Source organism: Terrabacter sp. C0L_2, from assembly GCF_036352015.1.
GTDB classification, from domain to species: domain Bacteria; phylum Actinomycetota; class Actinomycetes; order Actinomycetales; family Dermatophilaceae; genus Terrabacter; species Terrabacter tumescens.
This window is the reverse complement of record NZ_CP143557.1, coordinates 902,869-960,539: the sequence shown is the minus strand read 5'-3', so window position 1 is coordinate 960,539 and position 57,671 is coordinate 902,869. Positions and strand designations below refer to the sequence as shown.

The 57,671-nt window shown below is 71.8% G+C and carries 43 protein-coding genes (1 of these 43 running past the window's edge); 26 read left to right on the top strand and 17 right to left on the bottom strand.

What is annotated here, in order from left to right; genetic code table 11:
- Positions 1-13: 13 nt before the first annotated feature.
- The 4 genes from sigM to U5C87_RS04460 form a co-directional block, all read right to left on the bottom strand.
- The gene (gene sigM, locus U5C87_RS04475) at positions 14-586 is read right to left on the bottom strand and encodes an RNA polymerase sigma factor SigM (RefSeq protein ID WP_030197659.1); all 573 of its coding nucleotides are present in this window, start codon (positions 584-586) and stop codon (positions 14-16) included.
- A gap of 2 nt (positions 587-588) precedes the next feature.
- Positions 589-2,559, bottom strand: coding sequence for a hypothetical protein (locus U5C87_RS04470; RefSeq protein WP_330475437.1), 1,971 nt, complete (start codon positions 2,557-2,559; stop codon positions 589-591).
- Positions 2,560-2,623: 64 nt separating this feature from the next.
- Positions 2,624-5,053, bottom strand: coding sequence for a DUF6049 family protein (locus U5C87_RS04465; RefSeq protein WP_330475436.1), 2,430 nt, complete (start codon positions 5,051-5,053; stop codon positions 2,624-2,626).
- Between the two features lie 41 nt (positions 5,054-5,094).
- Positions 5,095-5,580, bottom strand: a complete 486-nt coding sequence (locus U5C87_RS04460; protein ID WP_030197670.1) for an NUDIX hydrolase — start codon at positions 5,578-5,580, stop codon at positions 5,095-5,097.
- A 109-nt stretch (positions 5,581-5,689) separates the two neighbouring features.
- On the opposite strand from U5C87_RS04460, the gene U5C87_RS04455 reads away from it, so the two are divergent.
- The 16 genes from U5C87_RS04455 (at position 5,690) to U5C87_RS04380 (ending at position 35,272) form a co-directional block, all read left to right on the top strand.
- Complete coding sequence (locus U5C87_RS04455) at positions 5,690-7,186, top strand: CCA tRNA nucleotidyltransferase (protein WP_330475435.1); 1,497 nt, start codon at positions 5,690-5,692, stop codon at positions 7,184-7,186.
- A gap of 200 nt (positions 7,187-7,386) precedes the next feature.
- Positions 7,387-7,962 (top strand): hypothetical protein, encoded by a 576-nt coding sequence (locus tag U5C87_RS04450; protein WP_330475434.1) that lies wholly within the window; start codon positions 7,387-7,389, stop codon positions 7,960-7,962.
- Positions 7,959-8,771 carry a PP2C family protein-serine/threonine phosphatase gene (locus U5C87_RS04445; protein WP_043416695.1) on the top strand — a complete coding sequence of 271 codons (813 nt, stop codon included), beginning with the start codon at positions 7,959-7,961 and terminating at the stop codon, positions 8,769-8,771. Before U5C87_RS04450 ends, U5C87_RS04445 begins: the two co-directional genes overlap by 4 nt.
- A 2-nt stretch (positions 8,772-8,773) precedes the next feature.
- The gene (locus U5C87_RS04440; protein ID WP_330475433.1) at positions 8,774-11,542 is read left to right on the top strand and encodes an FHA domain-containing protein; all 2,769 of its coding nucleotides are present in this window, start codon (positions 8,774-8,776) and stop codon (positions 11,540-11,542) included.
- A 43-nt stretch (positions 11,543-11,585) separates the two neighbouring features.
- Positions 11,586-13,289: a serine/threonine-protein kinase gene (locus U5C87_RS04435; protein ID WP_330475432.1), complete on the top strand. Its 1,704-nt coding sequence runs from the start codon at positions 11,586-11,588 to the stop codon at positions 13,287-13,289.
- A gap of 175 nt (positions 13,290-13,464) precedes the next feature.
- Complete coding sequence (locus U5C87_RS04430) at positions 13,465-14,274, top strand: hypothetical protein (RefSeq protein ID WP_330475431.1); 810 nt, start codon at positions 13,465-13,467, stop codon at positions 14,272-14,274.
- Positions 14,271-20,588 (top strand): Ig-like domain-containing protein, encoded by a 6,318-nt coding sequence (locus U5C87_RS04425; protein ID WP_330475430.1) that lies wholly within the window; start codon positions 14,271-14,273, stop codon positions 20,586-20,588. Before U5C87_RS04430 ends, U5C87_RS04425 begins: the two co-directional genes overlap by 4 nt.
- 103 nt (positions 20,589-20,691) lie before the next feature.
- Positions 20,692-21,684: an AAA family ATPase gene (locus U5C87_RS04420; protein ID WP_030197699.1), complete on the top strand. Its 993-nt coding sequence runs from the start codon at positions 20,692-20,694 to the stop codon at positions 21,682-21,684.
- A gap of 46 nt (positions 21,685-21,730) precedes the next feature.
- The gene (locus U5C87_RS04415) at positions 21,731-23,200 is read left to right on the top strand and encodes a DUF58 domain-containing protein (RefSeq protein ID WP_330475429.1); all 1,470 of its coding nucleotides are present in this window, start codon (positions 21,731-21,733) and stop codon (positions 23,198-23,200) included.
- On the top strand, positions 23,197-25,953 hold the full coding sequence (locus U5C87_RS04410; protein ID WP_330475428.1) for a DUF3488 and transglutaminase-like domain-containing protein: 2,757 nt from the start codon (positions 23,197-23,199) through the stop codon (positions 25,951-25,953). Before U5C87_RS04415 ends, U5C87_RS04410 begins: the two co-directional genes overlap by 4 nt.
- A complete protein-coding gene (locus U5C87_RS04405; protein ID WP_330475427.1) occupies positions 25,950-30,350 on the top strand; it encodes an FtsK/SpoIIIE domain-containing protein in 4,401 nt (1,466 codons plus the stop codon). The genes U5C87_RS04410 and U5C87_RS04405 overlap by 4 nt, the downstream gene beginning before the upstream one ends.
- A gap of 273 nt (positions 30,351-30,623) precedes the next feature.
- A complete protein-coding gene (locus U5C87_RS04400; RefSeq protein WP_081633740.1) occupies positions 30,624-30,899 on the top strand; it encodes a WXG100 family type VII secretion target in 276 nt (91 codons plus the stop codon).
- Positions 30,900-30,955: 56 nt separating this feature from the next.
- Positions 30,956-31,231 (top strand): WXG100 family type VII secretion target, encoded by a 276-nt coding sequence (locus U5C87_RS04395; protein WP_330475426.1) that lies wholly within the window; start codon positions 30,956-30,958, stop codon positions 31,229-31,231.
- Between the two features lie 799 nt (positions 31,232-32,030).
- A complete protein-coding gene (locus U5C87_RS04390) occupies positions 32,031-33,386 on the top strand; it encodes a DUF6421 family protein (RefSeq protein WP_330476656.1) in 1,356 nt (451 codons plus the stop codon).
- Complete coding sequence (locus tag U5C87_RS04385; RefSeq protein ID WP_330475425.1) at positions 33,383-34,111, top strand: SDR family NAD(P)-dependent oxidoreductase; 729 nt, start codon at positions 33,383-33,385, stop codon at positions 34,109-34,111. The genes U5C87_RS04390 and U5C87_RS04385 overlap by 4 nt, the downstream gene beginning before the upstream one ends.
- A gap of 99 nt (positions 34,112-34,210) precedes the next feature.
- A complete protein-coding gene (locus U5C87_RS04380) occupies positions 34,211-35,272 on the top strand; it encodes a threonine aldolase family protein (protein ID WP_330475424.1) in 1,062 nt (353 codons plus the stop codon).
- 108 nt (positions 35,273-35,380) lie between these two features.
- Here the strand turns inward: U5C87_RS04380 and U5C87_RS04375 are convergent, their stop codons facing one another.
- On the bottom strand, positions 35,381-36,019 hold the full coding sequence (locus tag U5C87_RS04375; RefSeq protein WP_030197729.1) for a peroxiredoxin: 639 nt from the start codon (positions 36,017-36,019) through the stop codon (positions 35,381-35,383).
- 165 nt (positions 36,020-36,184) lie between these two features.
- On the opposite strand from U5C87_RS04375, the gene U5C87_RS04370 reads away from it, so the two are divergent.
- Together U5C87_RS04370 and U5C87_RS04365 are read left to right on the top strand one after the other, a co-directional pair.
- Positions 36,185-36,871 (top strand): DedA family protein, encoded by a 687-nt coding sequence (locus U5C87_RS04370; RefSeq protein WP_330475423.1) that lies wholly within the window; start codon positions 36,185-36,187, stop codon positions 36,869-36,871.
- A 124-nt stretch (positions 36,872-36,995) separates the two neighbouring features.
- Positions 36,996-37,826: a DUF4190 domain-containing protein gene (locus U5C87_RS04365; protein ID WP_330475422.1), complete on the top strand. Its 831-nt coding sequence runs from the start codon at positions 36,996-36,998 to the stop codon at positions 37,824-37,826.
- Between the two features lie 109 nt (positions 37,827-37,935).
- Here the strand turns inward: U5C87_RS04365 and U5C87_RS04360 are convergent, their stop codons facing one another.
- The 3 genes from U5C87_RS04360 to U5C87_RS04350 all read right to left on the bottom strand — a co-directional run bounded on the left by U5C87_RS04360 (position 37,936) and on the right by U5C87_RS04350 (position 40,219).
- Entirely contained in the window at positions 37,936-38,250 is a 315-nt protein-coding gene (locus U5C87_RS04360; protein ID WP_052358505.1) for a hypothetical protein, read from the bottom strand.
- Between the two features lie 238 nt (positions 38,251-38,488).
- Positions 38,489-39,580, bottom strand: a complete 1,092-nt coding sequence (locus U5C87_RS04355) for an inositol-3-phosphate synthase (protein ID WP_330475421.1) — start codon at positions 39,578-39,580, stop codon at positions 38,489-38,491.
- A 3-nt stretch (positions 39,581-39,583) separates the two neighbouring features.
- The gene (locus U5C87_RS04350; RefSeq protein ID WP_330475420.1) at positions 39,584-40,219 is read right to left on the bottom strand and encodes a PadR family transcriptional regulator; all 636 of its coding nucleotides are present in this window, start codon (positions 40,217-40,219) and stop codon (positions 39,584-39,586) included.
- A 299-nt stretch (positions 40,220-40,518) separates the two neighbouring features.
- Here U5C87_RS04350 and U5C87_RS04345 point away from each other — a divergent pair, with 299 nt between their 5' ends.
- The 6 genes from U5C87_RS04345 (at position 40,519) to rplI (ending at position 46,248) form a co-directional block, all read left to right on the top strand.
- Positions 40,519-42,771, top strand: coding sequence for a transglycosylase domain-containing protein (locus U5C87_RS04345; protein ID WP_330475419.1), 2,253 nt, complete (start codon positions 40,519-40,521; stop codon positions 42,769-42,771).
- Between the two features lie 40 nt (positions 42,772-42,811).
- Positions 42,812-44,155 (top strand): hypothetical protein, encoded by a 1,344-nt coding sequence (locus U5C87_RS04340; RefSeq protein WP_330475418.1) that lies wholly within the window; start codon positions 42,812-42,814, stop codon positions 44,153-44,155.
- A gap of 274 nt (positions 44,156-44,429) precedes the next feature.
- Positions 44,430-44,717, top strand: a complete 288-nt coding sequence (gene rpsF, locus U5C87_RS04335) for a 30S ribosomal protein S6 (RefSeq protein WP_030197748.1) — start codon at positions 44,430-44,432, stop codon at positions 44,715-44,717.
- 60 nt (positions 44,718-44,777) lie between these two features.
- Positions 44,778-45,398: a single-stranded DNA-binding protein gene (locus U5C87_RS04330; protein WP_330475417.1), complete on the top strand. Its 621-nt coding sequence runs from the start codon at positions 44,778-44,780 to the stop codon at positions 45,396-45,398.
- Between the two features lie 140 nt (positions 45,399-45,538).
- Entirely contained in the window at positions 45,539-45,775 is a 237-nt protein-coding gene (gene rpsR, locus U5C87_RS04325; protein ID WP_013494395.1) for a 30S ribosomal protein S18, read from the top strand.
- A gap of 26 nt (positions 45,776-45,801) precedes the next feature.
- On the top strand, positions 45,802-46,248 hold the full coding sequence (gene rplI / locus U5C87_RS04320) for a 50S ribosomal protein L9 (RefSeq protein WP_030197754.1): 447 nt from the start codon (positions 45,802-45,804) through the stop codon (positions 46,246-46,248).
- 173 nt (positions 46,249-46,421) lie between these two features.
- Here rplI and U5C87_RS04315 read toward each other — a convergent pair whose 3' ends face one another.
- From U5C87_RS04315 to U5C87_RS04290, 6 genes are all read right to left on the bottom strand, one after another.
- Entirely contained in the window at positions 46,422-46,859 is a 438-nt protein-coding gene (locus U5C87_RS04315; protein ID WP_330475416.1) for a DUF6299 family protein, read from the bottom strand.
- A gap of 125 nt (positions 46,860-46,984) precedes the next feature.
- Positions 46,985-48,016: a LacI family DNA-binding transcriptional regulator gene (locus tag U5C87_RS04310; protein ID WP_330475415.1), complete on the bottom strand. Its 1,032-nt coding sequence runs from the start codon at positions 48,014-48,016 to the stop codon at positions 46,985-46,987.
- Positions 48,013-49,542 (bottom strand): GH1 family beta-glucosidase, encoded by a 1,530-nt coding sequence (locus U5C87_RS04305; protein ID WP_330475414.1) that lies wholly within the window; start codon positions 49,540-49,542, stop codon positions 48,013-48,015. Before U5C87_RS04305 ends, U5C87_RS04310 begins: the two co-directional genes overlap by 4 nt.
- Positions 49,539-50,432, bottom strand: coding sequence for a carbohydrate ABC transporter permease (locus U5C87_RS04300; RefSeq protein WP_330475413.1), 894 nt, complete (start codon positions 50,430-50,432; stop codon positions 49,539-49,541). The genes U5C87_RS04305 and U5C87_RS04300 overlap by 4 nt, the downstream gene beginning before the upstream one ends.
- Positions 50,429-51,424: a carbohydrate ABC transporter permease gene (locus tag U5C87_RS04295; RefSeq protein ID WP_330475412.1), complete on the bottom strand. Its 996-nt coding sequence runs from the start codon at positions 51,422-51,424 to the stop codon at positions 50,429-50,431. Before U5C87_RS04295 ends, U5C87_RS04300 begins: the two co-directional genes overlap by 4 nt.
- Positions 51,425-51,558: 134 nt before the next feature.
- Positions 51,559-52,887, bottom strand: coding sequence for an ABC transporter substrate-binding protein (locus tag U5C87_RS04290; protein ID WP_330475411.1), 1,329 nt, complete (start codon positions 52,885-52,887; stop codon positions 51,559-51,561).
- A 213-nt stretch (positions 52,888-53,100) separates the two neighbouring features.
- Between U5C87_RS04290 and iolC the strand changes: the two genes are divergently transcribed.
- A complete protein-coding gene (gene iolC, locus U5C87_RS04285) occupies positions 53,101-54,090 on the top strand; it encodes a 5-dehydro-2-deoxygluconokinase (RefSeq protein WP_330475410.1) in 990 nt (329 codons plus the stop codon).
- A 350-nt stretch (positions 54,091-54,440) separates the two neighbouring features.
- Positions 54,441-55,046 (top strand): MSMEG_6728 family protein, encoded by a 606-nt coding sequence (locus U5C87_RS04280; RefSeq protein ID WP_330475409.1) that lies wholly within the window; start codon positions 54,441-54,443, stop codon positions 55,044-55,046.
- Between the two features lie 94 nt (positions 55,047-55,140).
- On the opposite strand, the gene U5C87_RS04275 is transcribed toward U5C87_RS04280, so the two are convergent.
- The 3 genes in view from U5C87_RS04275 to U5C87_RS04265 are tightly spaced (at most 33 nt apart) and all read right to left on the bottom strand, a layout consistent with a single transcriptional unit that may run on beyond the window.
- Entirely contained in the window at positions 55,141-56,481 is a 1,341-nt protein-coding gene (locus U5C87_RS04275) for an MATE family efflux transporter (RefSeq protein WP_330475408.1), read from the bottom strand.
- Entirely contained in the window at positions 56,478-57,188 is a 711-nt protein-coding gene (locus U5C87_RS04270; RefSeq protein WP_330475407.1) for a DNA alkylation repair protein, read from the bottom strand. The genes U5C87_RS04275 and U5C87_RS04270 overlap by 4 nt, the downstream gene beginning before the upstream one ends.
- Before the next feature lie 33 nt (positions 57,189-57,221).
- On the bottom strand, positions 57,222-57,671 hold the 3' portion of the coding sequence (locus U5C87_RS04265; protein WP_330475406.1) for a class I SAM-dependent methyltransferase. It continues 177 nt past the right edge of the window; 450 of the gene's 627 nt are visible here — the last part of the coding sequence; the start codon falls outside the window, past its right edge — the gene reads right to left on this strand; it ends in the stop codon at positions 57,222-57,224.

Below are 57,671 nucleotides of genomic sequence, written 5' to 3'. Positions count from 1 at the left end.
CGGCGGGCTGCGGTCAGTCCGCCTCGACCGGCCGGACCCCGGGCGTCAGCCCGAGGTGCTGGGCGAGGGCGGCTCGACCTCGCGCGCATCGGGACTTGATGGTGCCCTCGGCGACGCCGAGGATGACGGCGGCCTCGGCGACGGGCACGGCGTGCATGTCGACGAGGACGAGCGCCGCCCGCTGTCCCTCGGGCAGCTTGGCGAGGGCCTCCTGGATGTCGAGGCGCACCTCGGTGGAGGCGTGGTGGTCGTGCCGGTCGGCGAGCTCGTACTCGGGCAGCTCGGCCGTCGGCTTGCGCCGTCGCAGCCGGTCTAGGCAGGCGTTGACGATGATGCGGTGCAGCCAGGTCGTGACGGCCGCCTCGCCGCGGAACGAGTCGGCACGGCGGAAGGCGGCGATGAAGCCGTCCTGCACGCAGTCGGCGGCCAGCTCCGGGTCGCGCACGGTGCGCAGCGCGACGGCCCACATCCGGTCCTTATGCCGACGGAAGAGCTCGGCGAAGGCATGGTCGTCGCCGTCGACGTGCAGTGCCAGCAGCTCCCGGTCGCTGAGGTCGGCGACCGGGGCGGCGTCCCCCGAGCTCACGGTCAGCGCACCGTCACTTCGCTGATCTGTGCTCGGTAGTGGTTCGCGGCCTCGGCGGGCGCGGCCTTGGTCACGAAGACGAGGACCTTGCTGGCCGGCTTGAGCTCGCCGCCGGCCTTGATGACGACGGTGCCCTGGGCGCCCTTCTTGGAGCCGACCTCCTGCGCACCGTCCAGCGAGTCGGTGGACCCGGAGTCGGTGACGTAGACGGTGACGTCCTGCTTGGCGCCGAGCACGAGCTCGACCTCCTTGACGACCGTGGGGGCGCTGAGGTCGAGCAGGACCCCGACGCCGTCCTTCTTGCCGTTGAAGGTGGAGGAGCCGTACCAGCGGGAGCGCCACTCGGTGCTGAGGTCGCCGTCATAGGTGAGCTTGACGTTCTGGTCGGCCTCGTTGCCGTCCTCCGGGTCGAAGCTCTTGCCGCCGACGACGGAGACGGGTGCGGCGGGGGGTGCCTCGGTGGTGGTCGGCGGTGCCTGCGTGGTCTGGCTGGGCACGGCGGTCGAGGTCGGCGTGCGCGTCTTGGTGACCGTGACCGCCGGGGCGGCCGAGCCGTCGTGCTGCCCGATCTTCATGACGTTGCTGACGCCGATGACGAGCGCCACGATGACGAGCACGCCCACGATGGCCAGGGCGATGCGGGACTGGGTGCCGCTGGGGGCTTCGGGCGCGTCGCGGCCGAACACCGGGACGGGGGGCTCGAGGCGGGTGGTCGGGGCCTCGTCGAGGGCGTCGACGAGGCCGATGTCCTCGCCGTCGAAGTCGTCGAGGTCGCCGTCGCGTGAGGCGCGACGCTCGGCGGCGCGCGCGGCCGCCTTGTCGGCCGCGGCCCGGGCGAACGAGCCGACCCGGTCGCCGATGGCGCCGGCCACGCCGGCCGCCGCGGCTCCGGCAGCGGCGATGCCGCCCGGGAGCCGGTCGCCCGACGCCTGCGTGGCGGTCACCGACCGGTCGGCGCCTTCGTCGCCCACGCGGTCGAAGAAGACCGTGTCGTGCTGGCCGCCGTCGCCCGCGCCACCCACGCCGGACCCACCGTCGCCGGCTACGGCGCCTGCAGCCGCAGCTCCGGCGATGCCGGCCGCGCCGACGCCGGCACCGACCGAGGGCATGACCCGCGTCGGCTCGAGCGACTCGTGGTCGTCACGGGCCCGCAGGCGCATGCCGGTGGCACCGTCGGACGTCGCCATCTCGGCGGGCCACGGGGCGATCTGCAGGGCGAGGTCGCCGGGGGAGACCGGGCCACGTCGTCCGCTGCCCAGCGTCATGCGGCAGATGAGGTCGAGGTCGTTGGGCACGCCGACGGCGATCTCGGACGGCGCGGCGACGCCGCCGACGATGGTCGGCGCGGGCTCGAGACCGACGGGGGAGCCGGCGGGGATCAGCCCGTCGTCGACGGCCACCATCGGCCAGCGAGCGGTGAGGCCGGCATACGCGATCTTGACGAGGCCGACGGCGTCGGCGCGGGACGCCCGCTCGTCGGAGAGCCGGTCGGCGTCGGTGAGGGCGGCCTCGGTGGCGAGGCCACGGACCTTGACGGCGCCGTCCGGCATGCGCAGCACCGAGCTGGGCGAGAGTGCCAGGTGGTGCAGGCCGCGGTGGGTGGCCTTGTCGAGGGCCGTGGCGGCCTCACCGGTGAGCCGGCGCACCTCGTCGGCGGCCAGGCCGCCGCTCTGCAGCAGGTGCGACAGGGGCACGGCGCCGGTCAGCGGCTCCTCGACGATAAAGCCGACGCCCTGGTCGGTGCCGACGTCGAGCACGCGCACGAGGCGCGGGTCCTCGATGCCGGCGGCGCGCCGGGCCGCGTCGAGCGCGGCGGGCGCGACCGAGGCCCCAGCGGGGAAGCAGACGAGCACGACCTCGCGCTCGAGGGTGTGGTCGTTGGCACGCCACCGCTCGTGGTGGGCGCCCTCGGAGGTGCGAAGTGTGACGGCATAGCGGCCGCCGAGGACCGATCCGGGTCCGACTCCCTGCACGTGCGTCACCCTCCCCTCGTCCGGTCGTGCGTGGATGCGTGGCTCGGCCCCCATCCTAGGCGGGTCAGGCGCCATCCCGTTCGTCCGCACCGCCGAGAGACTCGTGTGCCGCGGTGACCGCCTCGATGTCGGCGATCTCGTCGACGCGCGAGGTTCCCTTGACGACGGCGCGGATGACACCGGCCAGCAGGACGAGGCCGACGAGGACCCCTCCGACCCAGTAGATGGTGCTGTCGAGCGGGTTGGCGGCGACCGGGATGGAGGCCGGCGAGCCGATCTGGGTGCCGTCGGCCGTGGTGAGGAACGCGCGGATCTCGGCGCGTCCGGCGGCCACCGCGGCGACCTCGACGGGCACGTTGGTGCGTGAGGACGGACCGATCGTCACGGGCGCCGGCTGCTCCACGATCCGGATGCGCGGGTTGTCGGGCACGAGGCGCAGCCGGATGTCCTCCACCGTGTAGTCGAGGCCGTTCTCGACGGTGATGCGCAGCGTGCCGTTCTCGGCGAGCAGGTTGATCGTGCTCGTGCGCGGCACGACGCGGATCGCCCGCGTCGCTGCCTTGATGTCGTTGGCGACGGAGGCCGACAGCTTGACCCACGACGCAGGCTGCCACCGCCAGCGGGCGCTCCCGAGCTCGTCGAGCACCTCGCGGTAGGTGCGCTCGAACTCGGCGCCGTCGCGCAGCACCGACGAGACGCTGAGGAGCGTGTCGCGCTGCTCGGCCAGCTGGGTGAGGCGGCTCGCCGTGAGCACCGGACGCGGGGCGGCGGACGCGACGGGCGTGGTGGGCTTCGTCTGGGGGACGGCCTGGTCGGTGCCGTCGTCGGACAGCAGCGAGGCCGCGCCCACGGTCTCGAGCCACGGCGCGCTCGCGGTGGCGGTGAGGAAGGTCGACAGGGCGGCCGCGTCCGGGTCGTAGGTGCGCGGGGCGGCGACGAGGACGGAGCGGGGGGTGCCGGCCCGCTCGCCGAGCAGCACGAGCGTCTCGGCGAGGTAGCGCTGCACGGACAGGACCGGGCTGGGGTCGCTGCGCTTGGGCAGCAGTGCCGACAGGCGGGGGTCGTACGCGAGTAGCCGGGTCCCGGCGCTCGTGACCCGCCGCGCGGTGGGGGTGTATGCCGTCCCCTTCGTCACCGCAGGAGCGCTGACGACGATGCCGGCCGGCTTCTTGACGGAGGTGCCGGACAGGAGCTTCTTGATGCCCTGCTCGCGTCCGGTCGGCAGGAGGCCGTCGACCGGCCACACGATGTCGGCGCGGGCCGGCTGGCCGAGTCGAGCTGCGAGGGTGGTGGCGCGGCTGACGAGGTCGCGCACGAGGGTGTTGGCGGGGTCGGTGCCGACGGTGGCCGCGATGTCGGCGTCGGCGTAGGGCAGCGCCCACACGCTGCGACCGTGCAGCTGCGTCACGAGCCCGGTACCGAGGCGGGCGATCGCGGCGCCGGCCCCGGACGGCTGGCCGCCCGTGCCCGTCGGGGTGGGCGTCGCCTGGCCGGACGTCGTCGGCGCCGGGGTGCCCGGGGTGCCCGGGGTGCCCGAGGTGCCAGACGTGCCAGACGTGCCAGACGTGCCAGACGTGCCAGACGTGCCAGAGCCGCCGGGGGTCGTCGTGCTGGGGGGCGTCGGTGTGGTCGACGTCGTGCCGCTCGGGGTCGGGGTCGGAGTGCTCCCGCCGGGAGTGGCGTCGGTGCCGGTGTCGGGTCCGAGCACGGACGGGTCGACCGCGAGGTCGACCCGGGACTCCCGGGTGCCCTCGACGATGCGCTCCACCCGGGAGTCGGGTCCGATGGCCCGCTGCCAGGCGGCCTCGCGCGCGGCGTCGTCGCGGGAGAAGAGGTCGACGTCGGGGTCGAGCGTCACCGGCATGACGGTCGCCACCTTGAGCGGGACGTACTCCTTGCGCCCGTTCCACGCGATGAAGGTGCGCGTCCGGCCGGTCGGCTCGCTCGCTCCCTCCTGGACGACCTCGACCGAGATCGGCAGCGCGGCGAAGGCCTCCTCGGAGCGCAGCTGCTGCCACGGCACGGTGGCCGTGAAGGCCCGGCTCTGCCCGGCGGCCACGGTCGGCAGCGTCGTCGTCTCGACGGTGCGACCGGCGGTCGGTGTGCGTCCCGACGCCCAGGCGTCGAGAGCCGTGCGCTGGTTGACCGTCACGTCGCCCCGCACGACCCGCAGCTCGGGGCTCGACAGCGGACCCGTCAGCGGGGCCGTGACGGTGCCGGTGATCGTCACGTCCTTGCCCGGACCCACCACCGCGGGCGACAGGGTGGCGAGGACGATGACGGCGACGTCCTTGGCGGGGGTGACCGCGGGCCCGTGCGCGGCTGCCGGGGCCTGCGCGACGGACGTGACGGCATACGTCATCGGGACGGCGACGGGGGGCGCGGCGCCGGCCACGCTGCCACCCACCGAGAGACCGACCGAGAGGCCGACCGAGAGGCCTGCGGCGGCGAGCGTCGTCACAGTGGCGGTCAGGCTGCGCACGAGGCGGGTCACGCGACGCCCGCTCGTGTCCGGACGCCGCGACCCTCGAAGGATCACGCCGTCCCCGCCAGCCGGTTCCACGCCGCCTGTGCGATGCGGCGCTCGTTGGGGAAGGTGAGGCTGCGGTGCACCTCGTCGAGCCGCATCCAGGCGACGTCGATGGCCTCGTGGTCCGGGTCGTTCTCGATGGAGAGCTCACCACCCGTGGCCTCGAGGAGGTAGTGGTGCACGAACTTGTGGACCCGCTTGTTCGACGTCGCGAACCAGTAGTCGATGGTGCCGAGCTCGATGAGCACCCGACCCACGATGCCGGTCTCCTCGGCGACCTCGCGCGCGGCCGTCTCGACGAGCGTCTCGCCCGGCTCGACGTGTCCCTTCGGCAGGCACCACTCGATGCGGCCGGCCCGGTTGCGACGGGCGATGACGGCGATGAGGGCCAGGCCCTCGCGCACGTCCACGACGATGCCCCCGGCAGAGCGCTCCTCGACCGCGGGCAGGCGCCTGCCCGGCACGGGGCTCGGGACGGGCAGGGCGCTCACATCGCCACCATAACGGGCGGGGCCATGGGCGATCCTGTCGTCGCGACGGCGACACGGGGCGCCCGCCGGTGCGGTCGGGGCCGCGCCCACCGCTCACTAGGCTGGGCGCGTGCCTGACCGACCCGACACGCGCGCCCCCGACGGCGAGCAGCCCGCCGACGCCGGCCTGCCGCTGCTGCGCGCCGCCGTCGCCCGACTCGCCCCCGTCCTGCCGATGCTGACCGAGCTCGGCGAGCTGTTCGCGGGCGCCGGGCACGAGCTCGCCCTCGTCGGCGGACCGGTCCGCGACGCCTTCCTCGGACGCGTCTCGCCCGACCTCGACCTCACGACGGACGCGCGCCCCGACGACATCCTCGCGGTGGTCCGCGGCTGGGCCGACGCCCACTGGGACATCGGCCGCGAGTTCGGCACCATCGGCCTGCGCAAGGGCGAGCACGTCATCGAGATCACGACCTACCGCGCCGACACCTACGACCGCTCGTCCCGCAAGCCGGAGGTGATGTTCGGCGGCACCCTCGAGGGTGACCTGGTGCGCCGCGACTTCACCGTCAACGCCATGGCGATCCGGCTGCCCGGCCTCGAGTTCGTCGACGTCCACGGGGGCCTGCCCGACCTCGTGCAGCAGCGGCTCACCACGCCGGCGGCCGCCGAGGAGTCCTTCGCCGACGACCCGCTGCGGATGATGCGCGCCGCCCGCTTCACCTCGCAGCTCGGGTTCGACGTCGCGCCCGAGGTGCGCACGGCCATGACCGAGCGGGCCGGCACGCTCTCGATCATCTCGGCCGAACGCGTACGCGACGAGTTCACCAAGCTGCTGCTGTCACCTCGTCCGCGGCTCGGGCTCACGCTCCTCGTCGACACGGGCCTCGCCGACGTGTTCCTCCCCGAGCTGCCCGCCCTGCGCCTCGAGCTCGACGAGCACCACCGCCACAAGGACGTCTACGACCACTCGCTCATCGTGCTCGAGCAGGCCATCGCCCTCGAGGGTCCTGCCGGCGGACCACCCGAGTCCGTGCCCGGGCCCGACCTCGTGCTACGCCTCGCCGCCCTGCTCCACGACATCGGCAAACCGGCGACCCGGCGCTTCGAGGACGGCGGCGGCGTCTCCTTCCACCACCACGAGCTCGTCGGCGCCAAGCTGACGAGCAAGCGTATGAAGGCGATGCGCTTCGACAAGGACACGACCAAGCAGGTCGCCCGCCTCGTCGAGCTGCACCTGCGCTTCCACGGCTACGGCGACGGCCAGTGGACCGACTCGGCCGTGCGCCGCTACGTCAACGACGCCGGGCCGCTGCTGACCCGCCTGCACCGGCTCACCCGGTCCGACTGCACGACCCGCAACGTCCGCAAGGCGCAGCGGCTCTCGCGCGCCTACGACGATCTCGAGCAGCGCATCGAGCGACTCGCCGCGGAGGAGGAGCTGGCCAGCGTGCGGCCTGAGCTCAACGGCAACGAGATCGCCGAGGCGCTCGCCATCCGTCCCGGTCCCGTGCTCGGCGAGGCGTACGACTTCCTCCTGTCGGTCCGCCTCGACGACGGCCCGATCGGCAAGGACGCCGCGCGCGAGCGGCTGCTCGCCTGGTGGGCGGACCGGCCCTCGGACTGAGCGCTGCCCGTCCAGTCCCGGGGTGGGGAGTTCTCCCCATCGCGAGGGTCCTTCCGTCGTCGTACGCTCGGCACCACCTCGTTCCCGTGCCGCCACCGCTCCGAGACGGTGCCTCGGCCGATCTGACACGGCATCCCGTGAATGATTGACTGACCGCGCCGTCCCCGACCCCTGCGGGAACGACCGAAAGGAACGAGCCCATGAGCACCCTCGCCTATCCGAGCGCCGACTTCCCGGGCCAGCCGTCGGTGGCCCTCGAGGTTCCGGACGGATGGGAGCCCGCCCACGCGCCGGGCACGACGATGGCCGCCCGGCTGCCGCGCGATGGTGGCTTCGCGCCCAACGTCCTCGTGACGATCGCGTCGTGCGGGCCCGAGTTCGACGTGCAGGAGTCGCTCGAGCAGATCGCCTCGCTGGCCACCTCCAGGGGCGGCACGGTCTCCGAGCCGTATGCCGCCGACCTGGGCGGCGCGCAGTTCGTCGGGTGCGACGCGACGTGGCCCGACCCGGACGTCGAGACGGTGCTGCAGGCCAACCTCTTCCACCTCGTGCGCTCGGGGTCGCCCGACGCCGGCGCCCACGTCGTCCAGCTGACCGGCGCTGTCGGCGGACCGGATGCCGTGGACGACTACGAGCTCATCCGGCAGGTCCTGACGACGGTCCGGGTCACGCCCTGGGGCGAGGACCAGGCTGACTCCTCGGTCGACACCCCCGCGTCCGCTGCTGCGGACACTGCGGGCACGGCTGCAGGCACGGCTTCGGGAACGGACGCATGAGCGGCGCCCTCCCGGCGATCTCCGTCGGCCTCGCGACCGACGTGGGCCGGGTCCGCCAGCACAACGAGGACACCGCCATCACCCAGGGCACCGTCTACGCCGTCGCCGACGGGATGGGCGGACACGCCGCCGGCGAGGTCGCGAGCCGCATCGCCGCAGAGACCGTGGCGGAGCTCGCCGACCGTCCCGTCATCCAGGTGCGCGACATCGTCGCCCAGGTCGAGGAGGCCAACCGGCGCATCCTCGGCTCCGCCGCACGCCACCCCGAGCAGACCGGGATGGGCACGACCATCGCCGGGCTGGCCCTGGTCTCGGTGGGCGGCTCGCGGCACTGGGCCGTCTTCAACATCGGAGACTCGCGGGTCTACCGCTGCATCGACGGACGCCTGTCCCAGGTCACCGTCGACCACTCGGAGGTGTGGGAACTCGTCGAGCGCGGGCTCATCACCCCCGAGCAGGCCCACCGGCACCCCGGGCGCAACGTCGTCACGCGCTCGCTCGGCCGCGACCCAATGGGCGTCGTTGACACGTGGGTCTTCCCGCCCTACCCGGGCGAGGTCTTCGTCATCTGCTCCGACGGCCTGTCCAACGAGCTGACGCGTGAGGAGATGGAGGCCGTCCTGGCCGACCACCCCGACGCCGAGGCCGCCGCGGAGGCGCTCGTGCGACGCGGTGTCGAGGCCGGGGGCCGCGACAACGTCACTGCTATCGTCGTCGCCGTGCAGGGGCAGGACGCCGACTCCGACGTCGACGAGGACACCACCCCGCGCGAGAACGTGAACGGCTCATCAGGGGAGAGCAGGTCGTAGACGTGAGTGGCCCGTCCGTTGTTGTCGACCGGGCCCCCGACGGGTGGACGCACATCGGGGGCCCCGGCATGCACCTGCTCATCGGCCTCGACGAGGACGACGAGCGCACGATCGCCGCGAGCGACGCGGCCGACGGTGGCGACATCGACGACGTCGTCGAGGTGCTGACGGCCGGCGGCATGCGCAAGGCGCACCACTTCGTCGGTGTGCACTGGCAGCCCCAGACCCGGATCGTGGCCTTCGGCCCGGTGTCGGCCGTCGTGACCCTCGCCGACGGTTCCGAGCACGACGTCCGTGCCACGAGCAACAAGGTCTGGACCGACCTCGAGCTGCCCGAGCACCCCGAGCGGGTCGTGCTGCGCGTGCTCGACGAGTCCGAGCGCTCCCAGCCGGTGCCGGCCCAGGGGCTCGCGGGAGGTCCTGCAGGCTCCGATGCCGTGGCGCCGGGGTCGGGAGGCGCGGCCCCCGCTGCGTCCACCGACCGTGCGGGCGGCCTTGCCGGCCAGCCGGACGCCGTCGCGCCGACGGACCAGCACGACCAGCACGACCAGCCCGACCAGCCGGCCGATGTGGTCGCTGGCCCGGCCTCGTCCGCCCCCGGCTCGTCGGCGGAACCGGGCACGGCTTCCCCGTCCCAGCCGCCTGCCGACTCGTCTGAAGACTCCACCGATAACTCCACCGCAGACTCCTCGAACGGGGCCTCGGACGAGGTGCCGGATGCCCGCCCCGTCGGTGGCGGCATCCCGACCTTCGGGGACGTCTCGAGATCGGCCGGGGCCGCCGCAGGGTCTGGTGCCGCGGGCGCCGACGAGCCCGGCGCGTCCGGCGACCCTGCCGGCTCGAACGACTCAGGCCGTTCGCCGTGGGACCGCAGCTGGGCACGCCGCGACACCCCGGCGGTACCCCCCGAGGCGGGCACCACCACGTCTCAGCCGGCGAGCACTCACGCGCCTCCGCCGACCGTCCCCGCCGCCCAGCCGGCTCCTGCTGCTCCCGCGGCTGCGGCTGCTCCGGCGCTGCGCGCGTGGACCTCCGCAGCGCCACCGGCGCCCGTGCGCGCCACGCCGAAGACGACGCCGCTGCACCCGCAGACGAGCGGACCTTCCGATGCCGCGGCCGCGCCGTTGACGACGACGCAGGGGCAGGCTCCGCAGCCCGAGACAGGTCAGCCCGAGGCGCCTCAGCCCGATGAGCTCGAGGCAGCGGCACCTCCGGCGGCCGCCCCCCAGCCCGTCGCCGCGCCGTCCTCTCCCGCGCCCCCCGCGCCGTCCTCTCCCGCGCCGTCCTCTCCCGCGCCGTCCTCTCCTGCGCCCGCCGTGCCTGCCGTGCCCGCCGTGCCGGTGGCCGGCGACCTGCCTGCGGCCGAGCCGCGCGACGTCGACTCGACCTGGGCCGCCCGACCCCTGCTCGAGCAGGATGCAGCCCCGGCCGCCGCGCCCTCGCAGGCCTCGCCGGCATCCGCCACGTCACTGTCACCCGCCCCGGGCCCGCAGGGCGGCGCCGGCACGCATGACCCGTCGGACGACGAGCCGGCAGCCGCGCTGCCCAGCTACGACTACCTCTTCGGTCACACCACGACGGCCGACGAGCATCGCAAGGCCCTCGCCCAGCTGACCCAGCCGGACGACGAGGACTCCGCCCACGACGACGAGCACCTGTCGGTCCCGAGCGTCACCGACGTGCCCGACGTACCCGTGACGAACGCCGCGCCCGTCCCCGAGGTGCCCGAGCGCCCCCTTCCGTCGGCACCGCTGCTCCCCGAGACGTCCGAGGGCGGCCTCATCTCGTCCGTCCCGTGGGCGAGCCCCGCTCCGGCTGCGGCGCCCCGGCCCGAGGTGACTCCCGAGGTGCCGACCTTCTCGGGGCGGCACACTCCGCCCCCGGCCCCGAGCCTGCTGCCCCCGATGAACACCCCGCCGCCCGGCGCCCGCGCCCCCGAGGCCACCCCGCTCATCTCCATGGGCCCGCCGCCTGCCTCACCTGCGCCTGCCTCACCTGCGCCTGTCTCACCTGCGCCGCCGACCGGCCAGGCTGCCCAGGCACCCGCCGCGCCATCGGCACCCGCGCCGCCCGCGGCATACGCCCCGTCGGTGCAGCCGGCCACGGAGCCGAGCTTCGACGTGCCCATCTCGCTGCCGACGGCCCCACCGGCCCCGCCGGTCTCGGCTACCCCGGCGCCCGCGGCGACCCCGGCTGCTCCCGTGGTCGACGCCGCTCCCGCAGCGGACGACGACGAGACGGAGCTGACCGTCGACCGCAGCGCGCTGCTCGAGGCGCGCAACGCCGCGCAGAACCAGACGTTCTCGGGCCCCAGCGTGCTGGCCGTCCTGTGCTCGGCGGGTCACCCGACGCCGCCGCACGGCGACCGCTGCCGGGTGTGCGGCTCGAGCATCCCGCCGCAGGAGCCGTTCACGATGCCGCGGCCGCCGCTCGGCGTGCTGCGCCTGTCGACAGGCGACGTCGTCACCCTCGACCGCAGCGTGCTGCTCGGGCGCGCGCCACGGCTCGGTGACGGCCTCGCCGCCCACGACCGGCCGCACGTCGTCAAGGTGCCGAGCCCCGAGCGCGACATCTCGCGCAACCACGTCGAGGTCATCCTCGAGGGATGGCACGTGCTGATCCGCGACCTCGGCACGACCAACGGCACCACCGTGACGCTGCCGGGCGAGAGTCCGATGCGCCTGCGCGCCAACGACCAGCAGGTCCTCGAGGCCGGGTCGCGCGTGTCCATGGCCGACGAGGTCTCCTTCACCTTCGAGGCGGCCCTGTGACCCGCACGCCCGTCCACCCCCGACCCGCGGCCGGAGGTGCGTCGTGAAGAAGGGTGCGCCCCCGAAGATCCCGGGCCTCGTCTTCGTCCAGCCGCTCGGGTCGGGCGGCTACGCCGACGTCTTCCTCTACGAGCAGCAGAGCCCTCGCATGCCGGTTGCGGTGAAGGTGCTCAAGCCCGAGGGCCTGACCGACGCGCTGCGCCAGCAGTTCGTCGAGGAGGCCGACACGATGGCCGCCCTCGGCGACCACCCCTACATCGTCCAGGTGTTCCGTTCGGGCACCTCCGACGACGGCCGTCCGTACCTCGTCATGAAGTACTACCCGCCGCCCAACCTCGCGATGCGGGCGCGCGCCGAGCGCTTCTCGGTCGAGGACGTGCTGCGCACCGGCATCCAGCTCTCGAGCGCCGTCGAGACCGCGCACCGTGCCCACATCACGCACCGCGACATCAAGCCGGCCAACGTGCTCATCAGCGCCTACGGCGCCCCGGGCCTGACCGACTTCGGCATCGCCGGTCGTGGCGCGCGCGACGGCGACGTGGAGCCGGAGGCCACCGACGACGTCGGCGTCTCGGTGCCGTGGGCGCCTCCGGAGGTGCTCTACGGCCAGAGCAACGGCGACGAGCGCTCCGACGTCTACTCGCTCGCGGCCACGCTGTGGCAGCTCCTCGTCGGGCGTTCCCCCTTCGAGGTGCCGGGGGGCGACAACTCCGCGTATGCGTTGATGCCGCGGATCCGCAGCACCGCACCGCCCGCGACCGGGCGCCCGGACGTGCCGGCCGGCCTCGAGCGCCTGCTGGCGCAGGCGATGGCCAAGGACCCGTCGCACCGTCCCGCGTCGGCGCTGGAGTTCGCGCGCGCCCTCCAGGCCGTCGAGCAGCAGCAGCGCCTGGGCCGCACGCCGATCGTCGTGCTCGACGAGCAGGGCCACACGACCCTGGTGAGCCAGACGCAGGGCTCGCCGACGGGCCGCGGCGGTGACGACGAGGACCGCACGCGCATCAAGGCGCCGCAGACCGTCGTCGCGCAGCCGCTCGGGCCGTCGCCGACCATGCCCGACGGTGAGACCCGTCGCCGGTCCGACGCCGGTGGGCAGCGGTGGTCACCGGCCCCGGTGCCGAGCGCCGGACCGGCGCCCTCGGCGGCGCCGGTCCGCCCGGCCGCCGCGACCGACCCGGTGACGAGCCAGACGGCGCCCCTGGGCTCGGACTCCTCGGAGGAGGCGACCGTCCGTCGCGCCGCCGGCGCCGCCGGGGCGCAGGAGGCTCCGGCTCCGGCGCAGCCGCCGGTCTCGCCGCTGTCCAAGCCCCCCGTGCTCTGGGGCCTGGCCGCCGGGGTCGTGGTGCTCGTCGGTCTCGTCGTGTTCCTCCTGCTGCGTGGAGGTGGCGGCGGAGCACCGGAGCCCGCCCTGCCGTCGCCGAGCGCGACCGTCTCGATGCCGGGCGACGACAGCGCCATCGGCGACGGCGTCTTCGACAAGCCGACCGTCACCGCGAGGTCGGGCGCCGGGAGCGTCGGTTTCACGTGGAACTACCCGCAACCGGACAAGAAGGACACCTTCCGCCTGTCCTACGCGCCGACCGCCTCCGACGCCGGGAACCCCGAGCGCTCCAAGCTCGTCTCGGTCACGACCCGGAGCTACACGGTCAAGGCGGCCAAGGGCACGAAGGTGTGCGCCACGGTCCGCGTGTCCCGGTCGGGCCAGGTGTCGCCGGGCTCCGACGTCCAGTGCGAGACCGCGCAGTGAGGCGTGGCGCCGAACGTCTGAGTATGCCGGCGGGTGGACATCGCGCGGTCGTCGCGGCAGCCTCGACCCGGAAACCACCAAACCACCACAAGACTCCGTAACAACGCACGACTGGACATCGTTGACCGCGAAGTGCCAGTAGCGGGCGTGTCGACAGGGATTAGGGGACCTGATCGTGATCCACAGCAAGGTGACCGTCGTGTTCTGCGGCGAGGAGTACTCCGTGTCACCCGACACCGGGCTGACCATCGGTCGCACCGGCGACGTCGAGGTGGACGACAACCCCTACCTGCACCGCACCTTCCTCGTCGTCTCGTTCGAGAACGGCTTCTGGTGGATCAGCAACACCGGTTCGACCCTGACCGCGACGGTCGCCGACGAGCAGGGCCTCTTCCAGGCCTGGCTCAACCCGGGCGCGAAGATCCCGCTCGCGATGAAGAAGCTCATCGTCTGGTTCACCGCCGGCCCCACCACCTACGACTTCGAGATCCACGTGGCGAGCCCGGCCTTCCGGTCCGTCACGGCCGACCCCGCCGCAGGGTTCGACGACGAGGCCGACGACGAGGTCGGCGCGGCCACCGTCGGGCGCGTGTCGCTCACCCCCGACCAGAAGCTGCTCGTCGTCGCGCTCTGCGAGCCGTTCCTCCTGCGCCGTGAAGCGGGTACGAGTCAGATACCCTCCTCGGCCGCTGCCGCCGACCGCCTCGGCTGGACTCTCACCCGCTTCAACCGCAAGCTCGACAACGTCTGCCACAAGCTCGCCGACGCCGGCACGCGCGGCCTGCACGGCGGCGTCGGCAAGCTCGCGACCAACCGCAAGGCGCGTCTCGTCGAGCACGCGCTCTCGACCAAGCTCGTCACCGAGGGCGACCTCGCCCTCCTCGACGAGCCGCTCGGCGCCCAGGGCGCCGACACCCACACCAGCACCGCCGATGAGAAGAGGGTCGACGGCCGCAAGGTCGTCGCCGAACAGGGGAACGCATGAGCACCGCCGCCACCAAGCGACGGATCGGGGTCATCTCCACCGTCGTCGTCGCCCTCGTCGCGAGCCTGCTCGTTTGGCTCGCGACCCGCAGCGAGGGTGAGATGGTCCGCAAGGCCGACCTCAACGACGGCGGCATCTGGGTGACCAACTCGGAGCAGTCCCGCTTCGGGCGCATCAACAAGGCCGCGGGCCAGCTCGACGCCGGTGTCTACGCCGATGTGGGTGCCAGCTCGGGGCTCGACATGTTCCAGGACGGCGCGGCCGTCGTCGGCTACACCCGGGCGAGCAACCAGGTCGTCCCGATCAGCCCGTCCGAGGGCACCCTGCGCTCCGAGCAGGCCGTCCTGCTGCCCAAGGCCAGCACGGCCACCGGCAACCGCGTCTTCACCACCCCGCCCATCGACCTCCGCGGCGGCAGCATCGCGATGATCGACCCCGCCACCGGGGAGCTGCGCGCCCAGCGCGTCGACGAGCGCTCGGGCATCAGCGGACTGGACGGACTGCAGACCCAGGCCAAGCCGGTCGCCAAGGTGGGCGCCAACGCCGCCGTGGCGGTCGGGGTCGACGGCACCGTCTACGCCCTCTCGGCCGCGAAGGGCACGCTCACCGTCCTGCGGCAGAAGGGCAAGACGGAGTTCGACAAGCCGGTCACGACCGACCTGAAGTTCTCCTCGAAGTCGGCACAGGTCACGGCCGTGGGCAGCCACTGGGTCGTCTGGGACTCCGGCACCGGCAAGCTCTACTCCGACGCCCTGTCCGAGCCGCAGCAGCTGTCGATCGGCGGCGCCGAGCCCGGCAACCCCGCGTTCGCGGCGCTGCAGCAGCCGGGCCCCGACGCCGCCTCGGTCCTCATCCAGGACGAGTCGCAGCTCGCCCAGGTGTCGCTGACCGGTGACAGCCCGACCACGGGTGGCGTCAAGCTGGGCCAAGGCGCACCCGGCCAGCAGCTGCTCCTCTCGGCACCCGTCCGCCTCGCGAGCTGCATCCACGCCGCGTGGGCCGGACCGTCCAACGTCTACTACGGCCGCAACTGCGGCTCGCCGACCGACGCCGACACCGTCGACCTCGGCGCGATGAAGAAGGGCGTGCGCACCGACGGCGTCAAGCTGCGCGTCAACCGCGGCCTCATCGTGCTCAACGACCTCGACTCCGGCGACGTCTGGGACATCGACCGCGACAAGGTCAAGATCGACAACTGGAACTCGGTCATCCCGCCGCCGCAGACCGACGACAAGAACAAGAAGAAGGACGAGAACCTCCTCGACGACCAGCAGAACCGGACGCCGCCCAAGGCGCAGCCGGACGTCATGCAGGTGCGACCGGGCCGGACCTCGACCCTCCACGTGCTCGACAACGACTCCGACAGCCAGGGCTCGATCCTCGCCATCTCGCCCGGCGACGTGACGCAGCCCGACGTCGCCGGCATCACCGCCGCCCCGTCGGCCGACGGCCAGACGGTCCAGGTGACGGTGCCCGACGAGGTCCGCTCCGAGGGGTTCTCGTTCAGCTACACCGTCAACAACGGGACGACGGCCAAGAACGGCCGTGCCACCGCCAAGGTGACCGTCAAGATCGTCACCGACGACGTCAACTCGGCTCCCAAGCTGCGGGCCGGGCAGGCCCGCCTCGCGCAGTCGTCCTACCCCGTCGTCGCGAACGGCTCGGTGAGGGTCGGGGTCGTCGCCGACTGGCGCGACGCCGAGAACGACCCGATCCAGGTGACGCCGGTCGACGTCGAGACGACGGGCGTCGACGGCTCCGGCGCACTGACGATCAAGGCCCAGGGTCAGAAGGGCGACCAGATCGCCAAGTACGTCGTCGACGACGGCCGCGGCGGCACCGCCCAGGCCTCGGTCGGCCTCGACGTGCTGAGCGAGGACGACACCAAGCCCGTGCGGCCGCGCACCCAGCCCGACGTCGTGCGCGCCGTCGTCGGCAAGCCGGTCCAGCTCCAGCCGCTCGGCAACGACATCGCCGGCGCCGACCCCACCGACCCCGAGGCGCGCATGCGTCTCGCGCAGGCGGTTCGCGGTCCGGGCCAGTTGCAGCTCGACTCCAACCTCGACACCGGCGTCGTCACCGTGACGGGCCAGACGCCCGGGACCTCCGTCGTGACGTACACCGCCCAGGTGGGTGCGGGCGTCGCCACCGGACGGATCCGCGTCGACATCCTGCCCGACAAGAACAACGACGCCCCGCCGGTCGCGACCCCCGACGCCGCCGTCGTGCGGGGTCAGACGCCGGTCATCGCCGACGTCCTGTCCAACGACTACAGCCCCCGCAGCGACGTCCTCGTCGTCCAGCGCGTCGAGACCTCGCAGGCGTGGCTGCGCGTGTCGATCGTCCAGGGCCGCTGGGTCCGGGTCCAGGCGACGTCCCCGGTGAGCGGCAGCCAGACCCGTCAGGGGTCGGTGCGCTACACGATCTCCGACGGCACGAAGACCGCCGTCGGCCAGCTGTCCGTCGTGCAGAAGCCCGAGCCCAAGGACAAGGTGGTGCCGACCGTCGTCGACGACCTCGCCACGGTCCGCGTCGGCGACGCCGTGACGATCCCGGCGCTCGACAACGACTCGATGAGCGAGGGCATCCCGCTCAAGCTCGCGCCGCAGGTCCGCGTGCTCTCCGGCGGTGGCCAGGCCTTCGCGTCGGGCACCGTCGTGCGCTACGTCCCTGAGGTCGGCCCCATGACCGGGCCCAGGACGGCCATCCTCGAGTACACGACCTACCCGGAGGGCCTTCGCTCGCGGGGTCAGACCGGTCGCATCACGGTGACCGTCAACCCGCTGCCCGACTCGGTGAAGTACCCCAACCAGCCGCCGCAGGCGCGCAGCTTCAGTGCCAGCGTCACGGCCGGCGACACCCTGTCGATCACGGTGCCGACGAGCGGGGTCGACCCCGACGGCGACCTGACCTTCGTCAGCGGCATCGTCGGCGGCGACAGCGGCACGGTCGACCTCAAGTTCGGCCGCGTCGTCGGCTTCGGTGCGGCGACGATCCGTTACGAGGCCTACCCGCGCAGCGCCGGCACCGAGGTGATCCGCTACCAGCTGCGCGACCGGTTCGGCGGGACGAGCGACGGTTTCGTGCGCGTCGGTGTCGTCCAGCCGGGTGACCCGCAGCCGCCGGTCGCCGTCGAGGACGACGTCGTCGCCGCTCCCGGCCGCACCGTCCGCGCCGACGTGCTCTCCAACGACCTCATCGCCGCCGGTGACTCGGTCTCGTTCGTCGACCTCTCGACCCTCAACGACGCCGACGTCCTCAAGCAGTTCTCGCGCCAGAAGGACGACTCCTTCAAGGTCGTCGTGCCCGAGGTCGGTCCGGCCAAGGTCCTGACCTACGGCATCACCAACGGCCTGTTCGACCCGTCGAAGTCGACCCTGACCGTCCGCGGGCAGAAGGACTTCAACAACCCGCCGACGGCCGTCGACGACACGGGTTCCGCCAAGCCCGGCGAGACCTCGATCGTCGTCGACGCGCTTGCCAACGACCGCGACCTCGACGGCGACCAGTCGCAGCTGAAGATCGTGAAGTTCTACGGCGACGGCGTCACCCGTGAGGGCCGCAAGCTGCGCATCGCCCTGCGTCCGCAGGCGCGCGTCGTGCCCTACGTCATCGAGGACGCCGACGGCGCCCAGGCGATGGCCCTCATCTACGTCCCGGCCGGCAACAACGGCCAGCCCTACGTCGTGTCGGGCAAGACGGTGAAGATGGGTGCGGACTCGACGGTCAAGGTGCCGCTCGGCGACTACGTCATCGACCCGCGCGGCGGCAAGGTGTCGGTCACCTCGCCCGACACCGTGTCCACCTCGCCCGACGAGAACCTCCAGTCCGCCGTCACGTCCGGGACCGAGCTGACGCTCACCTCGACGCACGGCTACGTCGGGCCGGCTGCGCTCATGCTCGAGGTGACCAACTCGACGGGACCCAGCGACAAGGCCGCGCAGAAGACGTACGTCACGATCCCGGTCCAGATCGGACCCGACGTGCCCGTGCTGCGCTGCCCCGACCACGAGGTCCTCCTCGCGGCCGACGGCCCCTCGCGCACCTTCGACATCCCGCGCCTGTGCCACGCATGGCTGCCCGACGGCCTCGATGCCGGCGCCGCCGCCTACGAGGCGACGTGGGACCCGGCCGCCGACCGCGTCGACCTCTCGCAGGTCGGGCAGGGCGGCCGCCAGGTCGTCCTCAAGGCCCAGGCCGCCGCGCAGGCCGGCACGACCGGTGCGGTGGCCATCAAGGCCAAGGGCGGCGCCGACACGTTCAAGATCAAGGTCCGCGTCACGAGCGCGCCCCCGATCGCGACGCTGCGCCCCATCACCGTCGAGGGCCTCATCGCCGGCACGAGCCGCACCGTCAACATCGCCCAGTACCTCGACAGCCCGCTGACCGCGCCGCAGTGCTCGGTGCAGGAGTCGAGCGTCGTCTCGGGCGTGGGGGTCACGGCGTCGGTGAGCGGCTGCCAGCTGACGGTCTCGGCGTCGGACAAGGCCCGCAACGACACGAAGATCTCGCTGCGCGTCCTCGATGCCCCGGGTCGCCCGGCTGCCATCGGACAGGTCACGGTCACGGTCCGCAGCAAGCCGGACCCGACGGACGCACCGGTCGCCGTCGCCGACCGCATCCTCGGCAGCACCGCCCGCGTCGACTGGCGCCCGCCGGCCTACGACGGCGGTCTGCCGATCTCGCAGTACGAGGTCATCGCCAACGGCGGCGAGGTGCGCCAGATCTGCACGAGCTCGCCCTGCACGATCACCGGCCTGACCAACGGCAAGGACTACTCCTTCACCGTCCGCTCGCAGAACGCGGTCGGCTGGTCCGACGAGAGCCCGCGGAGCAACACGGTCCGCCCCGACACCAAGCCCAAGGCGACGGTCATCACCAACGTCGTGCCGGGTGACCGCAAGCTCACCGTCAACTGGACGATGCCGCCCAACGAGGGCAGCGACGTCACCGACTACCGCGTCCAGTACACCGACATCGGCGCCAGCGCCGGCTCGGGCGGCACGGTGCCGGTCAAGGCGCCGGCACTGACGAAGGTGCTCTCGGGCCTGATCAACAACGACGCGTACAACATCCGCGTCCAGGCCAAGAACGGCGCCGGCTGGGGACCCTTCGGCCCGACGGTCAAGGCGCAGTCGTTCGGCAAGCCGGCCAACGTGCCGGCCCCGGCGCTCTCGCCGCGCACCCCGGTGCCCGGCGAGACCAACGCGCAGGTGTCGGTCTCCTGGCCGGCCACCGACCCCAACGGTCCGCCGATCACGCAGTACGACGTCTACCGTCGCACCGGGGGCGGCGCGTGGAACCTCATCGCGACCCGCTCGGGCGGCGAGTCCCGCACGGCGAGCGACACGATCCCCTACGAGGGGCAGAAGGTCGAGTACACCGTCACGGCGACGAACGGCGGTCCCGCCACGTCCGACAAGGCGAACTTCGCGTCCTACGTCGCCAACGGCTACCCCGACACCCCGACCCTGCTCACGGCGTCGACTCCGAGGGCCGACCAGACGATCGACGTCACGTTCCGGGTCGGCAGCGCGCACGCCGCCTCCTACGACCGGATCCACTGGACGACCGACGGCGTCACCGGCTCGTTCCCGTGCTCCGGCGGCAGCTGCCCGTCGGCGGGGACGACGAGGCCGCTCGACACGACGTCGCGGACCATCGCGATCCGGGCCTGCAACTCGGCCGGCTACTGCTCGCCGATGTCCAACGCCATCCGGGTGCACCCGTACGGTCCGACGCAGGGCGTACCCAACCTGCGCGAGAGCCACGACAACAACAGCATCACGTTCTCGTGGGGCACCGCCGCCAACAACGGCCGCCCGATCACCGGCTACGAGATCGACGGTGACCGCAACCAGACCGTCGACGCCGGCACGCACTCGACAACGTTCGGCGGTCTGGGCTACTCCACGACGCGCAAGATCCGCGTCCGGGCCATCGCCCAGGACTCGGGCCCCGGCCCGTGGACCGCCTACGTGTCCGGCACGACCGACCCGAAGCCGAACCCGAAGGTCGTCAGCGTCTACCACGGCACCCGGTGCGGCACGACGGGCTGCTTCGACCCCTACCAGGGCAAGGAGTGCGGCACGAACTGCTACCACATCGGCTACGAGCTGCAGAACTTCGAGGGAGCCATCAGCTGCTCGGTGAGCGGCTGGTCCCAGCCCGACAACGGCGCCGCCGGCACGCACCGACCGACGAACGGCGGCAACAACTCCGGCAAGTTCCTCGGCTATCCGGACCAAGGGGTGACCGTCACCTGCACCGGCGCGAACGGGCGGGACTCGGCGACCAAGAACCCATGGCAATGACGCCGTGGACCCGGCGCACGCCGCGCACCCCGCGACGGCACCCCGACCCGGCCACACGGCATACCCCCACTTCGATGAAACACCTGACAGGAGAACGACACCCATGACGGCCACGCCCACCACCGGTCGCATCACCCAGGAGCAGGTCACCTGGTTCGCGCACACCTTCGACCAGCTCGTCGGCAACATCGAGAAGGCCGTCCTCGGCAAGCAGCACGTGACGCGCCTCGCGCTGACCTGCCTGCTCTCCGAGGGCCACATGCTCCTCGAGGACTTCCCGGGCACCGGCAAGACCCAGCTCGCCCGCGCCCTGAGCGCGACGGTGCAGGGCACGCACAGCCGCATCCAGTTCACGCCCGACCTGCTCCCGAGCGACGTCACCGGCGTGACGATCTACGAGCCGACGAAGCAGAGCTTCGAGTTCCACCCCGGCCCGATCTTCGCGACCATCGTGCTGGCCGACGAGATCAACCGCGCCTCGCCGAAGACGCAGTCGGCGCTGCTCGAGGTCATGGAGGAGGGCCGCGTCACCATCGACGGCAAGCCGCACTCGGTCGGCGAGCCGTTCATGGTCATCGCGACGCAGAACCCCATCGAGCAGGCCGGAACGTACCGCCTGCCCGAGGCGCAGCTCGACCGCTTCCTCATGAAGGCGAGTGTCGGCTACCCCGACCACGAGGCGACCATCGCCGTCCTCGCCGACGCCAAGACGCGTGACCGCGCCAAGACGCTCAGCCCGCTCATCGCGAGCAACGTCATCGTCGAGATGAGCAAGCTCGCCGACGAGGTGCACGTCGACCCGGCGATCCTCGGCTACGTCAGCCGCATCGCCGAGGAGTCGCGCCGCCACCCGAGCCTCAAGCTCGGCCTGTCGGTCCGTGGCTGCCTCGCCTACGTGCGCTGCGCCAAGACGTGGGCGGCCAGCCAGGGTCGCACCTACGTCGTCCCGGACGACATCAAGGTGCTCGCCGAGCCGGTGCTGAGCCACCGCCTCCTGCTCGGCGCGGAGGCGCAGTTCGCCGGCACGACGGTCGAGCAGTGCATCGACCAGATCCTCGGCGACATCGCTCCGCCGGCCGAGCGCGCCTCGGCCTGAGCGCGCCCGACCGCAGCAGGATGGCAGAAGCAAGCAAGGGGACCGCATGACCCAGCAGGACCAGGGGGCCGGACCGTCGCGTCGCGGCGGCCGCTTCCGTATGCCGTCACGCAAGGGCGCGTCGGCCGGCGCCGTCGCGCCCGTGGCGGAGGCACCCACCGGCGCGACCGGTGGGCGTGCGTGGGCCGTCAGCGGCACGACGAGCCGCGGCATCCGCCAGATCACCCAGCCCATCACCCGCAGGGTCGAGCAGGTGGCGGGCCAGACCGAGGGCGTGTGGCGCCCGGTCGCCGGGATCCTGCGCTGGATCTCGCCGCTCGGCTGGACGATCCTCGCTCTCGGTGTCGTCTGCTGGGTCATCGGCGCGCGCTGGGGCTGGACCGAGCTGCTCATGGTGGCCGCGGCCGCCCTCGTGCTCTTCCTCGTCTGCTTCGTGCTCGCCCTCGGCCGCACCAAGGTCCGCATCCTCGCCGAGGTCGACCCGCGTCGTGTCGTCGTCGGCGAGCCCGCGACGGGTCGGATCCTCGTGACCAACGAGGCGCGCACCCCGATGCTGCCGATCCTCGTCGAGCTGCCCGTCGGCCTGTCGGCGGCGCGGTTCGTCCTGCCGGCGCTGACCCCGGGCAACGCGCACGAGGAGCTCTTCGTCGTCCCTACCTCGCGCCGAGGCGTCATCCAGGTCGGCCCGGCGACGACGGTCCAGGGCGACCCGCTGGGCCTCATGCGTCGCCAGCTGACGTGGACCGAGCGCACCGAGCTCTTCGTCCACCCGCGCACCGTCGCCCTCGAGTCGCTCGGCGCGGGCCTGCTGCGCGACCTCGAGGGGAGCACGACCGAGGACGTCTCGATGAGCGACCTCGCCTTCCACGCGCTGCGCGAGTACCAGCCGGGCGACGACCGCCGCTACATCCACTGGCGCAGCTCGGCCAAGGCCGGCCGCCTGCTCGTGCGCCAGTTCCTCGACACGCGGCGCTCGCACGTGACGGTCATCGTCGACCCCGACCCGGAGCAGTACCGCTCGGGCCACGGCAAGACCGGCCGGACCGACCGCGACGTCGAGCGCGACGTCATGGCGGCCAACGCCCCGACGGCCATCCAGGCCGACGTCGAGACGGCGATCTCGGTCGGCTCCTCGATCATGGTCCGCGTCATGCTCGACGAGCAGGACTGCACCATGGTCTGCGGCGACCAGAAGGTGAGCCGCGCGGTGCCGCAGGTCGGGCTCGACGCGATGTCGCGCGTCGACCCGGGACCGGTCGACCTCTTCGCGGTGAGCCTCGACGCCACCGACCTCGCCCCCGACACCTCGACCGTCTTCTTCGTCACCGGCCCGCACCGCCCGTTCATCGAGCTGCAGCGCGCGGCTGGACAGTTCCCGCCCGAGGTGACGCGCGTCATCATCGTCGTCGACCCGCTCGCCGACCACGGCCTGCGCCGCGGCGGTGGCCTGACGATCCTCACCCTGAGCGCCCTCGAGGACCTCCGTCCCCTCCTGTTCACCGGAGTCGCACGATGAGCCAGACCGGTATCTCCGCCCCGCCGCCGAGCGCGCTCGTGCAGCCCCCGAGCGCACGCGAACGCCTCGGCACCCAGCTGGCCAAGCTGCGCCCGACGGTGCCGCAGCTCGTCGACGCCGGCTTCACCGTCGTGCTCGTCGGGATCGCCCTCGTCGGTTTCCGCACGACGTTCTTCGGCCTCGGCTGGCTGTGGGTGGGTCTGGCGGGTCTGCTCGTCGGCCTGCTCGTCAGCCACGTCGGCGCCGCCTTCCGCGCCCTCGGCGTCGTGACTCTGCTCGGCGCGGCGGCCGCCTACCTGCTCCTCTGCGGTCCCATCGCCGTGCGCGAGGACCTCATCGCGGGGTTCCTGCCCTCGGGCTCGACCTTCTCGACTCTCGTGCACATGGCGGTACCGGGCTGGAAGGAGCTGCTGACGGCGCTGCCGCCGGTCGACTCCGAGGGCCCGTACATGGCGCTGCCGTTCCTCTTCGGTCTCGTCGGGGCGGCGCTCACGTACGGCGTGGCCCGGCGCTGGCCCGGCGCGGTGCTCGCTCTCGTCTCGCCGGTCGCGCTGCTCGTCGCCTCGATCGTGCTCGGCACGCAGACGCCGGCGGCCGTCCTCGTCCAGGGCGCGGTGTTCGCGCTCGTGGCCATCGGCTGGACCGCGCTGCGCAGCAACCGCAACCGGCCGGCCCTGCAGAACGGTGCCGGCCGCACCACCCGCGCGGTCACGACCGCTGGCCTGCTCGCCGTCGCGACCGTCGGCGGCTTCTTCGTCGGGCCGATGCTGCCGGGCGCCGACCAGAGCCGCACGGTCCTGCGTCCCTCGCTCGTGCCGCCGTTCGACGTCAGCCGCTACGCCTCGCCGCTCGCCGGCTTCCGCCAGTACACCGAGCCCAACAGCGCGAAGCAGTTCGACAAGACGCTCCTCACCGTCAAGGGCCTGCCGGCGAACGTGCCGCTGCGGTTCGCAGCGCTCGACTCCTACGACGGGTTCGTCTGGGGCGCGGGCAACTTCGCCAACCTCGGCGACGGCCCCGACCCCCAGGGCACGAGCTTCCGCAAGGTCGGCACCCACATCGCCGCCGAGGGTCCGGGCCGGGAGGTCACGGCCACCGTGTCGGTCCCCGCGGGCGGCTACAGCGACGTGTGGCTCCCGACCTTCGGCACGGTCACCGGACTCGACTTCGGCGGCAGCCGCAGCGACCAGCTCTCCGACGACCTGCGCTTCAACGTCGACACCAACACCGGCGTGCTCCCCGAGAAGCTCGCCACGGGCGACCAGTACACCGTGACGGCCTACGTCCAGGACCCCCCGAAGGAGCTGCCGAAGACGCTCGACGTCGCCGACGGCTCGACGGTCGACGTGTCGGCGCTGTCGTTCCTCGACGACAAGGTGACGCCGTGGACCGACCGCGTCGACGGGCAGTGGGAGAAGGTCGCGGCCGTGGCCAAGGCCCTCCAGGACGGCGCCTACACCGACGGCGGCACGCCCGGCGACTACCAGAACGTCTTCCTGCCGGGCCACAGCCTGCTGCGGATGAGCCAGTTCATGAAGTCGACGCAGCTGGCCGGCAACGACGAGCAGTACGCCGCGGCCTACGCGCTCGTCGCCAACCGGCTCGGCGTCCCGGCGCGCGTCGTCCTCGGTGCCGTCCCCGAGGCCGGTGGCGTCGTCAAGGGCAAGGACGTCCGCGCGTGGGTCGAGGTCAAGCTCGCCGACGACTCGTGGATGCCGATCCTCGCCACGCAGTTCGTCCCGGACCGCAACAAGAAGCCGCAGCAGCTGATCCGCAAGTCGGAGGAGAAGAAGACCGGGGCCCAGGTGCCGCCGCCGGCGGCCAACAACCCGCCGAGCGTGCTGCAGGGCCCGGACCAGGCGCAGAATGCGACCCAGCTGCGCAACCCGCCGAAGGACGACAACCCCCTCAACCCCGACAACTGGCCGGACTGGCTGCGCTGGCTCCTCTTCTACGTGCTCGTACCGCTCGCCGTCCTGCTCGTCGTCTACGGCGCGATCCGCGGAGCCAAGTGGCTGCGTCGCCGGCGCCGGCGCACGACCGGTGGCATGGCCACGCGGGTCACGGGTGGCTGGCGCGAGATCATCGACACCGCGCGCGACCTGCGGATGCCCGTGCCCGCCAAGGGGACCCGCATCGAGCAGGCGCGTGCGCTCGAGCTGCACGTCGACGGTCCGCCGCCGCCGAAGCCCAGCGTCGTCGTCGACGGCCAGATCATGGGAGCGCCGAGGCCGGCCCTGGATCCGTCGGTTCGCAGCACATCGAGTGGGCAGTTCGCCCCCGACAGCGACACCGAGCCCCTTCCGGCCGACCGGGGCGAAGTGCTCACTCGACCTGGCCCGGGTGTCACGACAGCTGCGAGGCCGGGTCTGGCGCTCGTGCCGGTCGCGGCCGCCGCCAACGGGCACGTCTTCGACGTCGACGAGCCGACGGCGGAGGAGGTCGACGCCTTCTGGGCCGACGTCGAGACCGCCCGCAAGCGGATCCGGGGCGAGCAGTCGTTCTGGCAGAAGCTGCGTGGCGACGTGTCGCTGCGCACCTTCCGCGACCACCTGCCCACCGGGTCGGGGCTCGGGCCGGCGCTGGCGCGCACGTCCCGCCGCCAGGGCAAGGCGGAGCCGGCCCGTCGGGGGCGGGGCGCCACCAGCAAGGCCGGCGTCGGCACGTCCGCGCCGGGTGACACGAGGGCGAGCCGGCGTGCCGGCGCAGGCCGCAGCAGCTCCACGGGTGCCGGCAAGAAGGGTGACGCGTGAAGCTGAAGTTCGTCCTCCGGTCCGGTGACCGTGAGACCGACCTCGTCGCGACGACGGACTCCGCCACCACGGTCGGGGACCTCGCCGCCTACCTCGCCGCGGCCGACCCGCACCGCTCGAGCGTGCTCGGCGTCGACGCACCGATGACGCTCGCCCTCGTCGACCAGGACATGCGGGGCCTCGACCCGCGCGCCACGGTCGCCGAGAGCGGGCTCCAGTCCGGCATGCGGGTCTCGACGACGCGCGCCGGCGAGGGCTTCGTCGACCGCGGTCGACCCGCGGCCGTCGCCTACATCCGCTCGGGACCCGACGCGGGGCGCGAGTTCCCGCTCGCCCGCGGCACGGCATACGTCGGCCGTGGACGCGGCTGCGAGGTGCAGCTGTCCGACGAGTCCGTCTCGCGCAAGCACGCCAAGCTCGTCATCCAGGAGGTCGTCGAGGTCGTCGACCTCGGCTCGGCCAACGGCATCACCGCCGGCGGGCAGCAGGTCACGCGCGCGCACCTCAAGAGCGGCGACGTCGTGCGCGTCGGCGACAGCGAGCTCGAGGTGCACCTGCAGGGCGACGGCGTCGTCAGCCGACCCGGCAGCGGCGTCCTCTCGGGTGACGCGGGCACGGTCGCCTTCTCGCGCTCGCCGCGGGTGGCGCCGCTCTTCTCGGGCCAGGAGTTCCAGGTCCCCGACCTGCCCGAGCGCGCCAAGCTCAACCCGATGCCGCTCGTCGCGATGATCGTGCCGTTGCTCATGGGCATCGTCATGTACCTCATCACCCGCAGCGCCTTCTCGATCATCTTCATGCTGATGATGCCGATGATGATGGCCGGCACGTACTACGAGGCCCGTCGCCAGCAGAAGAAGGAGTTCGCGCAGGCGATGCAGGACTTCCGCGAGGACCTCGAGCTGCTCTCGCAGCGCATCCGCGGGTCGCTCGAAGTCGAGGGGCGGACCCGGCGCGGCGAGCACCCGAGCGGCGTCGACTGCCTCACCGCCGTCCGCGACCGCAGCGCCCTGCTCTGGACCCGCCGCCGCGACGGCCACGGCTACGGCGAGCTCAGGCTCGGCCTCGGTACCCGCCCGTCCCGCTCCGCGATCAAGATGCCGGCCGTCGGCCGCTCCAAGGCCGAGGCCTGGCTCGCGGTCTCCGAGGAGCTGAGCGGTCTCGAGGTCGTCCACGACGTACCCGTCGTCGCCACGCCGCTGACCGACGGCGCCGTCGGCATCGCCGGCCAGCGTGCCGCCGCCCTGGGCGCGGCCCGCTCGTTCGTGCTCCAGACCGCGTCGCTGCACTCGCCGGCCGAGCTCGCCGTCTGCTCGTTCGCCTCGGGCAGCTCCGCCCGCGACTGGGACTTCCTCAAGTGGCTCCCGCACACCACCTCGCCGCACAGCCCGATCGGGGTCGACCACCTCGCCGCCAGCGCCCCCGGGTGCTCGGCGCTCGCGGACGCGCTCGAGGACATCGTCGAGGCCAAGGGCACCGGCAAGGAGCAGGAGCAGGCCGTCGCCGAGCGGCCCACCGTCCTCGTGCTCGTCGAGAGCGACGCCCCCATCGACCGCAGCCGCCTCGTCGCGATCGCCGAGCGCGGCCACCGGCACGGCATCGTCGTCCTCTGGGTCGCCGAGACGCAGCAGCTGCTCCCGGCCGCGTGCCAGACCTTCCTCGTGGTGGCCGACGACCAGAGCTCGCTCGCCGGCTACGTCCACGCCGGCGAGGAGGTGCAGCCCGTCGCCGTCGACGCCATCTCCTACGACGAGGCGATGGCCTGCGCCCGCCAGCTCGCGCCCGTCGTCGACGCAGGTGTGCCCGTCGACGACGCCAGCGACCTGCCCCGCGCCGTCTCGCTGCTCACGCTCGCCGGCACCGACCTCGCGAGCTCCGAGCAGGCGGTCATCGAGAAGTGGGGCGAGTCGCGCTCCATCCTCACCGGTCCGTACGCGCCGGCGGTCCTGCCGCGCAAGCCCGGCAACCTGCGCGCCATCGTCGGCCAGTCGAGCCAGGGCACCTTCTCGGTCGACATCCGCAGCGACGGCCCGCACGCGCTCGTCGGCGGCACGACCGGCGCCGGCAAGTCCGAGCTGCTCCAGGCCTGGATCCTCGGCATGGCCGCGGCCCACTCACCGCAGCGCGTCACCTTCCTGCTCGTCGACTACAAGGGTGGCTCGGCCTTCCGCGACTGCGTCAAGCTGCCGCACACCGTCGGCCTCGTCACCGACCTCTCGCCCCACCTCGTGCGCCGGGCGCTCGCCTCGCTCGCGGCCGAGCTGCACTACCGCGAGCACCTGCTCGCGCGGCACAAGGCCAAGGACCTGCTCGAGCTCGAGCGTCGCGGCGAGGTGGAGGCCCCGCCCTCGCTCATCCTCGTCGTCGACGAGTTCGCCGCGCTCGTGCAGGAGGTGCCGGAGTTCGTCGACGGCGTCGTCAACGTCGCCCAGCGCGGACGGTCCCTCGGGCTGCACCTCATCCTCGCGACGCAGCGTCCCGCCGGTGTCATCAAGGACAACCTCCGCGCCAACACCAACCTCCGCATGGCGCTGCGCATGGCCGACGAGAACGACTCCGAGGACGTCCTCGGCTCCAAGGAGGCCGCGTTCTTCGACCCCGCCCTCCCCGGTCGTGCCGTCTCCAAGACAGGTCCCGGCCGGCTCGTGCCCTTCCAGACGGGGTATGCCGGTGGGTGGACCTCCGACGTCCCGCCGCCTCCCGACATGAAGGTCGAGACGCTCACCTTCGGGCGCGGCACCGAGTGGGAGCCCCCGCGCGTCGAGGGCGCCGACGACTCCGCCGACCTCGGCCCGACCGACATCCAGCGCCTCGTGTCGACGCTGGGACGCGCGGCGCGCGTGGCCGAGCTGCCCAAGCCGCGCAAGCCGTGGCTGCCCGACATGCGCGCGGTCTACGACCTCGCGACCCTGCCGACGCAGCGCCGCGACGACGAGCTCGTCTTCGGCATCGCCGACGACCCCGACAACCAGGCCCAGCCGGAGATCGCCTTCCGCCCCGACAAGGAGGGCAACATCGCGATCTACGGCACGTCCGGCTCGGGCAAGTCCGTCTTCCTCCGCTCGATGGCGGTCGCGGCCGGCTACACGGTGCGCGGCGGGCCCTGCCACGTCTACGGCCTCGACTTCGGCAACCGCGGTCTCGCGATGCTCGAGGCCCTGCCGCACGTCGGCTCGATCATCCCCGGCGGTGACCACGAGCGCGTCGTCCGGCTCATCCGCACCCTGCGGGCCACGATCGACGAGCGCGCCTCGCGCTACTCGGCCGTCAGTGCCGCGACGATCACCGACTACCGCCGCCTCGCCGGCCACCCCGACGAACCGCGCATCATCGTGCTCATCGACAACATGACGGCCTTCCGCCAGGCCTACGAGGTGGGCGGCCGCTTCCAGTGGCTCGACGCGCTCGCCGGTCTCGCCGCCGACGGCCGTCCCGTCGGGGTCCACTTCATCATCGCCTCCGACCAGCGCACCGGCCTGCCGACCAACCTCGCGGCCGCCGTCCAGGGCCGGATCATCCTGCGCATGAGCAACGTCGACGACTACTCCGTCTTCGGCGTCCCCGGCGACGTCCTGACGATGGCCTCGCCCCCCGGACGTGGCCTGATGTCCGGGTCCGAGGTGCAGGTCGCGGTGCTCGGCGGCTCGTCCGACGTCACGGTCCAGGCCGCCGCCATCGAGGCCTTCGCCGACGCGACGCGCAAGGCCGGCGTCAGCCAGGCACCGCCGATCGAGAGCCTCGCCGAGGTCATCCCCCTCGGCGACCTCCCGTCGGAGTTCCGCGGCCGTCCCGTCGTCGGCGTCGCCTCCTCGAGCCTCGAGCCGCACGGCTTCGACCCGAAGGGCACGTTCATCATCACCGGCCCGTCGGGGTCCGGCCGGACGACGGCGGTCGCCGCCACGGCAGCCGGCCTCTTCCGGTTCAGCTCGGCCTCGGCGCTCTACCTCATGACGCCGCGACGCAGCTCCGAGCTGCTCGACCTCGGCATCTGGGCCGAGACCGCCGTCGGCAGCGGCCCCACGTCGGACCTGGCGAGCCGGCTCGCGGCCGAGATCGAGGAGGGGCGCGTCACGAGGCCGATCGCGGTCTTCGTCGAGCGTATCGACGACCTCGCCCCGTCCGGGGCCGAGAACGCCCTGACCACGCTGGCCAAGGCCTGCGTCGACAACGACCAGCTCGTCGTCGCCGAGGGCGAGGCCGCCTTCTTCAGCAGCAACTTCGGGCTGCAGGCGCTGCTCAAGACCTCGCGCTCGGGGCTGGCCCTGCACCCGGACGGCAACGAGGGGCTCTCGGTCTTCAAGGCCAACCTTCCCGCGCTCAACCGCGCAGAGCTCCCCCCGGGCCGTGGCTTCCTCATCGAGAAAGGCAAGTTCGAGCTCGTCCAGGTGGCCCTGCCGTGACGTCTGAGAGCACGCGAAAAGCGTTGGGAGACAAGGGATCCCGAGGGTGCACGCGGCATACGCCAGCGGTGCCCGCAAGGGTGGGGAGGTCATGGGGAGTGCTCCCCATCGACACCCCCCGAGGGCTGACATAGGTTTCTGCATGTCGACGAAAGCCGCTCTTCGGACGAAGGGTGCGGACGTCGAGAAGTTTCGCAAGGCGCGGGCCTGAACGGTTGGTCCGGAAGAGAACTTCCCGAATCAGTCGGGGGAACACAGGCAAAGGAGAAGGTCATGGCTTGGCTCGGTATGAACGACGATGAGGTCAACGCCCAGGGCAACGTCCTGCAGCAGCAGGCGGAGGCCATCCAGAAGCTCATCACGAAGGTCGACCAGGAGGTCGAGTCCCTGAAGCAGAACTGGCAGGGTGACGACTCCAAGCAGTTCGAGCAGGAGTGGACCGGCACGCACCGTCCCGAGCTCCAGAAGGCCCAGAAGCTGCTCACCGAGATGAAGTCGACGATCGACCACGAGGTCCAGCAGCAGCGCAGCACCTCGTCGCAGTACTGATCGACCTCAGCTCACACATCGACCTACACACGCTTCACTTCTGAAGGGGAACTGACATGGCTGTTTACAAGAAGGGCATGAACGCCGACGCGGTGTCCGCGTCCGGTGACAAGCTCGTCGGCTACAAGGGCGAGCTCGACGGCATCGTCGAGGCCGTCAACGGCGCCGTCTCCACGATCAAGAGCAACTGGGGCGGCACGGACGCCGACCGCTTCCAGAGCGACTGGCACGGCCAGCGCCAGGTCGTGTCGGCCGCGGGCGACAAGCTCGACGCCATGGGCAAGAAGTGCAAGACCAACGCCGAGACGCAGAAGCAGACGTCGTCCAAGTGAGCCCGGCTGCTGCGTGAGCCCGGATCGGTCCGAGGCTCCGCGGCATCCGCAAGGCGCGGAGGGTGGTCGCTCCCGACAGGGGAGGAGCGGCCACCCTTTCGTGTGCCCCGGCGCACGAGGGCGCCCCACCCCTGCCGGACTGTGGGCGACGTCACGCATGGGCGAGACGAATTGGCGTCGGCGCGTCAGGAGCCCGTAGATTCTTCATCAGCAAGGCACCAACGCCGAAGTATCTCCGGACAGGAGGCCCCTCGTGAGCCTGTTTCCCCTCGTGGCCGTCACCCCCGACCGACCCGGTCTGGCCGACGCGCTGACCCGTCGCGGCGCTGTGCCCACCCCCGCCGACGCAGCCGACGTCCTCGTCGTGGACGCCGCTGCTGCCGCTGACCCGACCACGGCCGTGCAGGTGCGTGAGGCCCTGACCGCCGGCCGCGGCGTCGTCGTCCTGGGCGCCCCGAGTGCCGAGCTGGCCGGCATCGCTCCGGCCGGTGACGCCGGAGAGCTGCCCACGGGGGCCCTGCGTCCCGCCGTTCGCGTCGAGCGCGACACCGAGATCGGCGAGGACCTGCTCGCCCGCGTCGACCTCGGCGTCCTGGGCGCCACCGGCTCGCTGAGCGTCCAGGCTCCGGCCCGCGCACTGCTCGCCGCGGGCCCGGCCACCGTGGCGGCGATGGCAGCCACCCCCGAGAGTGGCCGGCTCGTCGTGCTCGCCGTGACTCCCGAGGCCGGCACGCCCGCCGGTGAGCAGTCCCTCGCGGAGCTCGTGCACAACGCCGTCTGCTTCGTCGCGCCGCGCCCCGTGCGCCGCGCCGACGACGCCACCACGCACCCGCTCGTCACCTCCGAGGCCTGGCTCGGCCTCAAGTCCGCGGTCAGCGACCTGCGCCTGCTGCAGGCGGCCGACGGCTCCGTGCCCGAGGCCGGCGACCACGAGGCCGCGGCCCGCCACGTCGGACGGCTCACGGCCGGCATCGAGGCCCTCGCGCCGCAGCTGTCGCACGACGCCGACTACCTCGAGGCCCTCGTCAAGGACTTCGGCCGCTGGGCCGACGGCGGCTTCGGCGTGCCCGACTTCTACGACTCGCTCGTGGCCTTCGCGCCGGCGCAGCACCGCGTCGACGGGCAGCTCCACCTCGTCGTCTTCCCGATGTACACCCAGAACGGCAACCCGAACCGCCAGGTCGAGGCCGTGCTGCTCGAGGTCATCTGGCCCGACTTCGTCGCCGAGCTCGAGGGTGGCGACTACTCCAACAAGCTCTTCCTGCCGATCCGCTTCCTCGACTTCACCGCGGGCTACCACACCAACTCCGCGGTGCTCTTCCCCGAGACCGTCGCGATGCGCGAGATCCCGACGTTCACCTGGGGCGGCATCTTCGCCGACCGCGAGGCCGCGCGCTTCCGTCGGGTCGTGTCGGAGGCCTCGGCCGTGACGCGCCTGTCGCTGCCGCCGGACGCCGCCCGTCTCATCGCGGACCAGGAGCTCGCCGAGCGCGCCTTCGTCATGTGGGACCTCATCCACGACCGCACCCACATGCACGGCGACCTGCCGTTCGACCCGTTCATGATCAAGCAGCGGATGCCGTACTTCCTCTACTCGCTCGAGGAGCTGCGCTGTGACCTCACGGCCTTCCGTGAGGCGGTCAAGCTCGAGGGCGAGGGCCACCCGTACGCCCGGTCGGTGCAGTATGCCGTCCTCTTCGACCGCATCTTCCGCTTCGCGATCACCGGTGACCGCACGCGCAACTACGACGGCCTCGGTGGCCAGCTGCTCTTCGCCTGGCTGCACCAGAAGGGCGTGCTGCACTGGACCGACAACCGCCTCACCATCGAGTGGGAGCGCGTGGCCGAGCCGGTGCTCGAGCTCGGCCGGATGGTCGAGGACCTCTACTGGCGCTCCATCGACCGGCCCAAGACCGCGCACTGGCTCGCGGCCTACGACCTCGTCGCGTCGGTGCTGACGCCGCACCCGCTCTCGGCGTGGGCGCGTCACCGCGAGGGCGACCTCGACGCCCTGCCGCTCGACGGGCCGCCCAAGGGCCTGACCGACGCGGTCCTGCCCGACGAGTTCCCGCTGTCGATGTTCTACGAAGCCCTGTCCAAGAAGATGAAGGGCGTCATCGAGTCGACGTCCGGCATCACCGGGGCCAGCGCGTGACGGCCTCGGGAACCGGCCCGGCCGACGCCTCGGCTGACGGCGCGCGCGTCGTCGTCGTCACCGGGGCGACCGGGGCGACGGGCCGTGCCACCTGCGCGGCCCTGCTCGCCAACGGTGAGCGCGTCGTCGCCGTCGGCCGGGACGAGGCGACCCTCGCGGCTCTTCGGGACGAGCTCGCGGGCGCCGGCGACGACCGCCTCGACACCCACCTCGAGACCCGTGTCTGCGACCTGCTCGACGGCGACGCCGTGCAGGCGCTCGCCCGCGAGGTCATCGCCGGGCACGGCCACGTCGACGCGCTCTTCCACCTCGTCGGTGGCTGGCGCGGCGGCAAGCACTTCACCTCGTCGACCGACGACGACTGGCGCTGGCTCTCGGGCAACCTTGTCGACACGCTGCGGCACACGACCCTCTCGCTGCACGACGCCCTGCTCGCCTCGGGCCGCGGGCGGGTGGCGATCGTCAGCGCGGCGGCGGCGCAGGCACCCACGGCCGGCAACGCGGCATACGCCAGCGCGAAGGCAGCGGCCGAGACGTGGCTTGCGGCGCTCGCGGACTCCTTCGGGTCCGAGGACGCGACCCCCGGTTCGGCTGCGGTCGTCGGTGTGGTGAAGTGGATCGGGAGCGGTCGCACGGCGACCAGCCCGGCGAGGATCGCCGAGTGGCTCACCGAGCTGCTCGACGGCGACGCCTCGGCTCTCAACGGCACGCGCGTCGAGCTGTAGTCGGTCCGGGTGGGCCGCCGGGACCCGCCAGCTCCGCACGACCGGCACCGCACGACCAGCACCGCACCGCCAGCTCCGCACGACCCGAGTGAGGATCCCGTGACGACCCTGCACGACCCCGACCGCCGCGGCTTCGCGTCCGACAACTACGCCGGCCTGCACCCCGAGGTGCTTGCCGCCATCGCCGACGCCAACGGCGGCCACGAGATCTCCTACGGCGAGGACGCCTACACGGCGAAGCTGCAGGAGGTCGTCGCCGGGCACGTCGGCGCCGGCGCCGTCACGTGGCCGGTCTTCAACGGCACGGGTGCCAACGTCGTGGCGCTGCAGGCACTGCTCCCGCGCTGGGGCGCCGTCGTCTGCGCCGAGACGGCGCACATCAACACCGACGAGGGCGGCGCGCCCGAGCGGATGGGCAGCATCAAGCTGCTCACCGTCCCGACGCCCGACGGCAAGCTGACCCCCGAGCTCGTCGACCGGCAGGCCTGGGGGTTCGGCGACGAGCACCGCGCGCAGCCGCTCGTCGTCTCGATCACCCAGACCACCGAGCTCGGCACCTGCTACACGCCCGCCGAGGTCAAGGCGATCGCCGACCACGCCCACTCGCTCGGCATGCGCGTGCACCTCGACGGCGCCCGCATCTCCAACGCCGCGGCCACCCTCGGCACCGACCTGTCCGCCTTCACCGGCGAGGCCGGCGTCGACGTCGTCAGCCTGGGCGGCACGAAGAACGGCGCCATGGCCGCCGAGGCGGTCGTCGTCGTGAACCCCGAGCTCGCCGCCGACCCGTCCCTGGGCCTCATCCACGTGCGCAAGCTCTCGATGCAGCTCGCGTCGAAGATGCGCTTCGTGTCGGCGCAGCTCGTCGCGCTCTACGGCAGCGACCTGTGGCTGCGGTCAGCGACGCACGCCAACGCGATGGCCGCCCGGCTGGCCGCCGGCGTCGAGCCGCTCGACGGTGTGACGGTCCAGCGCCCCGTCGAGGCCAACGCCGTCTTCGCGGTGCTCGACCGCGACGTGGCCAACGCGCTGCGCGAGAAGTTCCGCTTCTACGACTGGGACCCGGCCACCGGCGAGGTGCGCTGGATGTGCTCGTGGGACACGACCGAGGCTGACGTCGACGCGTTCCTCGCCGAGCTCCGGCGCCTCCTCGGCGCCTGAGCCGGTCGTCACGAGCACGCTTGAGCACGACAACGGAGCCCGCACCTCGTCGAGGTGCGGGCTCCGTGCTGCGTCAGACCGATGCGTCAGACCTTCGGGTCGGACCGTTCAGGCGGGGGCGTTGGTGAAGCGCAGGTAGGGCTTGACCTCGTCGACGGCGTCATCGCCGAAGCGCTCGCGCGCGTCGGCGGTCGAGACGGTCGGGGCGACGATGACCTTCTCGCCCTCGCGCCAGTCGGCGGGCGTCGAGAACGGGCCGCGGTCGGTGAGCTGCAGGGCGTCGACGGCGCGCAGGATCTCGTCGAAGTTGCGACCGACGCTCTTGGGGTAGGTCAGCGAGAGCCGGACCTTGTTGGACGGGTCGATGACGAAGACCGAGCGGACGCCCGACGTGTCGCCCTCTCCGGGGTGGATCATGTCGTAGAGCTCGGAGACCTGGCGGGAGTCGTCGGCGATGATCGGGTAGCTGACCGGGGCGCCGCCGACCTCCTCGATGTCGCCCTTCCACTCCTCGTGCTGCTCGATCGGGTCGACCGACACGGCGAGCACCTTGACGTCGCGGCGGGCCCACTCGTCCTCGAGGGCGGCGACGCGGCCGAGCTCGGTCGTGCAGACGGGGGTGAAGTCAGCGGGGTGGCTGAAGAGGACCGCCCAGCTGGCGTCCTTCCAGTCGTGGAAGCGGATCGGGCCCTCGGTGGTCGTGGCCTCGAAGTCGGGGGCGATCTCGCCCAGTCGCGGTGTTGCCATGGGTGGTCCTCTCGCGGTCGGGCGCCCGGCGCGCCCCGTCTGCTTCATTCTCACCACAAGACCGTGCATCGCGTTATGGGTGTCCAAATGTTGTGACACGCATTCAGCCAACGTCCAGCCTGGCGACGAAGACTGGGAGGCCCTTCGCCGTCCTGAGGAGCCGACGTGACCGCCCTGCTCGACACCATCACGACCCAGGTGCTGCATGCACCGGTCTGGCTCGTGCTCCTCGTCGTGGGCGGCGTCGTCTTCGTGGAGGACGCGATCTTCGTCGGCTTCGTCGTCCCCGGCGAGACCGTCGCGATCCTCGGCGGCGTGGCCGCCTCGCTCGGTCACGTGCCGCTCGCGGCGGTGCTCGTCGTCGTCGTGGTGGCCGCCATCGTCGGTGACAGCGTCGGCTTCGAGGTCGGCCGCCACCTCGGCGGCCGGGTCGTGCAGCTGCGGGCCTTCGACCGGCACCGCGACCGCATCGACCGCGCGCAGGGCTTCCTCGGTCGTCGCGGTGGGGCCGCGGTCTTCCTCGGCCGGTGGACCGCGTTCCTGCGAGCCGTCATGCCGGCGCTGGCCGGCATGTCGAAGATGCACTACCCGACCTTCCTCGCCTGGAACGCGGCTGGGGCCATCGCGTGGGGGAGCGTCGTCGTCACGGCGGGCTACCTCGCCGGCCAGTCCTACGCCCGCGTCGAGACGTGGCTCGGTCGCGGCGCCGCCGTCGCCGTCGGGCTCGTCGTCGTCGCGGCGCTCGTGGTGTGGCAGGTCCGCCGCCACCGCGGCGAGGGCGACTCGACGGGTGGCGACGCCGGCTCCGCGGAGCGCAGCGAGGCCCCTTCGCGTATGCCGTCCGCCGGCTGACCGAGGCAGGGGCCCTTCCGCTCCCGTCCTCCACTTCTGACCGGTGTGCGGTGGTGCGTCACGATCCGGCCGCGAGGGTCCCGTTCTGCCCTTCCCGGGCGTTCTGCGTGCCATGCTCCATCGCGTGACGATCGACCTCCCGCCCCCGAGTGGCGCGCCGCACCCCGTGCCGAACCCGCGGTCCACCGACGCGGTGCCGCCGCCGTATGCCGTCCAGCCGGGTCACCCTGACCACCCGGGCTTCCCGGGTCAGCCGGGGTTGACCGGCCAGCCGGGGTTCACCGGTCAGCCCGGCCAGCCCGGCCAGCCCGGCCAGCCGGGACTGCCGTGGATGCCGGCGGGACCGGTCGGTCGCAACGGCTTGGCGGTGGCCGCCCTGTGCTGCGGGATCGGTGCGTTCCTGCCGCTCGTCGGCGTGGTCGCAGTCGTGCTCGGCATCGTCGCCCTCAACCAGCTGCGCAGCGGCTTCCAGCGCGGTCGGGGCATGACCGTCACGGGCATCGTCCTCGGCGTCCTCGGCACGCTCGCCTGGGCCTTCTTCATCGTCGCCGTGGTCACCGGGGTCGATGAAGAGCCGGTGCGCTCGGCGTCCGGACAGGTCGCCGGCCAGTCGAAGGTCTTCGTCGACAAGCTCCGGGCCGGGGACTGCTTCTCGGGCGGCCGCACCGACCAGATCGACCTCGTCACCGCCATCCCCTGCTCGTCGCCGCACGAGAGTCAGGTGGTCGCGATCTTCGACCTGCCGGACGGGCCCTACCCCGGGGAGGGCAAGGTCACCGACGCCGCCGAGAAGGGCTGCACCGACAAGATGGACCCGCTGGTCAACGACCGTGCCCACGCCGACCTGGACCCGTCGTTCATCTACCCCGACGCGGACACTTGGCGCGGTGACCGATCGGTCTTCTGCCTCGTCGAGGCCCCGTCGGGCACCACGACCGGCTCTGCCCTCCGGTAGTCCACCCCACCCAGGCGCCGAGGGCCCGACGACGCGTGAGGCCCCCTCCTCGGAGGGGGCCTCACGGCATACACAGCGGTGCAGCGCTGCGCTCGGACGTGACCGGGGCTCAGGGCAGCGGACCCTTGGGCCCGTGCTCCTTCTGGTACTGCACGGCCTCCTCGATGCGGGCGTCCGCATCATCGCTCGTCGAGTGCGAGGTGACCTTGTCGGTCGCGGTCCGGGCGGCATCTGCCACCTTCTCGGCCACGACCGGCGCCTGCTCGCGCACCAGCTGGACACCCTGCTGCGCCTTCTCCTGCACGCGGGGGTCGTCCTTGAGCTGGCCGATCGTGCGCATGAACTGCTCGTAGGGCTGGCGGCCGGCCCGCGAGCCGAGCAGGAAGCCGACGGCGCCGGCGGTGACGATGAGCAGTCTCTTCATGGGAGCCTCCGTAATTCGGGTCGGCGGCCCTGGACTGGCCGACGACGGTCTCCCTGCAGCCATACCCACCGCCGCCCGCACGCGCCCGCACCCGCCCGCACCCGCCCGCACCCACCCCGCACCCACCCCGCCCGCTCCGCCCGCTCCGGCCGGACAGGTCCACCGACCCCACGCATGCGTGAGGCCCCCTCCCGGCTGGAAGGGGGCCTCACGGCATTCAGGATCACGTGACCGAAGGTCAGCGCTCCTCGGTGCCCGCGATGAAGGCCTCGAGCTTGGCGCGACCGAGGTCGTCCGGGCGCTGCTCCGGCGGGGACTTCATGAGGTAGGACGAGGCGGACAGCAGGGCGCCGCCGATGCCACGGTCCTTGGCGATCTTCGCCGCACGGATGGCGTCGATGATGATGCCGGCCGAGTTGGGGGAGTCCCACACCTCGAGCTTGTACTCGAGGTTCAGCGGCACGTCACCGAAGGCGCGACCCTCGAGGCGCACGTAGGCCCACTTGCGGTCATCGAGCCACGCGACGTAGTCGGACGGGCCGATGTGGACGTTCTTGCTGTCGACGAGACCCGAGAGCGGACCGGTGAGGTTGCTCGTGACGGCCTGCGTCTTGGAGACCTTCTTGGACTCGAGGCGCTCGCGCTCGAGCATGTTCTTGAAGTCCATGTTGCCGCCGACGTTGAGCTGGTACGTCCGGTCGAGCACGACGCCGCGGTCCTCGAACAGCTTGGCCATGACGCGGTGCGTGATCGTCGCGCCGACCTGGCTCTTGATGTCGTCGCCGATGATCGGCACGCCGGCGGCCTCGAACTTCGCGGCCCACTCGGGGTCGGAGGCGATGAAGACAGGCAGGGCGTTGACGAAGGCGACCTTCGCGTCGATGGCGCACTGCGCGTAGAACTTGTCGGCCTCCTCCGAGCCCACCGGGAGGTAGGAGACGAGGACGTCGACCTGCTTGTCCTTGAGGACCTGCACGACGTCGACCGGCTCGGCGGACGACTCGTCGACCGTCAGCTTGTAGTACTTGCCGAGGCCGTCGAGGGTGTGGCCCCGCTGGACCTCGACGCCCGTGGTGGGGACGTCGGCGATCTTGATGGTGTTGTTCTCCGAGGCGTTGATGGCCTCGGACAGGTCCTTGCCGACCTTCTTGTCGTCGACGTCGAACGCGGCGACGAACTCGACGTCAGAGACGTGGTAGTCGCCGAACTTGACGTGCATGAGGCCGGGGACACCGGCGGTCGGGTCGGCGTCCTTGTAGTACTCGACGCCCTGCACGAGCGAGCTCGCGCAGTTGCCGACGCCGACGATGGCGACGCGTACGGATCCCATGGATCACTCCTTGTTGTTGGTGGTCGTGCTCTGGGTGGTGGTGTCAGTGGTGTCGTATGCCGCCGGGCCCGGGTCGAGGGCCGCGCGGCGTTCGGCGACGATGAGCTCCTCGAGCCAGCGCACCTCGCGCTCGGCGCGCTCCTCGCCGTGCTGCTGGAGGGCCAGGGTGTAGCTGTCCATGCGCTCGCGGCGGGCCTGCGAGGCGTCGCGGATGTTGGCGAGGCGCTCCTCGAGGCGGGAGCGGCGGCCCTCGAGGATGCGCAGGCGCACCTGGGCCTCGGTGCGGGAGAAGAAGGCGAAGCGGACGTCGAAGTCGTCGTCGTCCCAGGCGTCGGGCCCGCTGGCCGCGACGAGGTCCTGGAAGTGCTCCTTGCCGTCCGCGGTCAGCTCGTAGGTGATGCGCGGGCGCTTGCTGCTCGCGGTGGCCACCTCGGTGGTCTCGTGGATCCAGCCGGAGTCGACGAGGTGCTTCAGGGCCGGGTAGAGCGAGCCGTAGGACAGGGCGCGGAAGATGCCGAGCGCCGTGGTGAGCCGTTTGCGCAGCTCGTAGCCGTGCAGCGGGCCGTCGTGGAGCAGGCCGAGAACCGCGAACTCGAGCAGCGCGGCGCGGCGGCTCTGAGGACGAGGGGATGACAGCACAGCTCCAGAGTACACCCAGATATATCGCTGCGATACATCACGACGTCACACCGGGTCGGTCGGCCGGAAGGAAGCCCGGTGGCGGCGCGGACCTGCCGAAACCGGGGTTCGTTCCGGCCGCTTGACCCCCCGGTCCCGCCCGGGGGTATGTCACGGACCGCGTGTGCAGGAAGTCTGTGGGGTGCTTGTGCCGCAGGTGTGAGCCGCCTCCTTCGTTTCGTCGTCGAGGCGCCGGTCAGGTCATACTGAGTGGCGGCTCGGGACGGTTCCTCGGGCCTGATCACTGAATGGAGCAGGTTGTGACGCAGAGCAGGCGCGACATCCGCGCTGCCCAGCTGGCGGCCGACAAGGCCAGTGCCCAGCGCGCCGGCGGCGGCAACGGCAACGGCCGGCCCACGCGGGGCGCGAGCTTCGACGACGGTGACGACGAGGGCCGCACCGGCTGGAAGAAGTGGGTCCTCGGCACGCTCAAGTGGGGCTCGATCGCCGCGGCGGTCCTGCTCGTGCTCGGCGTCATCGGCGTCGTCATCGCCTACAACCAGACCGCGATCCCGCAGCCCAACGAGCTGGCCAACAAGCAGGTCTCGATCGTCTACTACAGCGACGGCAAGACCGAGCTCGACCGCATCGCCGTCCAGGACGGCAACCGCGAGTCCGTGGCGCTCTCGAAGGTCCCGAAGTTCGTCCAGGACGCGCACATCGCCGCCGAGGACCGCACGTTCTACCAGAACAACGGCATCTCGGTCGGCGGCATCCTGCGCGCCGTCAAGACGAGCGTCACCGGCGAGGCCCAGGTCGGTGGCTCCACGATCACCCAGCAGTACGTCAAGAACTACTTCCTCACCCAGGACCGGACGATCTCCCGCAAGGCCAAGGAGATCCTCATCGCCATCAAGATCGACGGCCAGCTCTCCAAGTCCGAGATCCTCGAGAAGTACCTCAACACCATCTACTACGGCCGCGGCGCCTACGGCATCCAGAGCGCGGCCAAGGCCTACTTCGGCAAGGACGTCTCCAAGCTCACCGTCGGCGAGGGCGCGGTCCTCGCCTCGGTCATCAACGCCCCCTCGCTCTACGACCCGGCCAACGGCGACAACGCCAAGGCCAACCTGACCAAGCGCTACGCATACGTGCTCGACGGCATGGTCTCGGAGGGCTGGCTCAGCGCGGCCGACCGGGCCAAGTACGACGAGCTGCCGAAGATCCAGCCCTACAAGGGCAACAAGTTCTCGTCCGGCCCCAACGGCTACATCACGGCCCAGGTCAAGCGTGAGCTGCTCGGCACCGGTCTGACGGAGCAGGACATCGACAACGGCGGCCTGCGCATCGTCACGACGATCGACAAGAAGGCCCAGACCGCAGCGGTCGCGGCGATGAAGGACAACCTGCCCAAGAAGGTCACGGGCGGCCTCGTCGCCATCAAGCCCGGGGACGGCGCCGTCGTGGCGATGTACGGCGGTCCGGACTACTCGAAGGACCAGTACAACACCTCGACGCAGGCGATCATGCAGGGTGGATCCAACTTCAAGCCCTTCGGTGTGCTGGCCGCCGTCCGCGACGGTGTCTCGACGAAGACGAAGTTCGACGGTGACACCCCGCAGACCATCAAGGGCACGAAGATCAACAACTACGAGGACACGTCCTACGGCATGGTCGACATGCGCCGGATGATCGGGCGCTCGATCAACACGGCGTTCGTCAACCTCAACGCCCAGATCACTCCGGCCCTGACGCGTCAGGCCGCGATCGACGCCGGCATCCCGGAGAAGACGCCCGGCCTGGGGACGGACCTCACCAACATTCTCGGCACCGCCTCACCCCACGTCATCGACATGGCCTCGGCCTACTCGACGATCGCGTCGCAGGGCGTCCGGTCCAAGCCGTACTTCGTCAAGAAGGTCACCTCGACGACCGGCGACTTCACCTTCGACGCCAAGCCCCAGACGCGGCGCGCCTTCGACAAGGACGTCACGGCCGACACCACCGACGCGATGACCTACACGGTCAAGCCGGGCGGCACCGCGACGAAGATCGGCCGGACGCTCAACCGTCCCGTCGCCGGCAAGACCGGCACGTCCGAGGAGAACCGGTCGAAGTGGTTCTCGGGGTTCATCCCGCAGCTCGCCGTCTCGGTGGGCATGTACAAGCCCTCGGCCGACGGCAAGACCAACCTCAAGCTGAGCCCGGAGGAGTCGTCCCTCTACGACGGGTCGACGATCCCGGCGAACATCTGGCTCGACTTCATGAAGGTCGTCACCGACAACATGGAGGTCCAGGACTTCCCGACCCGGGCGGGCGTCGGCGACGACAAGATCCCCACCCCGACGACGACGTTCACGCCGCCGCCGACCACGACGACGACCCAGGCCCCGACCACGACGACCCAGGCGCCGACCACGACGACCCAGGCGCCGACGACCTCCACGCAGCCGACGAAGACCAACGGGACGGGCAAGCCCCAGCCGACGACGACCCAGCCGTCGATCACCATCCCGCTGCCCGGAGGTGGTGGACCGTCGCCCACGTCGACGAAACCGGGCAACGGGCCATGACCCACAGGGTCGGGGGACGCGGTGACCGGGTGACGGCTCGGTGACCGAGAAGCTCGACGACCCCGTCGTGCGGGCGGCCTCCGAGGTCATCGGAGGCCCCCGCGGGCGGTATGCCGCGGCCCGTGAGCTCCCGTGGGTGCTCACGGCCGCGCTGCTCTCCGCGCTGACGGCGGTCACCGCGGGGCTCGCGATCCTGCTGCGAGTGCCCTGCCTGCGCAGCGGCTTCAGCGGCGACACCCAGTTCTGGAGCGCCTGCTACGCCGACCTGCCGACCGCCTACCGCGACTCGAACGTCAAGGCCGGCGTCGCGGCATACCTCCAGGGTGGCGACGGCGCGCCTGCCACGGGGCAGCCGCCGCTGACCGGCCTCGTGCTGACCGCCGTCGCGAGCATCGGGCCCGACGCCGGGTCGCTCAAGACGCGCGCGGCGTGGTACTTCGCGCTGTGGTCGGTGCTGCTGACGCTGCTGCTGCTCGCCGTCGTGTGGCTCGTCGCGTCGTCCGCGGCACGGCCCTTCTCCGCGGCGCACGTCGCGCTCTCGCCGGTCGTGGTGCTCTCGGCCTTCATCTCGGCGGACCTGCTCGGGGTGGCGCTCGCCAGCGCCGGCATGTGGGCCTGGTCGCGGCGCAACCCGACGCTCGCGGGCGTGCTGCTCGGCCTCGCGATCGGGGCCCGGAGCTACCCGGTGCTGATCCTCGTCGCCATCGCGTTGCTCTGCGTGCGGTCCGGGAGGCTGCGCGAGATGGGCCGCGTCGTCGGCTACGCGCTGCTGACGTTCGGGGCTCTGCTGTCCGGGCTCTGGCTGCTCAACCGTGAGGCTGCCCTGTCGCCCTACCAGGGCTGGGCGTCCGCCGGGGCGGGCTACGGCTCACCGTGGCTGCTGCCGCAGCTCGCCGGACATGCGCTGCCCAACGGGGCCGTCACGGCGCTCGCGGTCGCCGGCTGGCTCGTCGCGCTGCTCGTCGGAGCGGTGCTCGCACTGTCGTCGGCGCGGCGCCCCACGGTCGCCGAGGTCTCGATGGTCATGGTCGGCCTCGTCCTCGTCACCGGCAAGTCGTTCACGGTGCAGAGCTCGGTGTGGCTGCTGCCGCTCGTCGCCTGGTGCGCGCTCCAGTGGCGCGACCACCTCATCTGGGCGGGCGCCGAGGCGCTCAACTTCGTCGCCGTGTGGCTGACGATCGCCGCGACGACCGTGCCCGACCGGGGCCTGCCGGCGCCGTGGTACGCGTTCTTCTCGATGCTGCGCGTCGTGGCCGTGCTGTGGCTGGTGGCCGTCGTGTGGCTGCGGGCGCGGGAGCGCTGGGGTCGTCGGACCGTCGAGACCGACGACCTCGCCGGCCCGATGAGCGGGGCCGAGGACCGGCTCATCGTCCGCTTCTCCTGAGGCTTGTCGCGAGGGTTCGTCTGAGGGTTCTCCTGAGGGTGGGCGCGGCGGGATCCGCCGATTTCGGGGTATGCCGTCCGGCCCGGTAGTCTTGCCCAGTTCGCCGTGTGCCCGGTGGCCTGTGGATCGAAGCGACTCGATGTCGGTGAGGTCTGCGAGGCTGACCCCGGCTGGAAGATCAGGCCGGGCCCCGTGCCCGCGGTGGGACGAATGCAACCCTCCTGTCACGAGAGAGACTCGTGACCGCCGAGACCAGAGGAGGTGGGTTAGAAGCATGCGTCAGTACGAACTCATGGTCATCCTCGACCCGGAGACCGAAGAGCGCACCGTCGACAAGACGATGGACAAGTTCCTCACCGTCGTGAAGAACGATGGCGGCACCGTCGACAACGTCGACATCTGGGGCCGTCGCCGCCTCGCCTACGACATCAAGAAGAAGTCCGAGGGCATCTACGTCGTCGTCACCATGACGGCGGAGCCGGCCACCGCCCAGGAGCTCGATCGTCAGCTGAACCTCAGCGAGTCGATCATGCGCACCAAGCTGCTGCGCCCCGGCGCCTGATTCAGTAACAGTCACTGAACCCGCTCGATCACCCGACGAAGGACTGAACGGAGCCCACGCATGGCAGGCGACACCGTCATCACGATCATCGGCAACCTGACCGCCGACCCCGAGCTGCGTTTCACGCCGTCCGGGGCCGCGGTCGCGAACTTCACCGTGGCCTCGACGCCGCGGCAGTTCGACCGCCAGAGCAATGAGTGGAAGGACGGCGAGACGCTGTTCATGCGCTGCTCGGTGTGGCGCGACGCGGCGGAGAACGTCGCCGAGTCCTGCCAGCGGGGCATGCGCGTGATCGTGTCCGGCCGCCTGAAGTCTCGTTCCTACGAGACGAAGGAAGGCGAGAAGCGCACCGTCGTGGAGATGGACGTCGACGAGATCGGCCCGTCCCTGCGCAGTGCCACCGCGAAGGTCAACAAGACCCAGCGCGGCGGCGGCGGTGGCGGCTTCGGCGGCGGCCAGGGTGGCCAGGGCGGCGGCTGGAGCGGTGGCTCCGGTGGCGGCCAGGCCGAGGACCCGTGGGCGACCGGCGGTTCCGCTGGTGGCCAGTCGGCCCCGGCCGGCGGCGGCCAGGGGGGCTGGAACAACCAGCCTGCCGGTGGCCCGCAGTCCGGTGCTCAGCAGGGCGGCCAGCAGGGTGGCGGTTGGGGCGCAGCCCCGAGCTACGACGAGCCTCCCTTCTGAGCGGTCCGTCGATCGCCTTCGACCTCGGTCGAGCAGGTCAGCACCGTCGTCCGGCGCACTGAGCCGGACGGCATACCAAGAAGTTCATTTCCATCCCGGGGCACCAACCCCGGGCTCTCATCAAGAAGGAGAGCACCACGATGGCAAAGCCCGTTGTGCGCAAGCCCAAGAAGAAGGCCAACCCGCTGAAGGCGGCGAAGGTCGAGAACATCGACTACAAGGACACTGCGCTCCTGCGCAAGTTCATCTCCGACCGCGGCAAGATCCGCGCGCGTCGCGTGACCGGTGTGTCCGTCCAGGAGCAGCGTCTCATCGCCACGGCCGTCAAGAACGCCCGTGAGATGGCCCTGCTGCCCTACTCGAGCTCGGCTCGCTGAGCTAGTTCGGGAACGAGGAGAACACCATGAAGCTCATTCTCACGCACGAGGTCTCCGGCCTCGGTGCCGCTGGTGACGTCGTCGAGGTCAAGGACGGCTACGGCCGCAACTTCCTGATGCCGCGCGGTCTCGCGACCCCGTGGACCAAGGGTGGCCAGAAGCAGGTCGACGCCCTGACCAAGGGCCGCGAGGTCCGCGAGATCAAGGACCTCGACCAGGCCAAGGGCATCAAGGGCCAGCTCGAGGCCACCTCGGTCAAGGTCCCGGCCAAGTCCGGCCAGTCCGGTCGCCTCTTCGGCGCCGTCAGCAACGGTGACATCGCCGCAGCCGTCAAGGCTGCCGGTGGCCCCGAGCTCGACAAGCGCAAGATCGAGGTCAAGCAGGCCATCAAGACGCTCGGCTCCTACGAGGCGACCGTCCGTCTGCACCCCGAGGTCGCGGCGACCCTGACCTTCGAGGTCGTCCCCGCCTGACCATCGAGGTCTGATCGGCCGAAGGGCCGGGCTCCGCACACGCGGAGCCCGGCCCTTCGTCATGCCCACCGGCCGGCCAGGCGCACACCCCCGGATCGGCCGCACGCCGTGCACGGTGTGGCGTCGACCCGAGGGTGTGCGGCTGGCTCGCGGCCGAGGCCGAGGCCAGCGTGTCAGGCGCGGCCGACGACGGTGACGGTTGCGTCAAAGAGGTTCCAGGGGGTGTTGCCGGCGGCGTCCGGCACCTCGAGGTGGCCGTGCACCCAGACCCGCCCCTGCCGCAGTGCGCCCGCCGGGGCGGTGACCGTCCAGGGCCGCGTCGTCCCGTCGCACGTGACCGCGACCTGGCCCGAGGTGGACGCGCCCGAGCGTGCGACGAGCTCGATGCCGATGGTGCCGGGGCCCGAGGCCACCGCGGCGTCCGGGACGGTGCACGTGTAGGTGCCGCCGAGACTCACTCGGTCGGCGCTGAGACGAACCTGGTGGTCGACGGTGACGGTTCCGAGGTTAGGAGCCCCACCGGCGTGAGCGGGTGCGACGGCGAGGGCCGTCGTCGTGAGCGCCGCGGTGGCGGCGAGGGTGAGGGCGGTCAGGGTGCGGGTGACGGACATGTGTGGATCCCCTTGTCGGTTGTGCTCGTTCATCGAGCCGTGCCCATCAAGACCGTCACGTCGACGAGAAGGTTGTCACGAGGTGCCGAAGTGGACACTCGGGTGCAGGGAGGGACCAGGAAGGCTCAGGTGGAGTCGCGGATGACGAGGTGGGTGTCGAGGGTCGTCACGCGGGGCGGGGACTCGCCGGCGAGCAGCCGCAGCAGGGTGTCCGCCATGACGACGCCCATCTCCTGAGCGGGCTGCGCGACCGTGGTGAGGCCCACCTTGCCCCGAGTGGCGTACTTGCTGTTGTCGAAGCCGACGATCGCGACGTCCTCGGGCACCCGCAGGCCGCGCTCCGCGAGGGCGACGAGCGCGCCGCTCGCCATGAGGTCGCTCGCCACGAAGATCGCGTCGACGTCGGGGTAGGTGTCGACGAGGGTCAGGGCGGCCCGGATGCCGCCGGCCTCGGTGAAGTCGCCGTGGGCGACGCGGTGGTCCGACAGCCCGGCCGCGGTCAGCGCGTCGTGCCAGCCCTGCTCGCGGTCGACAGAGGCCGGCATGTCGGGCGGTCCGGTGATGGTCGCGATCGCCGTGTGCCCACGGTCGATGAGGTGCTGTGTGCCGGTGACGGCGCCGAGGCGGTTGTCGACGTCGATGTAGTAGTCGCTGTCCTTGGCCTCGTCACCGATGGGCCGGCCACCGAACACGACGGGCAGCGACCGGCTGAGCGAGGTGAGGAAGTGGTCGCCGGAGTGGTGCGAGACGACGATGGCGCCGTCGACGTTGCCGCCGAGCAGGTAGCGGCGGGTCTTCTCCGACGGGCTGCTCGGGTGGGTCAGCTGCAGGTTGAGCACGTACTCGCTGTCGTCGAGCCGGTCGCTGATGCCCTGGACGACGTCGGCGAAGTACGGGTCGCCGAAGAAGCGGTGCGCGTCCTCGGGCACGACGAGCGCGATCGACATCGTGGCCCGCGCGACGAGCGAGCGCGCGGCCCGGTTGGGCACGTAGTTCAGCTCGGCGATCGCCTTCTCGACGACGGCAAGCACGTCGGGGCTCACCCGGGGCGAGCCGTTGATGACGCGCGAGACCGTGGCCCGGGACACGCCGGCCACCCGGGCGACCTCCTCGAGGGTGGGTCGCCCGACGTGGGTGGCCAGCGTCCCGTCGGTCATGGGCTCGATTCTCCTGCGGATTCGTCGCCCTCAGCGCTGGCGTCCGGCTCGGCCCACGGGGCGGGCAGCCGGCGGGTCGCGATGATCCGGGCGAGGTCGAGTGCGCTCGCCTTGGGGGTGCGCACCTGGGTGTCGTAGTCGACTCGGACGATACCGAAGCGCTTGGCGTATCCCCATGCCCATTCGAAGTTGTCGAGCAGCGACCAGTAGAAGTAGCCGCGCACCGGCACGCCCGCGTCGACCGCGTCGAGGATCGCACCGAGGTGCGCGCGGACGTATGCCGTGCGCCCGCGGTCGTCGACGAAGCCGTCCTCGTCGGGGACGTCGTCGAAGGCGGCGCCGTTCTCGGTCACGTGGAGGGTGACACCGGCCGGGCCGGCATACTCCTCGTGCAGTCGGACGAGCAGGCGTGTCAGGCCCTCGGGCTGGATCTCCCAGTCCATCGCGGTGACGGGCAGGCCGCGCGGGTGGCGGTGCGAGTCGTCCGCGGCGGGGAACGGCGAGCGGGTGACGCGGCCGCCGTTGACGCTGTCGGCCAAGGCGGCTGCGGGCGGCTCGTGGCCGATGGCCTCGCCGTTGTAGTAGTTGACGCCGAGCACGTCGATGGGGGTGGAGATGACCTCGAGGTCGCCGTCCATGATGTGGTCCTCGAGTCCCAGGTGACGGACGTCGTCGAGGAGGTCCGCGGGGTAGGAGCCGCGGAAGATCGGGTCGAGGAAGATCCGGTTCATCTGGGCGTCGACGCGTCGCGCGGCGTCGACGTCGCGGGGGTCGGACGGGTCGAGCGGGTCGGCGACGGTGAAGTTCAGCGTCAGGCCGAGCTCGAGCGACGCGTCCCGGGCGCGCAGCTCCCGCACGACGCGGCCGTGCGCGAGCATCAGGTGGTGCGCGGCGGCCAGGCCGTCCTCCGGTGAAGTGCGTCCCGGCGCGTGCATGCCGCCGGTGTAGCCGAGGAAGGCAGCGCAGAACGGCTCGTTGAGCGTCGTCCACGTGCGCACCTTGTCGCCGAGCCGGTCGTGCACGGCGAGCGAGTAGTCGACGAACCGGTCGACGGTCTCTCGCGAGGTCCAGCCGCCGCGGTCCTCGAGGGCCTGGGGCAGGTCCCAGTGGTAGAGCGTCAGCCACGGCGCGATGCCCGCCTCGAGGAGCGAGTCGACGAGCCGCTCGTAGAAGTCGAGGCCCTTGGCGTTGACGGGCCCGCCGTCGGGACACACCCGGTCCCACGACGTCGAGAAGCGGTAGGACTGCATCCCGAGCGACTTCATGAGAGCCACGTCGGCGGCATACCGGTGGTAGTGCTCGCACGCGACGTCGCCGGTGTCGCCGTCGACGACGGCGCCCGGGGTGTGGCTGAAGGTGTCCCAGATCGAGTCGGTGCGGCCGTCCTCGTGACGGGCCCCCTCGATCTGGTAGGCGGCGGTCGCGACACCGAGGACGAAGTCCGCGGGCACCGGACGGCCCTGTGCCACAACGAGATCCGGGGTGGGGACGATGAGGGGCTGGGGGCTACGCGTCTGCGCGGTCATCCCTTGACTGCTCCTTGCATGATGCCGGAGACGAGCTGCTTCCCGGCGAAGACGAACAGGACGATGAGGGGCAGTGCCATGAGCACGACCCCGTTGAGCACGAGGGAGTAGTCGACGAAGTACGCCGCCTGCAGCTGCTGCAGGGCGACGGGCAGCGTCGGGTTGCCCGGGTCGAGGATGATGAAGGGCCAGAAGAAGTTGGTCCACGTCGCGATGAAGGTGAAGAGGCCGAGCATCGCTGCGCCCGGTCGGGCGGCCGGCAGGGCCACCGACCAGAAGGTCCGCAGGGTCGAGGCGCCGTCGACGCGCGAGGCCTCGATGAGCTCGTCGGGCAGCGCCTCGTGGAGGTACTGCGTCATCCAGAAGACGCCGAAGGCGCTGACCGCGCTCGGCAGGATGACCGCCCACAGGCTGCCGATCCAGCCGAGCTTGCTCATGACGATGAAGAGCGGCACGATCCCGAGCTGCGTCGGCACGGCCATCGTCGCGATGACGAAGACGAGCAGCCCACTCCGGCCGCGGAAGCGCAGCTTGGCGAAGGCGAAGCCGGCCATCGCCGAGAACAGCACGACGAGCACGGACACGGTGCCGCTGACGAGGATGCTGTTGCCGAGGGCCTTCCAGAACGGGATCGTCGTGATGACGGTGCTGGCGTTCTGCAGGAAGTGCCCGCCCGGGATGAACGAGTACGGGTCCTGCACGATCGCCGCGGAGTCCTTGCTGCCGATGACGTAGGACCACCAGAGCGGGAACGCCGAGCCGACGAGCACGATCGCGAGGAAGACGTATGCCGTGGGGCTGGCCTGGGTGCGCCGGACGAGGCGGGCGCCGCGGCGGGTCTTGACCGCGGGCTTCACGGCGGGGCCGGGGGTCAGGGTCGGGGCGGTCATCGCTGTCCCTTCGAGGCGATCCGGCGGGTGACGAGGAAGTTGACGACCGCGAAGATGACGACGATGAGGAAGAGCATCCAGGCGACCGCGGCCGCGCGGCCGAAGTTCTTCTGCGTCCAGCCGAGCTGGTAGAGGTAGAGGGTCAGCGTCTGCCACTGGCGGTCGGCGCCGCCGAGGCCGTACTGGTCGTACATCCGCGGCTCGTCGAAGATCTGCAGGCCGCCGATCGTCGAGGTGATGACGACGAAGATGATGGTCGCCCGCAGCTGCGGGACGGTGATGGAGAAGAAGGTCCGCACGCGGCCGGCGCCGTCGATCATCGCCGCCTCGTAGTAGTCGCGCGGGATGGCCTGCATCGCGGCGAGGAAGATCAGCGCGTTGTAGCCGGTCCACCGGAAGTTGACCATGGTCGCGATGGCGACGTGGCTCGGCAGGACCTCCTTGTGCCACTGGATCGGGTCGATGCCGACGAGGCCGAGCAGGTGGTTGACGAGGCCGAACTTGTCGCCGAACAGGTCGCTGAAGATGAGGGCGACGGCGACCGGGGCGACGACGTAGGGCAGCAGCACGCCCATCCGCCAGAACGTCCGGGCCCGCAGGCCGCTGTCGAGCGCGGCAGCGATGAGCAGGGCCGCGATGACCTGGGGGACGCTCGAGAGCAGGAAGATGCTGATGGTGTTCTTCAGCGCGTTCCAGAAGTAGGGCTGAGCCAGCACGTCGGTGTAGTTCTTCAGGCCGACGAAGTTGCCCTGGCCCCCGATGAGGCTCCACTTGTGGAGCGAGACCCACGCCGTATAGAGCAGCGGGAAGAGCCCGACGACGCCGAAGAGGATGAAGAACGGCGAGATGTAGGCGTACGGCGCGCCCTTCTCGTCGAGCTTCGTCAGGCGCCGCCGCCACCCCGAACGGGGCTTCCTCGGCGAGCGCTGCACGAACGCGGGGGAGCCCGGCGAGTCGGGGTGCGTCGTGCGGGAGGGGGACTGAACGGTCATGGCGGTTCCGATGGTCGGGAGGACGGCCCGGTGCCCGGGTCAGCGGTGCGTGTCGCACCGGGCCGTCCTTGGTCGGCTGTTCGGTCAGCTGGTCAGCGGTTCGGCCGGCTCAGCTGGTCGGCTGGCGGCTCAGGTCAGCCGAGCGCCTTGACGTCGCCGACCCACTTGTCCCAGGACTCCTGCGGGGAGGTGCCCTGCTCGACGCGGGTCAGGGCCTGCTGCATCGCGTCGTTGATCGCGAAGTAGTGGGTGCCCTTGTACGGCGTGACCGTGACGGCCTTGGCCCGGTCGGCGAAGATCTGGCCGGTCGGTGCGTCGTTGAACGAGGCGACCTTGAAGGAGAGGAGGTCCTGGCTCTCGAGGGCCTGCTTCTGGCTCGGGAAGGCGCCGACCTTCTTGAAGGCCTTGACCTGCTGCTCGGGCGCGGTCAGCCACGAGGCGAGGATCTGGGCCTCCTTCGGGTGTGCGCTCTGCTTGGGCACGGTCAGGTAGCTGCCGCCCCAGTTGCCACCGCCACCGGGGAAGGTGTTGGCGACGTCCCAGCCCTTGACGCCCTTGGCGTTGCCCTCGATGACGCCGACCATCCAGCCGGGGCAGAGCATCGTCGCGAAGCCGTCCTTCTGGAAGCTCGCCGTCCAGTCGTCGCCCCACTGCTGGAGCTTGGCCGACAGGCCGTCGGTGATGCCGGCCTGGATGACCTGGTCGTAGACCTTCTTGACGTCGGCGTTCTCGGTCGCCGTGATGCTGTCGTCGCTCGGGTTCTCGTAGGCGGCCGGGATCTGGTTGACCATGCCCTGGTACGTCGCGCCGATGCTGTCGAAGAACGGCACCTTGGACTTGGCCTTGAACTGCTTGCCGGCGGCGAAGTAGCTCTCCCACGTGTTGCCGAAGAGCTTGGCGACCGACTCGCGGTCGCTCGGCAGGCCGGCCTTCTTGAAGAGGTCGCTGCGGTAGCAGATGGCCTCGGGGCCGGAGTCCGTGCCGTAGCCGATGAGGTGGCCGTCGGCGTCGGTGGCGGCCTTGGCCTTCCAGTCGAGCCAGCGTCCGGCGACGTCGGGGCTGTTGAGGTCGTTGAACTTGTCGGAGTACTGGAGCATCTCCGGGAGCCAGTCGACCTCGACGGCCTCGACGTCGGCCATGCCGCTGCCGGCCGAGAGGCGGGTGAAGAAGTTGTCGCGGGCCTCGTTGGAGGTCGCGGCCTTCTTGTGGGTGACCTTGATGTTCGGGTGCGACTTCTCGAACTCGGGGATGAGCTCCTCGTAGCCGAACTGGTTGAACGTCGCGAGGGTCAGGGTGACGGGACCGCCGGCGCCGCCGGTGCTCCCGGCCTGGGTGGCGGCACCGTCGCCGCTCGAGCCGGAGCTGCAGGCGGTCAGGGCCATGAGGCCGACGGTGAGGGTGGCGAGTACGGCATGGCGAGAGCGCACGGAAGGCGCGCCGATCCGGGTGGAACGGGATGTCATGGAGAGCTCCTTTGGTCTCATCCCCAGTGTGGGTGTGGGAGCGCTCTCCGTGCGTGAAACGCGGCCGTGAGAGCGCTCTCACGAGGAGAATGGAGGTGCTGAGGGCGATCGGTCAAGGGTCGTGACCATTCCGTGACCTGAACGAGCGGCCGGATCGCGGCTAGCGTGGAGGTTCCGGCACTCGTCCGGGCCCCGGGATCCGAGGGAGGCACCATGACCGTCCACGACCTCGTTGCGATCGGTCGGGTGGGAGTCGACCTGTACCCGCTCCAGCACGGCATGACGCTCGACGAGGTGCGCACCTTCGAGAAGTTCCTCGGTGGCAGCGCGGCCAACGTCACGGTCGCGGCGGCCCGGCACGGCCGGCGAGCGGCGCTCATCAGCGCGACTGCCGACGACGCCTTCGGGCGGTTCGTCCACCGGGAGCTGCTGCAGCTCGGCGTCGACGACGTCTACGTCCAGACGGTCACGGGCGGACCGCCCACGCCGGTCACCTTCTGCGAGATCTTCCCGCCCGACTACTTCCCGCGGTGGTTCTACCGCTACCCGACGGCACCGGACCTGCTCATCACCCCGGAATCCCTTCCCCTGCAAGCGATCCGCGAGGCGCGTGTCTACTGGTCGAGCCTCACAGGCCTCAGCCAGGAGCCGAGCCGGGCCGCCCACCTCGCAGCCCTCGAGGAGCGCGCCCGAGCGCCCTTCACGGTGCTCGACCTGGACTACCAGGAGGCCTTCTGGCGCGACCGGGTCGACGCCGCCGAGGACCCTCGCGACGACGCCCGCACCCAGGCACGCGAGGCGTTGCGCCAGGCGACCGTCGCGGTCGGCAACCTCGACGAGTGCACCGTCGTCACCGGTGAGACCGACCCCGAGCGCGCGGCCCGCTCCCTGCTGGCCTCGGGTCTCGAGCTCGCCGTCGTCACGCAGGACGGTCGCGGCGTGCTGGCCATGACCCCCACGGAGCAGGTGCGCGTCGACGCGTTCCCCGTCACGGTGGTCAACGGCCTCGGCGGCGGGGACGCGTTCGGCGGCGCGCTCGTGCACGGCCTGCTCGCGGGCTGGGACCTCGAGCGCACCCTGCACTTCGCCGCCGTGGCCGGCGCGCTCGTCGTCGGCCGGCTCGCCTGCTCGACGGCGATGCCGACGACGGCCGAGGTGCAGGCCCTGCTGTCGGACGTCGAGGTGGCCGACGGGGCCATGTGACTCGCCGTCAGTCTCCGTGCGTCCTGCCCGCCGAGTGCGCCGAGTGCGTCGAGTGCCGGAAAAGAGAAAACCCGCTCCTGCTGGTCACGTCGCCGAACTCGACCAGCAGGAGCGGGTGCCCTTGACCCGGTGATCCGACAGGGGAGGAGATCACCGAGTCGCACAGGAGCAACTCACGAGAACGACTATGGGCGCTGGACCTTAAAGAACGCTGGGAAACCCGTAGCAGTTGGCCATGACCTCATGCACACGGCCGCCTGCCGCCTGGGTATGGCCGGTGGGAGGACGGCTCGACGGGCGGTCCGGAGGACGGCGACCCACGTCGTCCCGAGAGCCAAGGAAGGGGCCACGTGCAGACCTTCGTGCCGTATGCGGACTTCGCCCGGACCGCCGCCGTGCTCGACACGAAGCGCCTCGGCAAGCAGCGCGTCGAGGTCATCCAGATCGTGCGCGCGCTCACCGTTCCCGGCTACGCGTGGGCCTCGCACCCCGCGGTCCTGATGTGGAAGGGCCACGAGGAGGCGCTGGGCCGCTACGGGCTCGACATGTGCGACGAGTGGGTGCGACGCGGCTACGACGACACGTGCGCCGGGACGATCACGGCAGACCTCGCCGCGGCCGGCGTCGGGCCGCTCCGGACCTACGACGAGCTGCTCGCCGCCGGAGCGCTGCCCGCCTGGCTCTTCGAGGAGCCCGTGCAGGCCAGCCACCGCTCGGCCCTCGTGCGCAAGGACCCGGGGCACTACGCGTCGACCTTCCCGGATGCCGACCCGGACGTGCCCTATGTCTGGCCGGTGCGTTCCGAGGCGGTCCTCGAGCGCGAACGGCGCCGCGAGGAGGCGGCGGCGAAGCGCGCCGTGAGGGAGCAGGAGGCGCGCCGGCGTCGCCGGAGCGCTGCCGCGAAGAAGGCCTGGCAGACCCGACGAGCCGGGTCGGGCACCCCGCTGGACCCGTGAGCACCTGACGGCGCCGTGTGCGGGAGTGCCGTGCCCTGCCGTGCCGTGCCCGTGTGACCCGTCCTGGCCAGCCCTGACCCGTCCGGGTCCGCGGTCAGCGCGCGCCGACGACCATCCAGTCGTCGCGGCGCGCGCGCCAGCCGAGCACGACGCCGCGGATGACCATGAACGCCGTGAAGGCGAGCCAGAGCACGACGACGTCGCGGGTCGCGGAGCCGCTGGGTCCGGCAGCGCGCACGGCGAGGATGAACGGGAGGTAGGCGAGGAGGGTGATGACCATCCCGAGGGCGAGCCACCGGCCGTCGCCGGCGCCGATGAGGACGCCGTCGAGGACGAAGACGTAGCCGGCGACGGCCTGCCCGAGGCCGACGACCACGAGAGCCGCGCCCAGCGCCTGCTGCACGGCGGGGTCGGACGTGAAGAGCGGCGGGATGACGGAGTGCAGGGCGGCGAGGACGAGCCCGAGCGCCAGCCCGCCCCAGACGCCCCAGCGCACCATCGTGCCCATCGCGAGCCGGACGCCCTCGCGGTCGCCCGCACCAAGCGCGCGACCCGTGATCGCCTGCGCCGCGATCGCCAGGGCGTCGAGGGCGAAGGCGAGGAACGACCAGACGGTCAGCGCGACCTGGTGGGCCGCGAGCGGGACGTCGCCGAGCGAGGCGGCGACCCACGTCGTGACGAGCAGCGTCGCGCGCAGGGCGAGGGTGCGCACGAACAGGGGTATGCCCGTGCGCGCGGATGCGAGGACGCGTGCGGGATGGGGCCGCAGCCTCGCCTGCCGGGCCCGCGCCTTGACGAGCAGCACGGTGACGAGGGCGAGCCCCATGCCGGTCTGGGCGATGACGGTGCCCCACGCGGATCCGGCGATGCCCCAGTGCAACCCGTAGACGAACAGCAGGTTGAGCGCGATGTTGGCGCCGAAGCCGACGACCGATGCGACGAGCGGTGTCGTCGTGTCCTGCAGCCCGCGGAGCACTCCCGTGACGGCGAGGATGACGAGCATCGCCGGGATGCCGAGGGCCGAGATCCGCAGGTAGGTCGTAGCCTGCTCGAGTGCTGCTGGCGACGCGCCGAAGACCGCGCTGATCGGTCCGGCCCACACCGCGACGGCGGCTGCCGTGACCGCCCCGAGGCCGACGGCCAGCCACAGCCCGTCGATGCCCGCGCTGATCGCGGAGCTCTCGTCGCCCGCTCCGAGGTGGCGGGCGACGACGCTCGTCGTGCCGTAGGCGAGGAAGACGAAGATGCCGGCGGCCGTCACGAGGGCGGCGCTCGCGACGCCCAGCCCGGCGAGCTCGGCCGTGCCGAGGTGGCCGATGATCGCCGAGTCGGCGAGCAGGAAGAGCGGCTCGGCGATGAGAGCGAGGAACGCCGGGACGGCGAGGCGGACGATCTCGCGCCGGTGGCCCACCGGCGGCGTCTCCGCGCCGCTCACGCCAGGGGTCCGAGGTGCTTGAGCGCCTCGCGCCGCGACAGCCCCGACAAGTCGGGGTGCGCGGCGACGAAGGCTCGCACCCACTCGGGGTCGACGCGGGCGTGGTCGCGCAGGGCCCAGCCGATCGCCTTGCGGCTGAAGAAGTCCGGATCGTCGATGTTGGGATCGATGACGTCGGCGAGCAGCGACTGGTCGAGACGGACGCCGGCCCCGACCTGGCAGATGATCGCCGCGCGCCGCACCCAGAGCGAGTCCGACCCGGCCCATTCGCGCATCCGCAGACTCTCGACCGTCGGGTGCGTGAGCACCGTGTCACGCACGAGGTGGGTCGCGATGTCGTCGACGACGTCCCACCACGCACCGGCGCGGATCAGGCTCTCCCACAACGGCATCGCGTCGCTGTCGACCCACGCGCGATAGGGACGGTGACGCGCGAGGGCGATGGCGGCATACCACTCTTCGCGGTGCGTGGCGCCGTCCCAGAGCTCGCGGATCGTCGCCTCCCACTGCGCGCGCGACTCCATGGCGAGACCCGGGTCGCGCAGCAGCGGCGTGAGGACGCCCTTGAGCGCCGGGGACGTGAGGCCGAGGTAGGGCATCGCCGACTTCATGTAGCGCTGCTGCCCCGCCGCCCGCACGGGATCGGCGTGAGCCGCGAGTGCTGCCCGCACCTGCGACGCGAGGTCGGGGTGGGGGCCGCTCGTCATGCGCCCACGGTAGCCGGGGCCGGTGACCGCGCCTCAGGCCGGTCGCACGGCGCGGCCGAGGTAGCCGAACACCCACGGCCGCATCATCTTCGGCATCGGCGCGTAGGCACGCTCGATCGTCTCGATCACGAGACCCGACTCCTCGATGAGCCGGTCGATCGGCCGGGTGAGGTGGCAGCCGTCGAAGACCTTCTTCTGCACCGGCTCGAGGATGCGCTGCCAGCGCTGCACGCCCTCCTCGGGGGCGAGCCCGTGCTCGAGGAAGTGCAGGGCGGCGCCCGGACGCAGCACCCGTCGCACCTCGGCCAGGGCGCGCCCGATGTCGGGGATGGTGCACAGCGTGAACGTCGAGAGGACGGCGTCGGCACTCGCGTCCGGCAGGCTGAGCCACTGCCCGTCGAGGTCGCCGCGGACGATGGGGATCGGGCTTCTCGCCCGCCGCTCGGCACCGAGCTCCCAGGCGACGTCGGACGGCTCGACCGC

Coding starts and splice junctions, on each gene's coding strand:
- U5C87_RS04330 (WP_330475417.1), top strand. CDS start 44,778: ATGGCAGGCGACACCGTCATCACGATCATCGGCAACCTGACCGCCGAC.
- iolC (WP_330475410.1), top strand. CDS start 53,101: ATGACCGTCCACGACCTCGTTGCGATCGGTCGGGTGGGAGTCGACCTG.
- rpsF (WP_030197748.1), top strand. CDS start 44,430: ATGCGTCAGTACGAACTCATGGTCATCCTCGACCCGGAGACCGAAGAG.
- rplI (WP_030197754.1), top strand. CDS start 45,802: ATGAAGCTCATTCTCACGCACGAGGTCTCCGGCCTCGGTGCCGCTGGT.
- U5C87_RS04450 (WP_330475434.1), top strand. CDS start 7,387: ATGAGCACCCTCGCCTATCCGAGCGCCGACTTCCCGGGCCAGCCGTCG.
- U5C87_RS04270 (WP_330475407.1), bottom strand. CDS start 57,188: ATGACGAGCGGCCCCCACCCCGACCTCGCGTCGCAGGTGCGGGCAGCA.
- U5C87_RS04395 (WP_330475426.1), top strand. CDS start 30,956: ATGGCTGTTTACAAGAAGGGCATGAACGCCGACGCGGTGTCCGCGTCC.
- U5C87_RS04410 (WP_330475428.1), top strand. CDS start 23,197: ATGAGCCAGACCGGTATCTCCGCCCCGCCGCCGAGCGCGCTCGTGCAG.
- U5C87_RS04295 (WP_330475412.1), bottom strand. CDS start 51,424: ATGACCGTTCAGTCCCCCTCCCGCACGACGCACCCCGACTCGCCGGGC.
- U5C87_RS04290 (WP_330475411.1), bottom strand. CDS start 52,887: ATGACATCCCGTTCCACCCGGATCGGCGCGCCTTCCGTGCGCTCTCGC.
- U5C87_RS04360 (WP_052358505.1), bottom strand. CDS start 38,250: ATGAAGAGACTGCTCATCGTCACCGCCGGCGCCGTCGGCTTCCTGCTC.
- U5C87_RS04375 (WP_030197729.1), bottom strand. CDS start 36,019: ATGGCAACACCGCGACTGGGCGAGATCGCCCCCGACTTCGAGGCCACG.
- rpsR (WP_013494395.1), top strand. CDS start 45,539: ATGGCAAAGCCCGTTGTGCGCAAGCCCAAGAAGAAGGCCAACCCGCTG.
- U5C87_RS04420 (WP_030197699.1), top strand. CDS start 20,692: ATGACGGCCACGCCCACCACCGGTCGCATCACCCAGGAGCAGGTCACC.
- U5C87_RS04425 (WP_330475430.1), top strand. CDS start 14,271: ATGAGCACCGCCGCCACCAAGCGACGGATCGGGGTCATCTCCACCGTC.
- U5C87_RS04445 (WP_043416695.1), top strand. CDS start 7,959: ATGAGCGGCGCCCTCCCGGCGATCTCCGTCGGCCTCGCGACCGACGTG.
- U5C87_RS04415 (WP_330475429.1), top strand. CDS start 21,731: ATGACCCAGCAGGACCAGGGGGCCGGACCGTCGCGTCGCGGCGGCCGC.
- U5C87_RS04310 (WP_330475415.1), bottom strand. CDS start 48,016: ATGACCGACGGGACGCTGGCCACCCACGTCGGGCGACCCACCCTCGAG.
- U5C87_RS04355 (WP_330475421.1), bottom strand. CDS start 39,580: ATGGGATCCGTACGCGTCGCCATCGTCGGCGTCGGCAACTGCGCGAGC.
- U5C87_RS04400 (WP_081633740.1), top strand. CDS start 30,624: ATGGCTTGGCTCGGTATGAACGACGATGAGGTCAACGCCCAGGGCAAC.
- U5C87_RS04300 (WP_330475413.1), bottom strand. CDS start 50,432: ATGACCGCCCCGACCCTGACCCCCGGCCCCGCCGTGAAGCCCGCGGTC.
- U5C87_RS04305 (WP_330475414.1), bottom strand. CDS start 49,542: ATGACCGCGCAGACGCGTAGCCCCCAGCCCCTCATCGTCCCCACCCCG.
- U5C87_RS04315 (WP_330475416.1), bottom strand. CDS start 46,859: ATGTCCGTCACCCGCACCCTGACCGCCCTCACCCTCGCCGCCACCGCG.